The sequence below is a fragment of the Croceibacterium selenioxidans genome, from assembly GCF_018599195.1.
GTDB classification, from domain to species: Bacteria; Pseudomonadota; Alphaproteobacteria; order Sphingomonadales; family Sphingomonadaceae; genus Croceibacterium_A; species Croceibacterium_A selenioxidans.
The window spans coordinates 624,800-682,470 of the sequence record NZ_JAHFVK010000002.1 but is presented as its reverse complement, the minus strand read 5'-3'; the positions used below and the strand labels follow the sequence as shown (position 1 = coordinate 682,470).

Here is a 57,671-nt window from a genome sequence, read left to right as displayed (position 1 = left end):
ATGATCTGAATTCCAGCCGGCAGCCCGTCCACCTGTCGGCCCGTTGGCATCACCGTGGCTGGAAGGTTGGCGACCGTGGCAAGGCCCTGCCAGGTAAAGTCAAGGTAGGGCGCGGGTTGGCCATCGATCGTAATGCGGCGGAACAACTGGTCGGAATGAACTCCGCTTCCTTCCGCCATGTGCGGGAAGGCCACGACGGGAACGGCCGGGCACAGTAGAACATCGTAATGGGTGAAGTACCCGGCCCAGGCGCGGAACAGATGTTCGCGCTTCTCGGCGAGGGCAAACCAGTCGCCGAGAGTTGCCCGCATATAGCCCGCGAGCTTGGCGGCGATTCCTGTTTCGTCTTGATCTGCCAGCTTCTCGAAAGCCGCGGCCTCGTGCGGGGCGGGAGCGCCCACGATGGCGAACAAGGTCCTCAGGTAGGTTTCGTAGCTGTCGACCGGATCGACGGGCAAATCCACCGGGACGACTCTGGCGCCCGCCTGGCCCAAATCCTCGATGAATGCCTCGATCGCCGCGCGATAGGCGCCGTCGACTCGATAGGCATCCCCACCCATCCATATACCGACACGAAAATTCTCGAGGCGTTCGTGCCTTGGCGCACGCTTGGCAGTAGTCGAGAGGACCGACATGAGCAGGGCCAGGTCGGCCCCGCTGCGGGCCAGCGGCCCGGCCACACCCAGTTCCGGCTGATGCAACATGCCAGGCGGCGGCGGAATGTGACCGCGCAGCGGAACCGCCGCGTAGGTGGGTTTGTGCCCGAACACGCCGCAGAAGTGCGCAGGAATTCGGATCGAACCGCCGATGTCACTGCCCAGTTCGAGCGCGGTAAAACCGGCGGCCACGGCGGCCGCTGCGCCGCCGGATGATCCTCCGACGGTGCGCTCCGGATTCCAGGGATTGCGGCTCAAGCCATAGATGGGGTTGAACGACTGCCAGTCGCTCGCCCCGGCGGGAAGGTTGGTCTTGCCGAAGATCACCGCGCCGGCTTCACGCAGCAAAGCGACGGCGTCCGCATCGCGTGCCGGCCGATGATCGCGCAGATGTTCGAGGCCGCAGGTGGCCGGCATGCCGACGACCTCGAACGAATCCTTGATCGTGATCGGCAGGCCCGCAAGCGGCCCCAGCATCTCGCCGCGAGCACGGCGGCGATCGATCTCTTCCGCATCGGCCCGCGCGCGATCGAGGTCGAACGCGACAACCAGATTGTAGGCGGGATTGAAGCGCTCGATCCGCACCAGGTAGGAATCCAGCAACTCCACTGCGCTGATCTGCTTGTCTTGCAACAGGCGCAGCTGGGCGGTGGCGGAATCGAAGTTGATCATCCGAAGCCTATTTCCTGAAACCGGTCGCCTCGGTGTTCACGCGATAGATGGTCATCGCCACGTTGCGCACGCCTTCGGGCGTGGTCCAGGCGGTGCCGTCAGGCGTGACCGCACCCATCGCGCCGACGTAGAGCGTCTTCTTGTCCGGTCCCGAAAAGGCTGCGGTGATCGCCCGGCGCGGCACAGGAATGATGCCGAGCTTCTTCCCCGCTTTATCGAACACGTAGAGCCCGGCATCCGCCGTGACGTAGAGCCTGCCATCGGCATCCACTGCGAGGCCGTCACCTCCGAAGCCCCCCTGCGGTTCACTATCCAAAGTGGCGAAGTCGCGCCGGTTCGTGGGGGTTCCGTCCGGCCCCACGTCGAACGCGATGACGGTGCCACGGTTGGTGACGTAGAGTGTCTTGCCATCGGGGCTGAGCACCAGGCCATTGGTGAACAATCCTCCGCCTTCGGCGACGGCGTGCACCGAGCCATCGGCTCTCACGTGATAGATCCCGCCCTGGGTGTAATACGCGCCGCCATGGCCATCGGCCGCCACATCGTTGAGCCGGCCAAGCGTCTTGCCGTCGGCGAAGGCGCTCGCGAGTACCTTCCGCTCCGGGGCGAGCTGGACCACTCTGGTCGCTTCGCTGCAGTCCGGGAGGCGCAAGCCCGGGTCGGTACAGGTGCGCTCTACCGTGAAGATACGTCCCTCATTATCGATCGAAACCGCGCCGGCGCCGGCGATGTAGGGATAGAGAACCCATTCCTTGCCATCTGGCCACAACTTGCGGATCGAGTTGCTTTGCTCTTGCGCGAACAGCAAGGCGCCGTCCGCCGATCCGACCATGCCATCGGCGGTCATCGGTCCCGACCAGGCCCTGTCCCACTGCGCATCGCCAGAGATTACCCCCGCGATTGCAGGGATGTCGGCCGCTTTCTCTCCCGGAAGCAGTGCTTGTGCGGAAGCCGGAAGCGCCAGCGCCATCCCCAGCGCCAGCGCGGATATGAGTGTTCCCTTCATCAGTGCTGTTCCTCCGGATGGGCCGGTTCGATCGTGTTGACCTGTCCGTCGAAGCCCGTGCGGTCGTTGTCGAAATCGATCTGCACCATGCGGTCGAACCCGTCGTCCCGGACGTAAGTCAGCCGCGCTTTCCACGGACCGGTCAGTGTCACGGGATCCTCGATCGTGACTTCCGAGACGAGACGGTTTCCGTCCATCCGGATGCGCTCGGCATAGTGCGCCTGCTCGGACAGCGGCGGCGCGGTGTGGAAGTAGATGTTCGGGTTCTTCACCGCCTTGGTCTCGACGACCAGCGTGTCACCTTCCCAATGCCCGATTGAGGTGCCCCAAACGGTCGGCCACAGATCTTCCTCGCCCGGCATGGCGCGCCCATCGGTGTAGATATGGCGGACGTCGCCGTAAGGGCTGATGATCAGCGTTTCTTCGGGCGTGATGAGGAATTGCAGCGGAGCGGCGGCATCCATCATCATCGGGTAGCCCCAGCCCATGGCCTTGCGGCCGGGGGCGATCCTCGCCCGTTCGGCCATGCGGGCTTTGCCTTCGTCGTTCCACGGTGCGCCGAAGCCACTCAAACTCATGATCGGAACCGCCGGGGCCTTGCCCTTCTCGCGCATCTCGATCGAGGCGGGGGCGATACCCCCGATGGTCGTGCCAGCCTGACCCTCGCTGACCCAATAGCCCGACCAATAGGGGAGTTTGGCGAACTCTTCGGTCCGCTGCGCCTTGTCCTGCGCGTACGTCGGGCCGGAAAGGGCGAGCGAAGCGGCGCCGATCGCCGCGACGAGCGCCAGCCTCATGCCGGCTTTCCGATCGCCTTGCCGTCGGCATCGATCACCTCGAGCACGACTCCGCCCGGCATGCCGTTGCGCAGAGGATGGATAGTCACGTTGACTTTGGCCCCGGCCTTGAGCGACGAGGGCCGCCAGCCGCGAGCATAAAGATACATCGGCGCGCCCATCTCCATGCTCCATTCGACATCCTTGCCCGACGCGTCCTTGGCGATCATCTGGATGTAGGCGTGGGGATTGGTCCACTGGAACTCGGTGACAGTTCCACTGACAGTGACTTTCTTCTGGTTATCAAACATCGCCATGCTGTGATGGGCTTGCGCCGCAACACTCGCCAGCGACACGGCCAGGGCACCCGCCCAGGCGAGACGAAGCCGCATATTCCTTCTCCCAGGCTCTTCCGGCCCTGCCGCCATACTGACACCTGCAAATGCATCCGTCATCAGGGGAAATTGACGAAGTCTCTTTTGGGCAGCCGTCTAAGAAGCTGGAGTCATAGCCAAAGTCTTTGCTAGACTGGGTCTCCCCCTCTCCGGAAGCGAGTGCGCCATGTCCGAGACGCTCAAGCACGCGATCATCGTTTGCCATCCTGCCCAGCAGAGCTTCACCCTATCGGTCGCCGACCGCTACGCCGACACTGTGCGCGCCGCGGGGCACGAGGTGATCGTTCGCGATCTTTATCGCCTCGGTTTCGATCCGGTGTTGCAGGACGAGGAACGCCACGGTTCGCCTCGGCCCGACGTGGAGGCGGAGTGGGCGGCCCTAGGCAAAGTCGACGTGTTCGTACTCGTCTATCCGATCTGGTTCGGCGCGCCTCCGGCCATGCTCAAGGGGTATATCGACCGGGTGTTCGGGGCTGGCCGGCAACTCGGAAACGACGGGAGCGGTGGGGCGGCCAGCCTTCTGGTGGGCAAGCGGCTGGTGTCGCTTACCTCATCCGGCAGCCTGAAAGCCTGGCTCAGCGAGAAGGGCGTTTTCGGTTCGCTGCGCACGGTGTTCGACCGCTACCTGGTCGATGTGTTCGGTTTCGCCGAAACCGCGCGCTATCATTTTGACGGCGTCGGCCCGGACATGGAAGAGAAGGATGTCCGGTTCCACCTGGCCGAGGTCGAGAAGGCCGCCAAGGAGGTGATGGGCCGCCTCTCGCCTAACTGGGAACCCTACAAGCCGGTGCGCTGAGGCGACTGGCCTGGGCAGGAGAACTGAATTGGGCGAGACCCGCATCGAAACCGACACCATGGGTGAAATCGCCGTTCCGGCCGACAAGCTGTGGGGCGCCCAGACCCAGCGATCGCTGCAGAATTTCCGTATTGGCGGGGAGCGGATGCCGTTGCCGGTCATCCACGCGCTCGGCACGGTCAAGCGGGCGGCTGCGCTGAGCAACCGCAAAATCGGCCTGCTCGATCCCAAGCTGGCCGAAGCGATTGTCGTCGCCGCCGACGAGGTGATCGCGGGCAGACACGACGACGAGTTCCCGCTGGTCGTGTGGCAGACGGGATCGGGCACGCAGAGTAACATGAACGCCAACGAGGTCATCGCCAACCGCGCGAACCTCCTGCTCGGCGGCCAGGCCGGGACCAAGTCTCCGGTCCACCCGAACGACCACGTCAACATGAGCCAGTCGTCGAACGATACGATCCCGACCGCGATCCATGTCGCCGCCGCCGTGACCCTCACGGCCGACCTGCTCCCGGCGCTGGCTCGCATGGCCGACCGGCTCGAGGCGAAGGCCCGGGACTGGGCAGACATCGTCAAAATCGGCCGGACCCACACCCAGGATGCAACGCCGCTCACCCTGGGGCAGGAAGTTTCCGGCTATGCCCGTCAGGTCCGTGCGGGGATCGAGCGGATCGAGCAGACCTTGCCCGGTCTCTACGAGCTCGCCCAAGGCGGCACTGCCGTTGGCACCGGTCTCAACGCCCCCAAGGGCTTTGCCGAGGCTGTGGCGGAGGAAATCGCCGAAGCAACCGGGTTGCCCTTCGTTACCGCACCCAACAAGTTCGAAGCGCTCGCCGGTCAGGACGCCCTGCTGTTCACCCATGGCGCGCTCAACACGCTCGCGGCGAGCCTCTATAAGATCGCCAACGACATTCGCCTGCTCGGTTCAGGACCGCGAGCCGGTCTAGGCGAACTGGCGCTGCCCGAAAACGAGCCCGGCTCCTCGATCATGCCCGGCAAGGTCAACCCGACGCAGTGCGAGGCTCTGACCCAGGTCTGCGCGCAAGTCTTCGGCAACCACGCCACGGTGACCTTCGCGGCGAGCCAGGGCCACTTCGAGCTCAATGTCTACCGGCCGGTAGTCGCCTACAACGTGGTCCAGTCCGTGCGCCTGCTCGCGGACGCGTCGGACAGCTTCACGCGCAACCTCCTCGCCGGCCTTGAGCCGCGGCTCGACAATATCGCGCATGGGGTCGAGCGCTCGCTGATGCTGGTCACCGCGCTGGCGCCCGCGATTGGCTATGACAAGGCGGCTGCCATCGCCAAGCAGGCTCACAAGAGTGGCGCGACCTTGCGAGAGGCGGCCGTGGCCAGTGGCTACGTGACGCCCGAAGATTACGATCGACTCGTGCGGCCGGAGGATATGCTCGGGCCGGAATAAGCCCAGAGCACCTACTCCGGCAGCTGCATCTTGAGCTGCGCCACCGCATTGGAGAGGTAGTCGCGCATCAGGCGCAAGCCCTTGGGCGTGAGTTCGATCAGGATCAGGCGCTTGTCGTCCTTCGCGGTGCAGCGGCGCAGGATGTTCTCGTCGCACATCCGTTCGATGTGCCGCAGGCCCGTCGAATGGGGCACGTCGGCGCCCAGGCACAGGCCGGTGGTGGAAACGCGCTTTCCTTTGACCCGCTGGATGAACAAGTCGAGCAACATGTCCCACGCCGGCTCACCGAACAGCGTCGGATCGAAGTGGTTCGCTCGCTGGAACCTCAGGCGATAGATCGAGGCCGCCGCAATCGCGAGCTCGTCATCGCTGAAGCTGGGCGCGTAGTCCGGCTCGTCGTTGGAGCCGGTACAGGCTTCGATGTCCGCGACGCGACGCGCCAGGCCGCGAACTAACTCACAGACTTCCTTGAATTCGGCCGGTAGCGGCACTGCGGTTTGCTGACCCAAAACCCTTGCCCTTTATTCGATCGTTTTGGTGCATCGTACTCAGGAATTATACTTAGCCAAGTCAAGTGTGTGGATACTAACCACCTTTTCCAACAGAATAAGGATCAACTGTAACAAAGGTGGCACGATCCGCCGCATGCAGGAACCACCTCGGCCCTCCAAGCGCTAATGCACCGCAAGCAGGAGGCACAGCAATGGCCGCACGCGCCTATTGGCAGGGTCAAATTCGTCTCGCGCTCGTGTCGATTCCGGTGGAGGTCTACGCCGCGACCAAGTCCGGCGCGGCCATTGCCTTCCACCAGATCCACGAACCCAGCGGGAAGCGGATCAACTACGAGAAGGTGGTGCAGGGGATCGGCCCCATCGACCGCGACGAGATCGTCAAGGGATACGAGGTGTCCAAAGGCAACTACGTGCTGCTCGAGGACGACGAGATCGAGGCTGCCAAGGTGGAGAGTCGCAAGACGCTCGACCTGGTACAGTTCGTCGACGCGGGCGAGATCGACGTGTTCTACTTCGAGAAGCCCTACTACGTGGTGCCGGCGGACGATCTTGCCGAGGAAGCCTTCATCGTGCTGCGCGAGGCGCTGCGGAAGAGTAACAAGGTCGGCATCGGCCAGATTTCCGTCCGCGGGCGCGAGCAACTCGTCTCTCTCAAGCCTTGCGGCAAGGGCCTGGTATTGGAGACCTTGCGCTATGAAGACGAGGTGCGACGGGCGCAGGAGTACTTCAAGGGCATCGGCAGCGAGAAGCCTAGCGAGGACCTGCTCGACTTAGCCACTACCCTGATCGACCAGCGCAGCGCTCCGTTCGACGCGGGAGAATTCCATGACCGCTACGTCGATGCGCTCAAGACGCTGATCGCCAAGAAGCAGAAGGCCAAGGGCAAGAAGATCCTCGAGGACGTCGAGGAACCGGACATTGCGCGGGGCTCCAACGTGATCGATCTGATGGCTGCGCTGAAGAAGTCGGTCGGCGGAGAGAAGGCCGCGGCGAAGAAGCCCGCGAAAAAGGCGCCAGCGAAGAAGGCCCCCGCCAGGAAGCGCGCCTGATGGAGCTGAATCCGCCGATCCTGATCCACTGGATCGACTTTGATCTGCTGGCACGCCTCGGAGCCGCTGCCGTGCTCGGCTTGCTGCTCGGCCTCGACCGGGAATTTCGCGGGCGTGCCGCGGGGCTCCGCACTCACGGCCTGATCTGCTTTTCCGCGGCGGCCATGACGGTGTCGATGGTATCGCTTTACTATCAGCTCGATACCGCGCGGCTCGACGCGCTCCGCATCTTCGAGGCCACGGGCGCTTTCATCGGTATCGTCGGCGCCGGGCTGATCGTGTTCAGCAAGGGCCGGGTCAAGAACCTCACGACGGCGGCGCACTTGTGGCTGACCGCGGTGATCGGCGTCGCCTGCGGAGCGGGGCAGTGGCCGCTGGTGGCGATCGGCTCGGCCATTTCGATCCTGATGCTGACGATACTGGGCCTGGTCGAACGGCGCTATTTCCCTGACGAGGACTTTACCCAGTGAGCAGGCGAGATCCGCTGGCGGAATACAATCGCAAGCGGGACTTTGCGAAGACCGCCGAACCCGCCGGCAAGCGCGCCAGCGGCGAGGGTGGCAATCGCTTCATCGTCCAGAAGCACGAGGCCACCCGGTTGCACTGGGACTTCCGCCTCGAGGCCGATGGGGTGTTGAAATCGTGGGCGGTGACCAAGGGGCCTTCGCCCGATCCCGAAATCAAGCGACTGGCCGTGCGGACCGAAGATCACCCGATGGCTTATGCGGACTTCGAGGGCGTAATTCCCAAGGGCGAGTATGGCGGCGGTACCGTCATGCTGTGGGACCGGGGCACCTGGGCGCCAGTAGAGGGCAAGAGCTGGAAGGACATCGACCAGGGCCACCTGCATTTCACGCTCGAAGGGGAGCGGATGAAGGGCGAATGGCTGCTGATCCGCCTCAAGCCCCGGCCCGGAGAGAAGCGTGAGAACTGGCTGCTGCGCAAGCTGGAGGACGAGTACGCTGAGGAAGGCGATCCCCTGGTCCAGCGCTGCCTGACGAGCGTGCTGACCGGCCGCTCGATGGCCGAGATCGCCGGCGATACCAAGGGTGCCTATTCGCTCAAGGGGAAGAAGGGCGATGCCTTCACGGCGGAAATGACCAAGGCGGCCAAGCGTAACAAGGCCCAGGCCCGAACCCGCAAGTCACCCGCGAGGCCACCGAAATTCCGCGCGCCGCAGCTTGCGACGCTGGTCGATGCCGTCCCTGCGGGAAACGGCTGGATGCACGAGATAAAGTTCGACGGCTACCGCGCGCTGATTGCCGCTGCGGGCGGCGACGTACATGTCTTCACGCGCACCGGTCTGGACTGGACCGAGAAGTTCGCGCCGCTCGTCGAAAGACTCCGGGCCCTCGACCTTCCGCCGAGCCTGATCGATGGCGAGATCGTGGCCTATGGCAAGGACGGCAATCCGGATTTTTCGGCGCTTCAGGCGGTCCTCAAGCGCGGCCACGGATCGCAGACGGCGAAAGATGCCCTTTCGCTTCACGCCTTCGACCTGTTGGAAATTGACGGCCGCGATCTGACGCAATTGACGAACATTGAACGCAAGGAGCGGCTCGAAGCCTTGCTCGCCGAAGCCGCGCCGCCGATCCATGTCGCCGACCACGTGATCGGCGCGGGCGAGACGCTGCTCAAGGCCCTGTGCGATGCGGGCCAGGAAGGGATCATCTCGAAGTCGATCGACGGCAAATATGCCTCGCGCCGGACCCGCAACTGGCTCAAGGTCAAGTGCACCCGGCGGCAGGAGTTCGTGGTCATCGGCTGGAAGAAGTCGAGCGCCAAGGGCCGTCCCTTTTCCTCGCTGTTGCTGGCCCAGAATGAGCAGGGCAAGCTGATCTACAAGGGCAATGTCGGCACGGGGTTCGATACAGATACCCTGCGCGATCTCGCCTCTCGCATGGCAAAGCTCGAGCGCAAGAGCGCGCCGGCGGAAGTCGGTCGGGTCGAGAGCCGGGGCGTGACCTGGCTCGAGCCCAAGCTTGTCGCCGAGATCGCCTTTGCCGAGTTCACCGCGGACGGGAACGTCCGCCACGGCAGCTTCCTCGGCCTGCGCGAGGACAAGAAAGCGAGGGACGTCGTGCCGGAAAAACCCGCGCAAGCGCCAGCGACCGAGACGGTCAAGATAACCAACCGCGACCGGGTGATCTTTGACGAAGGGGGACAGACCAAGGGTGAGCTGGCCGACTACTACGAGGCCATCGCCGGCCTCATGCTGCCCTGGGCCGCGGGCCGTCCGGTCAGCCTGGTTCGTTGTCCGCAGGGACGGGCGAAGAAGTGCTTTTTTCAGAAGCACGATTCCGGCTCGTTCGGTCCGGACGTCCATCATGTGCCGATCACCGAGAAGGACGGCGGTACGGAGGACTACCTCTACATCGAGAACGCCGCGGGCCTGCTAGCCTGCGTGCAGATGGGGACGATCGAATTCCACGGCTGGGGCAGCAAGGTCGCCGACGTGGAAGCGCCCGATCGCATGGTGTTCGACCTCGACCCCGACGAGGGGCTCGACTTCGCCGATGTGAAGCAGGCGGCGAAGGACATCCACGACAGGCTGGCCGATATCGGCCTGACCAGTTTCGCGATGCTCTCGGGCGGGAAGGGCGTGCACGTCGTCGTGCCGTTGACCCCGGGCCATTCGTGGGACGCGCACAAGGACTTTTCCAAGCGTTTCGCCGAGGCCCTGAGCCAGGCCGAGCCGGACCGTTTCGTGGCGACGATGAGCAAGGCCAAGCGCAAGGGGAAGATATTCATCGACTATTTGCGCAACCAACGCGGCAGCACGGCCGTCCTGCCCTATTCGGCCCGGGCGAGGGCCGGGGCGCCCGTCGCGGTGCCAATCGCCTGGGACGAACTCAACGCCATGAAGGACGCGCACCCCTTCTCGATCGACGCTGCGAAAAAGCTGATTGAACGGGCCTCGAGCAAGGGCCTGGCCGGGTGGGGGTTTGCCGAGCAGTCATTGCCGGACCTGTAAAGACGGCCGGCAGGGACCTACAAGAACCGCCGCAAACTCCCGCCATCGCCGATCACCACCTGCGCACAGTTATGCCCGGGTGCGCCAGTCACACCGCCGCCCGGGTGAGCGCCGGCGCCGCACATGTAGAGCCCTCCGACCGGTCCGCGATAGTTACCATGCCCAAGCACGGGCCGCGCCGACCACAGCTGGTCGAGCGTCATGTTGCCGTGCATGATGTCGCCACCCGCCAGGCCGAGCTTGCGCTCGAGCCCTTTCGGCGAAAGCACCTGGCGGCCCAGGATCGAGGCGCGGAAGCCCGGAGCGTGGGCTTCGACCGTGTCGATGATCGTGTCGGCGGCCGCATCCTCCTCGGCGTCCCAGTCGCGCCCGTCCGGAAGTTCGGGAGCGAACTGCTGGCAGAACAGGCTGGCGACATGCTGGCCCGGAGGGGCCAGGCTGTCATCGACCGTCGAAGGGATCAGCATTTCGACGATCGGCTTCTTCGACCAGCCAAACTGCTTCGCGTCGAGGAAGGCCCGATCCATGTAGTCGAGCGTCGGGGCGAGGATGATGCCCGACTGGTGATGTTCGCCGGGTTCCGGCAGGCAAGTGAAGCGCGGGAGCTCGCTCAGCGCGACGTTCATGCGGAACGTGCCCGAACCCGCCTTGAAGCCCTTCATCCGGCGGTTGAAGTCGGCCGGCAGGTCGGTGGCCGCGAACATGCGGTCGTAGAGGATCTTCGGCCCCACATTGGCGATCACCCGGCTGGCGGCAATCTCCTCGCCGCTTTCGAGGCGGACACCCGCGACGCGTCGGCCGTCGACGAGGACCTGCTGGACCGGGCTTTCGAGACTGATCTCGACGCCCAGGTCCTGGCAAACCCTGGCCATGATCTGGGTGATCGCGCCCATGCCGCCGACAGAGTGGCCCCAGGCGCCCTTCTTGCCGTTCACTTCGCCGAACACGTGGTGCAACAGGACATAGGCCGAGCCGGGCGTATCGGGGCTGGCGTAGTTGCCAACCACAGCGTCGAATCCAAAGGCGGCCTTGACCGCTTCGCTCTCGAACCATTGGCCAAGGAAACTCGTGGCCGACTTGGTGAACAGGTCGAGCACGTCACGCTTCTGTTCGAGCGAGAGCCTGGCGAGGCCGCGCCCTTGCAGCGCGCCATCGACCAGCGTTCGCCAGCCTTCGCCCACGTTGGGCGGCGCCTTGAGCGCGAGGCCCCGTAGCACTTCGGCCACGGTTTCGAGCGCGTCGTAGTACTGCGGCAGGACCTCGGCATCGTGGGTGGAGAACTTGCGGAATTCAGCCTGCGTCCGCTCCAGCCCGCCGCCGAGCTTGAGGTATCCGCCGTCTTCCTGCGGGAGAAAGTTCGAGATCGGCCGTTCGATCACGCGGTAGCCGTGCTGGGCCAGGCGCATGTCCTCGATGACCTTGGGCTGCAGCAGGCTGACGGTGTAGCTCGCCACGGAGTTGCGGAAACCCGGGTGAAACTCTTCGGTCACCGCCGCCCCGCCGACGACGTCGCGCCGTTCGAGGAGGCGCACCTTGAGGCCGGCCCGAGCTAGGTAGAAGGCGCAGACGAGGCCGTTATGGCCCGCGCCGATGATCAGGGCATCGTACTTCTTCATGCTTCCCTTCCGCTCCAGCCCTTGGCTGGCCGTTGTTCCTGTCGCGCCGCCGGGATGATCCGCCGCATCCGCTTGCAGAAGTGGCGCAGGCAAACTTCCTTTTCCGACAGCGGGCCGACCGAGAAGCTGCGCGAACTCATGCCCTGCTGCACGCGGGTGATAAGCTCGGTATCTTCGGCGTTGACCTGTCGGTTGATGCGCCAGTTGAGGTAGCGCGCCGCCGTCATCTCCCGCCGATCATCCGGCAGGGCGTAGCTGATTTCGCGGATCAGGCTCGTCGTCGGGCTGACCGGCAGCCACTGCATGAAGTCGACCTGGTCGGGGTAGATGTCGAATGCGACATTGGGCCAGAGCTTGAAGTAGAGCCAGCCCCGCTGCCGATCCTCCGGCAAGTGCGGCACCGGTGGCAAGACGTTCTGGTAGGCACGCTCGGACCAATTGGCAGAGGGGCGATCGACCAGGTCGCCCCACATTCGGTCGACATGCTCTTCCGCCTCGACGCCATAGCTCTTGCCGAACAGCCGGGTGAGGCCGGGGTGCGCGACGGGGATGTGGAGGCCGTCGGAATAGTTGTCGCCGATGTTCTTCCAGTTGACCTCGCGCGGGCGAAGGGTCACGCGGCCGATGGCTTCCAGCTGTTCGAGGCGGTAGGGTTCGACCATCGCTTCGTAAGGCGCCATCATCTCGGCAACCGAAGGGCCGCCATCGCTTCTGAGGCGGACAAAGACGAACCCGCGCCAGATCTCCAGATCGACGGGAGCAAGACCGTGGCGCGATTTGTCGAGGCCGGGGTAGCTGGCGCTGTCCGGCACGCCGACCAGCGAGCCGTCGAGATCATAGGTCCACGCGTGGTAGGGGCACACGAGCCGCTTCGAACAACCGCTCGCCCCATCGACCACGCGCGAGCCGCGATGCCGGCAGACGTTGGTGAAGGCGCGTACCTTCGCGTCCTTGCCGCGGACCACGATCACGCTTTCGCCGATATATTCGAGCGTGTGCCAGTCGCCGGCGTTGGGCACGTCGTTGACGTGGCAGACCACTTGCCAGCTCGGCGCGAACACGCGTTCCTTCTCGAGCTCGAAGAACTCGGGATCGTCATAGGTCCAGGCTGGGAGCGACCAGCCCTCCAAGGGATCGGCGTTCGCACCGGTCCATTGCTCAACGCGTGATGCCACTTGCGACTCCTTGCTATACACTCGTATAACAAGCTCATGGCATCCCGGCAATCGGCCTTCACGCGCTCGGCGCCCGACGAACGGCGGCATAGCCTGATCGAAGCGACTGCGCGATGCCTGGCGGAGCGCGGGGCAGCCGGGGTCTCGGTCCGGACCATCTGTGCCGAGGCGGGCGTATCGCCCGGTCTGTTGCGGCACTACTTCGCGGGCGTTTCGGACGCGATTGCGGAGGCTTACCGGTGGACGGGCACGAAGGTGGCCCTGGCGCTGTCGGAGGCGGTCGCGGCCGCCGGACCGCATCCCCGCGCTCGTCTGCTCGCCTATCTCACCGCCAGCTTCCGCCCGCCGATTGCCCACCCGGAGCTGCTCGCCACCTGGATAGCGTTCTGGAGCCTGACCCGCAGCGACCCCGCGATCGCGGTTGTGCATCAGGACATCTACCGCGATTTCCGTAGCGGGATCGAAGCGTTGGTGGATGAATGGCGGCCTGGCACGGACCCGCGCCTGCCTGCCGTCGCCTTGACGGCGCTGATCGACGGCCTGTGGCTCGAGCTCAGCCTGGGACACGCGCCGTTCACGCCCGAAGAGGCCGAGCGGCTCGTCGGTTTATGGCTGGACGGCCTGCTTGGCTGAGTGGCGCCGGGACCACAAGTAGATCGGCAGGCCGGCCGCCATCAGGACCAGGCTAAGGCCGCTTGCTCCAACGCCTGCGCCCCACAACATCCAGACCGAGTAGACGGCGCCCACCACGGCCCATCCTCGCGCCACGTTCAGCCGCACGGCTGTCAGCGCGCAGGCGAGGTAGAGCCAAAGGGAGGCGGAGGTCGACAGCAGCAGCAGGAACTCGAACAGACCCTTCAGGCTGCGGCTGGCGTTCGCCAGCGCGAACAAACTGGCGATTACCGAGGACACCAGCAAGCCGCGTATCGGCGTGCCCTTGGCGTCGGTTCCCGCGAGCCAGGCGGGCAGCATCCCGCGCGCGGCCATACTGCGCGTCATCTCTCCCTGCATCAGCACCCACCCATTGAGCGCGCCGACGCAGCTGATTACCGCAAACGCGGCGATCAGCGCGGCGGGTCCGGCGCTCCAGTACCGCTCGACGAAACTGGCGAAGGGCGCGGGGGAGGACGCAGCGATTGCCTCGGGCAGCATCAGCGCTATCGCCGAGCAGACGGTCAGGTAAAGCACGCCGGTGAGGCCGGTGCCCCACATCGTCGCGCGCGGCACGTTGACGGACGGATCGCGGACTTGCGCTGCTGCGATGCTGGCGCACTCAAATCCGAGCAAGGCCCAAAGTGTCAGAGCCGCAGCCCCGTTGAGCGCGGTGAGCGAAATGGCTTGCGGTTCGAAGGGCCTGACCTCGCCGGTTCCGCTCGCCAGCGCTCCGGCCGCGAGAGCCAGCACGACGATCAGCGGCACGACCTTGAGCGCCACCGTCACCACCTGGAAGCGCCCCGCCTCCTTGATCCCGCGCAAGTTGAGCAAGGTGAGCAGCCACAACAGCCCCACGGCCGCCAGCGCGGGCAGGAATTCATGCGCCCCCAGCTCCGGGATCATGCTCGAAAGATAGCTGATCGCGGCCACAGCGATCGTTACTACGGCGGTCCAGATCGAGACGAGATAGACCCAGCTGATCAGGAAACCCGGAACCGCGCCGAACGCCTTCTCGACAAATCCCACGGCGCCCACCGCTTCTGGCAAGGCCCGCGTCAACCGGGCCAGAACCCAGGCGAGCACTAGCGCGCCCGATATGGTGATGATCCAACCGCCGACTGCGTTCCATCCGAAGGGGGCCAGGCTCGCGGGCAGCAGAAATACGCCCGAGCCGATCATGTTGCCCATGACGAGCGCGGTGGCGGCAATCAGGCCAAGCTTGCGCGCCGACGGGTTTGAGTCTGGACTGGCGATCTGGCTCACTCCCCCCGCGATGCTCGGCTCAACTGGATAAGCTGGCGCGTGCGCCCCGTCCATCCGGGTCCGCCTGCCAGTCCCCCGCGGGGCGAATGGCCCGAGGCTGACCCCGGTGTCCCGGCTGCCGGCCCATCGTGGCGAAAATGTCATAGTGTGACAGGATTGGTGCAGCGCAATGACGCGCCGGTCTAATTTCTGTTGTTACCGCCCGGCAGTTGTGGCGCATTGCCCCAGGGATCAGCCTTCGGGGAGGCGCTAGATATGATGAGGTTACGTTCGGCCAGGACCACGCGACGTTTGGCCATTTCCTTGCTTGCCGGTACATCTCTGGCGGCCGTGACGCCCGCCGCGGCTCAGGACGAACCGGGGGCCGCCGAAGCGCCCGCCTCGGGCAATAGCAACGTCATCATCGTCACGGCCCAGAAGCGCGAACAGAACCTGCAGGACGTGCCGATCGCGATCACGGCCCTGGGCAACGAACAGCTGTCGAACCTCCAGGTCAGCAATATCGAGGACGCGGTTCGCTTCCTGCCTTCGGTCACCATCCAGACCCTGGGGCCGGGCTTCTCGCAGCTCTACTTCCGCGGTGTCGCCTCGGGCGAGAACGCGAACCACTCGGCTTCGTTGCCGACGGTCGGCACGTATCTCGACGAAATGCCCGTCACTACGATACAGGGCTCGCTCGACATCCACGCCTACGACATCAACCGGATTGAGGCGCTCGCCGGTCCGCAGGGCACGCTCTACGGCGCAAGCTCGATGGCGGGCACCCTGCGCATCATCACCAACCAGCCGGACGTGGGTTCCTCCTACGGCGCGGTCGACCTGGAGCTGAACTCGGTCGCTCACGGCGGTACGGGCGGCATGGCCGAAGGCTTCTACAACCTGCCGATCAGCGAAAATGCCGCGCTGCGCGTGGTCGGCTGGTACACTCGCGACGCGGGTTACATCGACAACATCCACGGCACCCGCACTTTCCCGATCATGCAGCAGGTCGACCTCGATGGGGACGGGTCGTGGGACATTCTCGTCGATGATCCGGATGACGACATCACCCAGGACAACGCGAGCCTGGTCGAAGACAACTACAACGACGTCGAAACCTACGGCGGCCGCATCGCGCTCGGCATCGATCTCAACGACAGCTGGACGCTCCGCCCGACGATTATGGGCCAGTCGACCAAGGCCCACGGATTCTTCGAACAGGAACGCAGCTCCGCGACCAACGACCGCCTCCAGGTGGTCCAGTACAACCCCGAATACTTCAAGGACGAGTGGGTCCAGGCCGCGCTGACCATCGAAGGCAAGCTCGGCAACTGGGACCTGGTCACCACGGGCGGCTATCTGTGGCGCGACGACGAGGTCATCCAGGACTACTCCGACTACTCGTATTTCTACGATGCGCTCGCAGGCTATGCCTCCTACCTCTACGACAACGCCGGCGACCAGATCAGCCCGAACCAGTACATCCAGGGCGCGGACAAGTACCGCCGCATGTTCGGCGAGGTGCGCATCGCGTCGCCGGCCGAAAACCGCCTCCGCGTCATCGGCGGCCTCTTCGCCCAGCGCCAGACCCACTACATCACCCAGCACTACATCATCGACGGCCTGGCGGATGTCCTGCAAGTCACCGGGACCACCGACAATATCTGGCTCACCGAGCAGAAGCGCGTCGACCGCGACTATGCCGTATTCGGCGAAGTCAGCTACGACTTGATGGACGACCTCACGCTGACCGGTGGCATCCGCGTCTACAACTACAAGAACTCGCTGGAAGGCTTCTTCGGCTACAGCGCGGGCTATTCAGGCAGCACCGGTGAATCCCAGTGCTTCGCCCAGCAGGCGATCCCTGGCGCGCCCTGTACCAACCTCGACAAGACGACGTCGGACACCGACTTCATCCACAAGCTGAACCTGACCTACAAGATAACGCCCGACATCATGACTTACGCGACATGGTCGCGCGGGTTCAGGCCGGGTGGCATCAACCGGCGCGGTACCTTGCCGCCTTACGGCCCGGACGAGCTCGACAACTACGAACTCGGCCTGAAGACCACGTTCGGCGACGTCCGGTTCAACCTGGCCGTGTACCAGCAGGACTGGAACGGCATCCAGCTGTCCTTCATCGGCGCCAACGGCCTCACCGAAATCCGCAACGCCGGCATTGCCCGCATCCGCGGCGCGGAGTTTGACTTCGGCTATTACGCCAATGGCGTGAGCCTGAGCCTCGGTGGCAGCTACAACGATGCCGAAATCCGCAGGGATTTCTGCGCCATCGCCAACGACGAGTTCGACTGCACCACGCCGTCGGACAACGAACTGCTCGCACCCACCGGCACTCGCCTGCCGACGGTGCCGAAGTTCAAGGGCAATTTCGTCGCCCGCTACGAGATCCCGGTCTTCAACGACTGGACCGCGCACGTCCAGGGTGCCGCCACTTACGTCGGCAACCGGCGGAGCGACCTTCGCACCTTGCAGAACGAGATCAAGGGTACGATCCCGTCCTATATGACGGCGGACTTCAGCATCGGGATCAGGAACGACACCTATCGTTTCGAGCTCTACGCGACCAACCTGTTCGACGGCAACGGACGCCTCGATACCGGCCTGCAGTGCCAGGAAACGGTCTGCGGCGATCCCGATGGTCTGACCGCAGGTGGCGGCGTGTTCTACGACGCGGTGATCAAGCCCCGCGTGGTCGGGCTCAAGTTCGGCAGCGATTTCTAAGGGAGAGGATCGGGCAGGTGCGTGCGAGGCGCCTGCCCGTCCCCTTGACCCGGCACTCGCGCGCTACTTGCCGGGTTTGACTTCGATCTCGACCCGCTCGATCCTCCCGGTGAACTTGAACGGCATCTGGTAGGTCCAGTCGACGGCGGAGCCGTTGTCCATGCCGACATCGAGGCCTTCGAAGATCGCGAACTGGATAGGCACCGTCCGTTCGATCCGTCCTTCGGCAACCGGCTTGCCATTGGCCTTGAGCGTAACCCCACCGCCCTTGCCGATGCCGCCGCCGTCGTACTTGAAGTCCACGACAAGCGTGTGCTTGCCTTTGCCGAGCGGCTGGTCGGAAGCGAAAGTCGGGCGTTCCTTGCTCAGGTAATTGTAGACGAAGGTCGGCTTTCCCTTGCGAAGGTAGAGGCCGTAGCCCCCTTCCGATCCGCCCTGGGTGACTATCATCCCCTCGCTCTTGTCATCCTCGAGCTCGATCTCGGCGGTGATCGTCCAGGACTTGTTGAGCATCGGCAAACAAGCTGCGCCGGGCAGCGCCACCATGCCTTCGCGATAAGTCGCCCTCGTTCGATCGCCCACCAGGCTCGGGCGTCCCATCAGTTCGGCGTTCATTCTGATCGTGGCGCGCCAGTCCAGCGGCAAGACGTTGTATTTCGCGGCCTCGACCCACCAGAGATCCTGGAGCGCGCGCAGCTTGTCGGGGTGCTTGCCTGCCAGGTCCTTGGCCTGCGAAAAATCGTCGTCGAGCTTGTAGAGTTCCCAGACCTGCTGATCGGGATCCCAGTTCTCGTCGCGCGTGGGCTCCCAGGGAACGAACGACGGCGCGGAGGCCATCCAGCCGTCGTGATAAAGGCCACGATTGACGGCCAGTTCGAAGTACTGGGTCTTTCGCTTTGAGGGCACTTTGGCGTCCGCAAACGTGTGGGCGAAACTCAAGCCTTCGATAGGCTTCTGCTGCACGCCATTGAGTTCCTTGGGCTGGGTAATGCCGCAGACCTCGTAAATCGTCGGCACGATGTCGATCACATGCAGGAACTGGTCTCGCAACCCGCCCTTGTCCTTTATCCGGTCGGGCCAGGAGATGATCATGGGATTGCGCGTGCCGCCGAAGTGGCTCGCCACCTGCTTGGTCCACTGGAACGGCGTGTTCATCGCGTGGGCCCAGGCAGAAGGGAAGTGGTTGAAGTGCTTAGGCCCGCCCAGCTCGTCGATGGCCTTGAGGTTGTCCTCCCACTTCTCCGGAAAGCCGTTGAAGAACAGGTTCTCGTTGAGCGACCCTTCGAGACCTCCTTCCGCACTCGAGCCGTTGTCGCCGGCGATGTAGATGATCATCGTGTTGTCGGCGTCGGGCAGGTCCTTCACCGCATCGACAACCCGGCCCATGGCCGCGTCGACTTGCGCGCCATAGGCGGCAAACACCTCCATCATCCGGGCATAGAGCCGCTTCTGGTCTGCGTTGAGGCTGTCCCACGCGGGCAGGCCGCGCGACCGTTCGGTCAGCAGCGTATCCTTTGGCACGACGCCGAGCTTCTTTTGCCGCTCCATCGTCTGTTCACGATAGGCGTCCCAGCCCATGTCGAACCGGCCCTTGAACTGGTCGATCCAGTGCTGGGGCGCCTGATGCGGCGCATGCGTCGCCCCTGGGGCCACGTAGAGGAAATAGGGCTTGTCGGGCGCGATGCTCTTGACCTGCCGGACCCAGTTGATCGCCTTGTCGGCCAGGTCCTCGGTCAGGTGATAATCGGGATCGTCGGAGGCTGGCACCAGATTGTGGTTTTCGAACAATAGCGGGTGCCAGTGATTCATGTCGCCAGCATTGAAGCCGTAGAAGTAATCGAAGCCGAGACCATTGGCCCAGCGGTCGAATGGCCCGGCCGCGCTCGTCTCCCAGGTCGGCGTGTTATGGTTCTTGCCGATCCAGGCGGTCATGTAGCCGTTCTGGCGCAGGACCTCGCCCACCGTTCCGCAGCTCCGCGGCAGGATGCAGGTGTACCCGTCAAAGCCGGTCGCGGCTTCGGTGATTCCGGCGAAAGCGGCGGAATGGTGGTTGCGCCCGGTGATCAACGCGGCGCGCGTCGGGCTGCATAGCGCGGTGGTGTGGAAGTAGTTGTAGCGCAGCCCCTCCTTTGACAGCCGATCCATTGTGGGGGAGGGCACGCCGCCGCCAAAGGTCTCGAATTGCCCGAAGCCGACATCGTCGAGCAGGATCAGCACGATGTTCGGAGCCCCTTCGGGCGGCTGGACCGGCTGGGGGAAGGTCGCCGGATCGGAGTCCTTGAAGGTCCGTCCCACTTCGCCCTGAAAGTGGAAATCGGGTCGGGGAAGGATTTCGGGGGTCTTGGCGGCCATGCGACTCTCCATCGGTTCGAGCCGCGTACCCTATTGTCGGGGTCGGTGCGGGACATCGGGTCAAACCCCGGAATCGGGGGGACGCCGGCCTGAGTCTGGGCCGCCCTGGCATCGCGGGCCGCGCGACCACGGCGCGCTTTGCATGCGGACTGATATTCGAAAGGGTGGTCTTCGCCAGGGGGAAGCGGATCTTGTTGAAGAAAAAACGTTTTCCTACACGGACTCAATTTGCTTGATCGTGCCGGATGACGCCGATCGAACCTCGCTCACCCGCCTCCCAACTTCAAGTTGACACTTTCGCGGGCCAAGAGGTGCAAGGTGACGCTTTCCCAGGCCAAGTTGACACTTTTGTGCGGAAAAGCGTCAACTTGGACGGTTAAGTTGACAGAACTGCCTTGGACAGTGTCACCCCGTCACCCTCTGTCACCTTGCAGGGGGCGGTGCAGGCCGGTCGAACAGGACAAATCCTCCCCGATCTTCTTTCGGGGAGGAACGAGGCAGGGCTCAGCTTCCCGGCGTTACGCGCAGGATCGCGCCGGCCGTCTCGTCGGTCAGGATGTAGAGCGAACCGTCAGGCGCCACCCGTACGTCACGCAGGCGCTGGCCGAGGTTGGAAAGCAGGTCTTCCTTCCACACCACGTGGCCATCGGGCGAGAGCCTGAAGTGCACGAGCGAACGATTCATGGCCGCGAGCAGCATATCGCCCTGCCACTGCGGGAAGGCCGAACCGCGATAGATGGCGAGGTTGCCCGGGTTGCCCGACGGCGGTCCGAAGGCCCAGACCGGATCGATCATGCCTTCGACATTGCGGGTGCCCTTCTTCGCCGGCTCGGCATTGTAGTGGAAGCCCTGGGTGACATCCATCCAGCCGTAGTTGCCGCCGCGCTGGATCAGGTTGACCTCATCGCCGCCGCGCGGGCCGAACTCGGTCTCCCACAGGCGGCCGGTAGCGGCATCGAAGTAGAGTCCGGTCGGGTTGCGGTGCCCGGTCGACCAGATCTCCGGCTTGGCACCCTGCCGGCCGGCGAGGGGATTGTCCTTTGCCGGACTGCCGTCGAGGTTGAGGCGCAGGATCTTGCCGAAGTGGTTGGAGGGATCCTGCACCTTCTCGCCGAAGTTACGGTCGCCGCTGGTGACGAACAGGTGGCCTTCGCTATCGAGCGCCATGCGCCCGCCGAAGCTGCCGAAAGCCGGGCCCTGACCGCAGCACTTGGGCGGCAGCGGCGGCTTGCCGTACCAGGCATCGGCCACGAAGATGTCCTTCACCTCGGTCAGCTGGTGGGCGCCGTCCCACTTCGCGCGCATCACGGCGAGCGTCGAATTGACGTTGGGTGTCGGGTTGGCGCCCTCGGCCGGGTCCGCCTTGCTGTACGCCAGGTAGATCACGCGGTTGGTGGCGAAGTTCGGGTCGAGCACGATGTCGGTCAGCCCGGCGATGCCCGGGGCAAAGATCGGCGGCAGGCCTTCGATCGGCTTGGGATCGAGCACGCCGTCGCGAACGATCCGTAAGCGGCCGGGCCGCTCGGTCACCAGCATGCCTCCATCCGGCAGGAAGGCGAGGGCCCAGGGATGGTCGAGACCCTTGGTAACGACTTCCACGTGAAGCTTGGCGTCCGCACCCTGCACGTCCCACGGACCATCGCCCAGAGGCGGCACCGGCGGCGGGCCTGCCGGTCTCGCGGCCGCAGGGGCCTGAGCCGGGGCCGGCGCGTTCTGCGCCGAAACGATTGTCCCCGACGCGGCCAGCACCATGCACACGGCCGTCAACGCAAGCTTCTTCATGAGCGATCCTCCCAGACCCTGATTCCCTTTATCGGCAGCCTCTCTAGAAGGACGACGAAGCCTGCACAATCGGGGCCCACGATTAGCCGGAGTCGCTTTCGCTTGCCCCCGGTCCGCCGCAAGGTACGATGGCCGCACAGGACGGTTTCGGGGGAGTGAAGTCCATGTACGCAGTCATCGGTGCCCTGGTCTTTGTCATGCTCATCTTCCTGATGATGGGCGTCCGCGTGGTCCGCCAGGGATACGTCTACACGGTCGAGCGCCTCGGCAAGTTCACCCTCTCGGCCGAACCTGGCCTGCACCTGATCGTGCCGTTCGTCGATCGCGTCGGCCAGAAGGTCAACATGATGGAGCAGGTGCTCGACATCCCGGGGCAGGAGATCATCACCCGCGACAACGCCATGGTCGGTGTCGATGCGGTGGTGTTCTTTCAGGTCCTCGATGCCGGCAAGGCCGCTTACGAGGTGCACAATCTCTATGCCGCGATCATGGCCATCGTGACCACCAACTTGCGCACCGTGATGGGCTCGATGGACCTCGACGAGACACTGTCGAAGCGCGACGAGATCAACGCCCGCCTGCTCGGCGTGGTGGACCACGCGACGAGCCCGTGGGGCGTCAAGATCACTCGCGTGGAGATCAAGGACATCCGCCCGCCGATCGACATCTCCGAAGCCATGGCGCGGCAGATGAAGGCCGAGCGCCTCAAGCGGGCCGAGATCCTCGAGGCCGAAGGCGAGCGCGCCAGCCGCATCTTGCGCGCCGAGGGCGAGAAGCAGTCGGCGATCCTCTCGGCGGAAGGCAAGCGCGAAGCCGCCTTCCGCGACGCCGAGGCGCGCGAGCGTGCGGCGGAGGCGGAGGCCCGGGCGACCGAAGTGGTCTCGCAAGCGATCGCGCAGTCGGGCAACCAGGCGATCAACTACTTCATCGCCCAGGAATACACGAAGGCTATCGGCAAGTTCGCCACCAGCCCCAACGCCAAGACCATCCTGTTCCCGATCGAGGCGACCCAGCTCATCGGCACCCTGGGCGGGATCGGCGAGATGGCGCGCGAAATACTCGGCGACGCCCGCAAGGGCGACGTTACGACTCCGATCGAGCTACCCAAAAACGCGCCGCGCGTCGCTGTCCCTCGCACCCGCAACGAGGGGGAGGGTTAGGCGCCGATGGATTGGCTGAACGGCCTGGAAGCGCATTGGGTCTGGCTGACCCTGGGGCTGGTGCTGGCCGGCCTCGAGATGCTCGTGCCGGGCGTCTATCTCATCTGGCTGGCGGTCGCCGCGATCGTCACCGGCGCGATGACCGCGGCGCTCGACCTGTCGTTGCCGATGCAGGTTGTGGACTTCGTGTTCCTGTCGCTGATCGTGGCGTTCTCGGCCAAGCGGTTTCTCGGCCAGAAGCCGATCGAAAGCACGGACCCGCTGATGAACCGGCGTGGTGCGCGGCTGGTCGGCGAGACGGCGCTGGTGGTCCAAGCGATCGAACACGGCAGTGGCCGGGTAAAGCTCGGTGACAGCGAGTGGATCGCGCGCGGTCCCGATGTGGCCAAGGGAGAGCGAGTGCGAATTCGCGGGACCGAAGGGTCGATGCTGCTGGTCGAGCCGGTGAACTTGCTGGGTGACGAAGGCACCCAGCCGGCGAACTAGGCTCAGGCCAGCTCGTTCTTCGTTCCGAAGCGGCCGTGCTTGCGATAGCGCATCATCCAGCGGTCGAGGAACAGGCCGAGCGGCTTTGGTTGCACGCCAAGCTTGTCGCAGCCGGGTAGCTGCCCCGACGCCACGTTGCCACGCTTGAGTAGCTTCCATTGGTCGGAATTCATCGGCGTGCCGGGCAACACCGCGAACAGCGCGGCAATCGCATCGGGCAGGCGGAAGAACACTCGCTCGCGCCCTTGGGCCTTGGAAATTCGGTGATGCAGCTCTTCGACCGTGAGGATTTCGGGTCCGGCGATTTCGTACGTCTTGCCGCCGTGGATTTCGGAATCAGCCAGCGCGTTCACGATCGCTTCCGCCGCATCATCCACGAACAGCGGCTGCAGCCGGGACTCGGCGCCGAACACCGGCAAGGCGGGAAGAGCGGCAATCAGCCCGGCGAACAGGCTGACGAACTTGTCATCGTCACCGAAGAGGACCGAGGGACGCACAACGGTCGCCGTGGGGAAGGCCTCACGCACCAGTTGCTCTCCCTCGCCCTTGGAGGAAGCGTAGCCACTGTCGGAGGCCGGGTCCGCGCCCAGCGCCGAGATGTAGACGAAAGCCTTGGCGCCATTGGCGGCGGCGGCCTTCGCGGCCTCTCCGGCCCCTTCGGCCTGGAGTTCGAATTGCGCGTCGCCGAAGGTGCCGACTAGGTAGACCACGGCGTCGGCGCCGCGGGTGGCCGCATCGAGGCTGTGCTTGTCGCGGACGTTGGCGCGCAGGAACTGGATTTGCCCGAGATTGGCCAGGGCGCGCAGGTGATAAGCCTGTTCGGGATGCCGCTCGGCAATCCTGACGCGAGCGCCGCGGCGCAGCAGCACCTCGGCGACGTGCGAGCCCAGAAAGCCTCCACCACCGATCAGCACCACGATCTTGTCTTCGAGCGAATCCACTTGCGCCATTGCCTGTTTCCAACCCGTCCGGCTTGCCGCCGGTTCCTGCTCAACTCTCGCGCGGCCCATGCCGCATGCCGGCCAGCGTCGCAAGCCGCACTGCGGTGCATCGCGACGATTGACAACGCCCCCTCCCCTTCGCTAGTGGCCCGCGCCTACCCGCCGCCGGCCTAAGACGACCGCGCGGCCCGTGCCCAGATGGCGGAATTGGTAGACGCACCGTCTTCAGGTGGCGGCGCTCGAAAGGGCGTGGAGGTTCGAGTCCTCTTCTGGGCACCATTTTCCCCATCGGGACCGGCGGAAAGCGCTCCATTCGCGAGCCTCCTTCCCGCCAGCGTGATTTTTGCTCATGCCTTCACTTGCCAAATCCCCATAATCGGACAAGCATAGCTCCAAAGCGGCGGGAAGCCGTTGGGGAGGGTAGGCCGTGAACAAGGACGACGCCGGTTCGGCGGGAGTATCGCCTGAATCTGCTAGCGCGAGTGGGTTGAATAGACGGCATTTCCTTGGCGCCGCTACGGTGGGAACCGGTGCGGCGCTGGCCGGGCTCGCGGCGTCTTCGCCAGTGCTGGCTCAAGGCGCGACATCCGCGGCGCCGCAGGTCGACTTCCCTGACAGCCGGCAAGCGTTCGGCGGCGGCGGGAGTGCCGGCGGGGCGGTGAATCGGGCGGAGATCGATCTCTACGACTGCGAAGTCGAAGGCGCCTGGCCCAAGGACCTCGACGGGGTGTTCTATCGTGTCGGGCCCGACCCCCAGTACCCGAAGGACCCGAAATACGCCTCCGACATCGTGTTCGACGGCGAGGGGCATGTCAGCATGTTCCGCATCAAGGACGGGCACGTCGACTATCGCACCCGCTACGTCCGCAACCAGCGGTGGAAGGCGCAGCACGAGGCGCGGCGCTCTTTATTCGGAATGTATCGCAACCCGCTGACCGACGATCCCAGCGTCAAGGGACTGAGCCGCGGGACCGCGAACACACAGTTGTTCCTGCACCACGGCAAGCTGCTGGTGTTCAAGGAGGACAGCCCGCCGGTCTCCATGGACCCGCTGACGCTCGAGACGCTCGACGATTACTACACGTTTGGCGGCAAGCTCGCGAGCCAGACCCACACCGCGCATCCGAAGATCGACCCGCTGACCGGCGAGTACATCGGCTTCGGCTACGAGGCGAACGGGCTGCTGTCGAAGGACATCTTCGTGTTCTCGGCCGACCGTAACGGCCAGGTGAACTGGAGCACCACGGTCCAGGCGCCCTATGCCGGGATGATGCACGACTTCGCGGTCACCCAGACGCATATCGTGCTCTACCTGACCAACATGGTGGCCGATGCGAAGCGCATCCAGGCAGGCGGAGTGCACTTCTCCTACGATTCGCAGGCACCCTGCTATCTCGGCGTCATGCGCCGTGGCGGGGACGGCAAGGATCTGCGGTGGTTCAGGGGGCCTAACCTGTTCTGCACTCACGTCATGGGCGGCTGGTCCGATGGCGACAAGATCACCGTCGACTGGGACGGCGGCGAAGGTAACCAGTTCCCGTTCTTTCCGAGCCTTCACGAACCGTTCGACCCGGCGAAGTCGCGCGGGCTGATCCGGCGATTCACGGTCGATCTTTCGAGCCGGACCAACGACCGCTTCCAGAGCGAAACCCTGTTCCCGCAAGTGAGCGGCGTGCTCTCTCGCCAGGACGACCGGTTCCACACGCTGCCCTACCGCTATGGCTACCTCAACAGCCCGGGACCTGGCGGTGGGTGGTCGATCATCGACCATCAGGAGAAGACGGTCCAAGTGGCCTCGGTGCCGGATTACTCGCTGTCCGAGATGACCTTTGTTCCGCGCAAGAAGGATGCGGAGGAGGGCGACGGCTACCTGATCGGGATCGGCAGCAGCATGAAGGAGGGCGGCCGCTCGGACTTGATCCTGATCGACACCAAGGACGTTGCCGCGGGCCCCGTCGCCCGGGTGAGGATGCCGTTCCCAGTCGTCGGGCAGGTCCACGGGTTCTGGGCCGATGCGAGCCAGATCCCCGGTCTGACCCACGCGTAAGCCGAACGACGCGTGGCTGGTCTCCTGAGACTTCTGCTGGCGGTTGCCACGCTCGCTCTAGGCGCGGCCGCCGTGCCCGCGCTTGCGCAGGAGGGGAAGCGCATCGCCATCAGCTTCGACGACGTGCCACGCCATCCGGGGGGCTTCATGACCCCGGACCAGCGGACAGCGGCGCTTATCACCGGACTGGCCCAGGCTGGCGTCGAGCAGGCGGGGTTTTTCGTCACCACCGGCAATCTCGATACCGATTTCGGCAAGGGCGGGGAGGAGCGGATACGCGCTTATGTCGCGGCCGGGCACGTAATCGGCAATCACTCGCACAGCCACACCTGGCTCTCGCAAAACACCGCGGCGGACTATGTTTCCGATCTCGACCGGGCCGAGGCCTGGCTCGCCGGGAAGCCGGGCAAGCGACCCTGGTACCGCTTTCCCTATCTCGACGAGGGGCGCGACCTCGCGCGGCGCGATGCCCTGCGCACGGCCCTCCGCGAGCGCGGGTTGATGAACGCCTACGTCACAATTGACGATTACGACTGGGCGATCGACGACCTTGCCCGCAAAGCGGTCGAGGCGAAGCGGCCGATCGATAGGGACGCCCTGCGCGACCTTTATGTCGAGACGATCGTCGGGACGGCTGACTTTTATGACGCCATGGCTCGCGAGACCCTTGGCCGCCAGCCCGCTCACGTCCTGTTGCTCCATGAAACCGACCTCGCCGGGCTGTTTATCGTCGACCTGATCAAGGGGTTGCGCGCGGCCGGCTGGACCATCGTCACCCTGGACGAAGCCTATCGCGACCCCATCGCGCAGACCGAACCGGATACGCTTTACCTGGGTGGCGGACGGCTGGCGGCTCTGGCCCACGTCGCCGGGAAGAACCCGAAAAGCCTGGTCTATGAAAGGACGAACGAGGCGGTGCTTGAGAAGTTGTTCGAGGAACGGGTGATCGTGCGGGGGGCGCGATAGTGGGGTCACAACTGGTGAGGCAGGCGGTTGGCCTGGCCCTGGGTCTAAGTCTGTTCGCCACGGTCTTGCCGGTCTCAGCGCAAGATAACGGCTCGGCGCGGGTCGACCATGCGCGCCTGCTCGATGCCGACGGGAATGCCGGGCAATGGATGAGCAACGGGCGCACTTATGACGAGCAGCGCTTCAGTCCGTTGAGCCAGATCAACGCGGGGAACGTGAGTCAGCTAGGCCTCGCCTGGTTTGCCGACATTGCCACCACGCGCGGGATGGAAGCGACGCCGCTGGCGATCGACGGGGTGCTCTACAACGTGCAGCCCTGGAACATCGTCACCGCTTACGACGCGAAGACGGGGCGGACTTTGTGGAGCTATGACCCGCAGGTTCCGCTCAAGTACGGGCGCATGGCCTGCTGCGACATCGTCTCGCGCGGTCTGGCGGCATGGAAGGGCAAGATCTACGTCGGCACGCTCGACGGGCGGCTGATTGCGCTCGATTCGAAGACCGGGAAGCCGGTGTGGTCGGAGCTGACGGTCGACAATTCGAAATCCTACACCATCACCGGCGCGCCCCGGGTGTTCGACGGCAAAGTGTTGATCGGTAACGGCGGAGCGGAGCTGGGGGTGCGCGGCTATGTCAGCGCCTATGACGCTGAGACCGGGAAGCAGCTCTGGCGTTTCCATACGGTGCCGGGCGACCCTGCCAATGGGTTCGAGAACGCGGCGATGGAAATGGCCGCCAAGACCTGGACCGGAGAGTGGTGGAAGGCCGGCGGCGGTGGGACGGTGTGGGACAGCCTTTCCTACGATCCCAAGCTGAACCTGATCTACATCGGCACGGGCAATGGGTCGCCCTGGGTGAGGAAGTGGCGCAGCCCGGGCGGCGGGGACAACCTTTTCCTGGCCTCGATCGTTGCGCTCAAGGCCGATACGGGGGAGTATGTCTGGCACTATCAGACGACTCCCGGCGAGGAGTGGGACTACACCGCCACGCAGCAGATGATCCTGGCCGATCTCAAGGTCGACGGGCGGGTACGCAAGGTGCTGATGCAAGCGCCGAAGAACGGGTTCTTCTATGTGCTCGACCGCGAGACCGGGGAGCTGATTTCGGCCAAGGCCTATGTGCCGATCACCTGGGCGACCGGTGTCGACATGGCGAGCGGGCGGCCGATAGAAAACCCGGCGGCGCGTTATGGCACCACCCCGGTCATGGTTTCGCCCGGTGCGGGCGGGGGGCATAACTGGAACCCGATGGCGTTCAGTCCGCTCACCGGTCTGGTCTATGTGCCGGTGAGCGAAACCTACATGGCCTATGCTGCGGCCGAGAGCTTCGATCCCGACAAGCCTTCGCTGGGCACCAGCTTCGGCGGCTACGACGCGGAGCGCAAGACGATCGCCGAATATGCCGATGCCCACTCGCGCGGCTGGCTTTCGGCCTGGGATCCCGTGGCGCAGCGCGAGGTCTGGCGCATTCCTTCGCCGCAGAAGGGCAGCGGGGGCGTGCTGGTGACCGCAGGCAACCTGGTGTTCGAAGGGACGATCGGCACGACCTTCGCCGCCTATCGCGCCGACACTGGCGAGAAGGTGTGGGAGATGCCGGTGCAGCAGGTGCCGATCTCCGCGCCGATCACCTACATGGTCGACGGCGAGCAATATGTCGCGGTCAATGCCGGCTGGGGCGGAGGGCTCGCGCATGTCGAGCGCTCTGCCTATTCGCAGCTGTTCCTCTCGAAGCCGCGCTTGCTGGTGTTCAAGCTGGGCGGCAAGGCCAAGCTACCGCCGCTGCCCGCGCAATCGGTCGAAGTACCCGAGCTATCGGCGCCGCCGGCGCTCGCCGGGTCACCCGAAGTCGTCGGGCGGGGCGAGCAGCTCTACGGCGCCAACTGTGCGCTGTGTCACGGCAACGCGGCGCGCGGCGGGGTAAAGGACCTGCGCCATATGACGCCGGCCACGCACGCCGCCTTCCTCGACATCGTCATTGGCGGCCAACGCGCGGCGAACGGCATGGCGAGCTTCGCCGACGTGCTGTCGAAGGAAGAGGCCGAGGCCATTCATCACTACCTGATCTCGCGTGCCAACGAGGATTGGGGGCACTAAGGCATGAGGAGTTTGCGAAAGATGTCCGTTAGCACTGCCTGCAAGTCCGCCCTGGCGGCGGCCATCCTCGCGCTGGGTGCTTTGCCTGGTGCGGCCAGCGCGGCGCCCAATTATTCGCCCACCTACGGCCAGGACCGTGCCGAGATCGAGGATCTCATGGCACGTTATCTCTTTGCCATCGATTACTTCGACTGGGACGCCTACGTCGCCACCTTCACCGAGGACGGCGAACTGGAGTTCGCCAGCGGCACCTCGAAGGGCCGCGAGGCGATCCGCGAAGCGGTGACCAGCTTTGCCAAGGGGATCGGCCGCTTCTACCACACCGAGGACGGCAAGCCCGCGATCCTGCGCCACGTGGTCCTGCAGAGCTCGATCCGCGTCGAGGGTGAGCGCGCCTGGGGCCGCACGCTGTGGCTCGAAATGGCCAACCATGGTCCGGGCGATACGATGAAGATGGGCACTTACGGAATCTACGAAGACGAATTCAAAAAGGTCGACGGGCAATGGCTGATCGCCAAGCGCAGGGTGCTCAACGAATTCATCCCCAAGCGCCAGTCGGGTCCGAACAATCCGGTGGCGGACATGGACGCGGCGGCTGAGGCATTTCTCGCGGGGAAGTGAGTCTGTCGATGCGGGCCGGCGCGACCTTTCCAGTGAAGGCGACTGTGTTTAGCCTCGCACCATGAGACACCTCACCGCGCTCGCCCTGGCCACCCTCGTGCTGGCCGCCGCCCCTGCCCAGGCCCGCTCGCTCTACGTAGAGGCGGGCCGGTTGCTCGATGTCGAAACCGGGCAAGTCAGCACAGGCCAGTGCCTGCTCACGCAGGACGAGCGCATTGCCCGGATCGAGCCGTGCGGAGCCACTCCGGCCGGCGCCGAGCGAGTTGATTGGTCGGCCTACACCGTGCTGCCCGGCCTGATCGACCTGCACACGCACCTCGCCGACGCAGGGCAGGACGCCGACCTGGCCCTCCCGATGAAGACCTCCCCGCAAGCCACGGCGCTGATCGGGGCGCAGAACGCGCGGACGACCATGCTGGCGGGCTTCACCACGGTGCGCGATGTCGGTACTTACCGCGGGCTGACCGACGTGGCGCTGCGCGATGCGATCAATCTCGGGCGCGTGCCGGGGCCGCGCATGTTCGTGGCGGGGGCCTATATCACCACCCCGGGCGGCGGGGGTGAACTCAACGGCGTCGTCCCCAACGACCAGCTTCCGCCCGACATGCGCCTTGGCGTGTCCTCCACTCCGGAGGAAACGCGCCAGAAGGCCGAATTCCTGTTCGCCAACGGGGTCGACTTTCTCAAGTTGATCGCCACGGGCGCGGTCCTGGCGGTCGGCACCGACGTCAACAAGCCCGAACTGAGCGAAGACCAGATGCGCGCCGCGGTCGAGGTCGCACGCGCCCACGGTTCCTATGCCACCGCGCATGCCCACGGTGCGGAGGGCCTCAAGGCCGCGATCCGCGCCGGGGTCCACAGTATCGAACACGCCAGCCTGATCGACGACGAAGGCTTGCGCATGGCCAAGGACCGGGGAGTCTGGCTGGTCATGGATATCTTCAACGGCGACTACATCGAGGACATCGGCACCAAGGAGGGATGGCCCGCCGAATACCTCGAAAAGAACCGTGCCACGACCGACCTCCAGCGGGAGAACTTTGCCAAGGCCGTGCGCATGGGCGTTCGGATCGGATTTGGCACCGACAGCGGCGTCTATCCGCACGGGATGAATGCCCGGCAATTCGCCTACATGGTCCGCTACGGGATGACCCCGCTCCAAGCGATCCGCGCGGCGACGATCGATGCCGCGACACTGATCGGGCACGAGAAGGAAATCGGATCGCTGAAGGCGGGCAAGTTTGCCGACATGATTGCCGTGAGTGGTGATCCCCTGGCCGATGTGCGGACGCTGGAGAATGTTGCCGGCGTGGTTAAGGGTGGGGAGCGGTATCGGTAGCTGAGGGCTTGGAGGTATCGAGAATTCGAGGCTAGCGCGCGTAAGTCTCGGGCAAGTCGCCAAGTGCAGCCTTGAGGGGGCCAAGCCAGCCTTCGAACGCGCGCCATTGGTCGACGCCGTCGCGGTTGATCGGGCGGCGGACCTGTTCGCTCGAGGCGGTGCGCACCGGGCGGCTGCTTTGATGGAAGTCGAGGCAGGCTTCCTCGAACGGCAGGCCGAGGTAGTCGAGGATCGCGCGCACCACGCGTTCGGGGTGTTCGAGCAGCTCTTCGTGAATCACCCGATGGATCCGGCCGGGCATGACGCGGTCGTAGTGATCCATCGCCCGCACGTAGTCCGCGTAATAGCGGCCGATATGCTCGAGGTCGTAGGTGAACCCCTGGCCCATGGCGAAGTGCTGGCGGAAGTTGGAAAAGCAGCAATCCAGGGGATGGCGCCGGGCATCGATGATCTTCGCGTTCGGCAGCATCAGGTGAATAAGGCCGGCGTAGGCCCAGTTGTTCGGTAGCTTGTCGATGAAGAACGGCTTCCCGCTCTTGCGCTGGACACGGGTGCGTTCGAGGAATTCGGCTCCAAGACTGGCGAGCTTCGCCCGATCCATGCCCCCAGCGACGGCGGGCCAATTGTGGGAGCGGGTTCCTTGCTCCTGCGTCTCGCGTCGGACGATGGCGGGAATATCGGGCAGTTCCATCGTGCCTTCGATTTGCGAGTGGCACGAGAGGATCTGTTCGATCAACGTAGAGCCGGCGCGTGGCAGGCCGACGATGAAGATCGGGTCGGGGGAGGCATCGCCCCAGTCTCGGCGCTCCGCCACGAACTCCGGGGTGAAGGTCGCGATCACCGCATCGACCTGCTGGGCGACCGCGCCCGGATCATGCCCGACATCGTCCTTCCGCAAAGCATTGCCCGCCGCATAGTGACGGAACGAGGCGTCGGCCTCTCCGCTGTCGCCATAGGCCTTGCCCAGCGCGAAATGGAGGTGGAGCCGGTCTTCGCGGGCAGGGGCGGGTTCGCTCGCGAGCGCGGCTTCCATCGCCTGGACATCGACTTCGCCGAAGCGGACCGTCTTGAGATTGGCGAGGCTCCACCAGACTTCGCCCAAGTCCGGCTTGACGGCAATCGCGCGGCGATAGGCGGCGATGCTCTCGTCCTGCCGGCCGACCGTCTTGAGCGCGTGGCCGTAGCTCATCAGCAGCTTGGCGTGGTCGGGAAAGGCGGGGATGAGGTCCTCGTAGATCCTCAGCGCCTCGTCATAGTCGCCGATCCGGCCGAGCGTCGCTGCCCGCAGGTTGCGGGTCGCGGGATCGCTGTGACCGGTTTCAGCCAGCGCGTCGAGCACCTCTCCGGCCTCGGCGAAGCGGTTCTGGCGATAGAGGACCGTGGCGAGGTTCGCGCGGGCGGCGGTGAATCTGGGCGCCAGTTCCAGCGCCCGCCGCAGCAGCACCTCGGCGTCGCGCAACCGACCGATCCGCCCGGCGAGCTCGGCCATCAGCCGGATCGCGGCGACATCGAACGGCTGGGACTTGAGCCGGGCGCGGAGCAAGCCTTCGGCCAGCGGCAAGTCGCCCGCGTTCATCGCCTGGGCGATCGCGATCATCTCCTTGTCGAACGCCGTCGCCCGGATCGCCGCAAGCTCCGCTTCAGAGGCGTCTTCGTGCTCGCCAAGGGACCGGAGCGCCTGGCCGAGAAGACGCCAGGCTTCGGCGTTCTGGGCATCGTTCCGCAGCAGGGTGCGCAGGCGCGTGACGGCCTCCGCCGGGTTGTCCCTGACAAAGCTGTCGATAGCAGTTGCTGGCCCCACCATGCGCCTGCTCTAACATGCGGTCACAAGGTCGCCACAGGAGATTCGCATGCGTTCGATTGCCGCCGTTCTGCTTCTTGCGGTCCCCGTTACCGCCGCCGCTCAATCGCATCCGCAGGCAGAGGCGCAGGCCCTGGCGCTGTCGCAAGAGACGATCGCGCTGCGCTCGGTGCAGGGAGAAGGCAATCGCACCGCGGACGTCGCACAGGCCTTCCGCAAGGCGCTCCTCGCGGGGGGCTGGGTGGACAAGGATATCGAGATCGTGCCGGTTGACGACACTGCCTATCTCATCGCCACCTGGCCGGGCAGCGACCCTTCGCTCAAACCGGTCCTGCTTTCCGCGCACATGGACGTGGTGGAAGCCAAGCCCGAGGACTGGGAGCGCGATCCTTTCACCCCGGTTGTCGAGAATGGCTACCTTTACGGGCGGGGGGCCAGCGACACCAAGTTCGAGGCTTCGCTCGCGGTAGCCTCCCTGATCGAGCTGCGCCGCCAGGGCTTCAAGCCCAAGCGCACCATCGTGATTGCCTATTCGGGCGACGAGGAAACCACGATGAAAACTTCGCGAATGATCACCGACCGCTTCAAGGACGCGGAGCTGGTGATCAACATCGACGGGGCCTCGGGCACGTTCTCGGAAGAGACCGGCAAGCCGCTCTACTGGTCGTGGCAAGGGGCGGAGAAAACCTACATCGACTTCCAGCTCGAGGTGACCAATCCCGGCGGGCACAGCTCCACGCCGCGGCCGGAGAATGCGATCGCCCAGCTCTCCGAAGCGTTGGCGCGGATCGGCGCCTATCGCTTCGCTCCGGAAGTGAATGACATCACCCGCGCCTATTTCGAGAAGGCGTCCGCGCTTCAGCCCGAGCCCGAGCTGGCGGCCGCGATGCGCGCCTTCGCCAAGGACCCGAACGATGCCGCGGCCCTGGCGATCCTGCGCAACGATCCCTCGATGGCGGGCCGCATCGCCACGACGTGCGTGCCGACCATGGTCCAGGGCGGGCATGCGCCCAACGCCTTGCCGCAACGCGCCACGGCGGTGGTCAACTGCCGCGTGTTCCCGGGCCACTCGAACCCCGAGATCCAGGCCGAGTTGGAGCGCGTCGCCGCGACGCCGGCGGTGAAGTTCAGCGACATCACGGGTGACACCTCGACCGCCTCTCCGGCCTCGCCGCTCAAGCCCGAATTCATCAGCGTGTTCGAGAAGGGTGCGCGCAAGGCCTGGGGCGATGTGCCGATCATTCCGATGCAGTCTTCGGGCGCGTCGGATTCGATGTGGTTCCGCGCCGTCGGCGTGCCGAGCTATGGTGCGAGCGCGAGCATGAGCAAGGATTCCGACGACTTCTCGCACGGGCTCAACGAGCGGATTTCGCTCCAGAACCTGGGGCCGGGGGTGACGTACTACCTCAGCGTGATGACCGATCTGGCTTCGAAGTAGGCTTCCTGAAATCCTCCCCGAGCTTGTCTCGGGGAGGAGCATTGACCCTACGAAACACCTAGCGTCTTCGCCGCAGCCTCGAGCTCCGCGCGCTCCTGCGGGTTGGCCGCCAGAGCGCTCTGCAGGGCCTTCCGTGCGTCTCCTTCCCGCCCGAGCGTCTGGTAGCTGCGCATCAGCATGATCCAGCCCTCAAGGTTGCCAGGCTCCCGCTCGAGCCGAGACGCCAGGCGCTCGACCATGCCTTCGGCCATGTCCTGCTGTTCCGAGGGGCGCATTCGCGAGGCGGCGGCGAGCTGCTCCTGCGAGGGACCGGGTATGCCAGCCATGGCCGGGACCGACTTGGGCCGCAGCGTTTCCGCGGCGGCGAGCTGGCTGGCGACATCGATCGAGTTGATCTTGCCGACCTGCTCGATGGTGCGTCTGAGATCCGCTTCCCACGGCGCTCCCGGCGGGGTTTCTCCCAGTAGCGCAACCCAGTCGGTGATGGCGCCCTTGTGGTCGCCCGACAGGTCCTTCTCGACCGCGAGGAAATAGCGGGCGCGCGGGTCCTTGCGGTCAAGCTGGGCGGCCTTGCGGAAGGCCTCGCGCGCGGGGCCTGGCATCGGGTCGCGCTCGCTCGCCATGACCAGCGCTTCGCCGAGCGACGACCACAGGACTGCGCTGTCGGGATCGGCCTCGGTCGCGCGGCGATAGGCGGTGGCCGCCTCGTCGAAGCGGCCAAGCTCGAAGTAGGCGAAGCCCAGCTTTTGCCAGGCACCCGCATTGCCCGGCTCTTCGTCCACCCCTCGTTCGAGATCGGCGAGCGGATCTGCCTTCCCCGATTCTGACGGAGCTTCGGCGGAAGGGCCGACCAGGCGATAGCCGATTACGCCCACCGCCAGCGCCACGGCCGCCAGTGCGGCAAGGCCTCCAGCGCCGATCTTTTGTAGCACAAACTTCACTCGAACCCCCGGCCCTCAAGGCTTGGGGAATAGCAGCGAATTCCTCGGCTTCAATCCGACAAGCGGTTGTTGCGCGGCATCCTTTCGGGCATGACGAAGCAGGGGTTTTCGTGGCGGGTCAGATTTCAGGCAAAGTCAGGGTGGCGATCGTCGGCTCGGGTCCGGCGGGCTTGAGCGCGGCTGCGCGAGCCACCGCGCTGGGCATGAGCCACGTGCTCATCGAGAAGACCGACCACCTTTCCGATACGATCTTCAAGTACCAGAAGGGCAAGCATGTCATGGCGACGCCCAGCAACCTGGTGCTGCGCTCCGACCTCGATTTCGACGCGGGCAAGCGCGAAGCGATCCTGGCGACCTGGGACGAGCAGGTGGCCGCGGGTAAAGTCAACGTCCTGCTCAACGGCGAAGTGACCGCAATCACCGGGGAGAAGGGCGCATTCACTATCGCGCTCAAGGGCAGGGAGCCGGTCGAGGCCGAAACAGTGGTGCTGGCGATCGGTACGCAGGGCAACCCGAACCTGCTGCGTCTTCCGGGAGCCGAGCTGCCGCACCTGCAGTACCAGCTCGACGATCCTGGCGAGTACTTCGACGAGCACATCACCGTAATCGGCTCGGGCGACGCGGGGATCGAGAACGCGCTCGGCCTCGCCGCCGATCCGGCGCAGCGCAACGTGGTGACGATCCTCAACCGCGGCACCGACTTCGCTCGCGCCAAGGGAGCCAACGTCAAGCTGCTCAACGAGGCGGCCGCGGACGGGCGAATGATCATCCGGCTGGAAACCTCACCCGCCGAGGTGAAGGCGGGCGAACTGGTGCTCGACACCCGCGACGGACAGGAGACGATCCGTTGCGACCGGATCATCGCCCGCACAGGCTCAAAGCCGCCGCGTGCCTTCGTCGAGGCCTGCGGCGTGACTTTCGCCAGCGAACAGCCCGACGCCTTCCCCCAACTCAGCCCTAGCTTCGAGACGAGCAAGCCCGGCATCCACGTGATCGGCGCGCTGGCGGGCTATCCGCTGATCAAGCACTGCATGAACCAGGGCTATGACGTGATCGAGTTCCTCAATGGGAACACCTCGCTCAAGCCTGCCGACGAACCGATCCTGGCGGAGAAGTTCGCCGGATTGCCGGGTCGGCGCTCGGTCGATCAGTGGCTCGAGCTGTTCCGCGCCAACATCGTCATCCTCAACGAGCTCTCGCCGCTGCAGATGCGCGAGCTGATGCTCGACAGTCGGGTCCATGCCCACGACGCGGGCGAGGTGATCTTCGTTCGCAATGACCAGGGCTCCTCGATGTTCGCCATCGCCGAAGGGTCAGTGCTGGTCGAGGTGAGTGCCGAGGACCCGTCGATCACCGTGCCTATCGGACAGGGCTCCATCTTCGGCGAGGTCGGCCTGATCTCGGGCCGTCGCCGTGGCGCGACGATCCGCGCTGCCGAGCCCACGTTGTCCATGGAACTCTCACGTACCGCCGCGCTCAAGCTGATGGCCACCGCGCCAAGCGCAGCGCGTGCGGTCAATCGCGTCTTCATCGAACGGCAGCTGCTGCAGATCTTCGGTTCGGGCCTGACGGCGGAGGACGTCGCCGAACTGGTCGATGCCGCAGCCGTCGAGGATATCCGCGCCGGTAAGGTCGTGATCCAGGAAGGGGCCGGCGACAAGGACATCTTCCTCGTCCGACGGGGTTCGATGATTGTCGAGAAGGACATCGGCGGCCATCCGGTATTCCTCTCCTACCTGCCGGCCGGCAGCTACTTCGGCGAGATGGCGGTGATCGACGGCAGCAAGCGCACGGCGACGGTCAAGGCCGCGATCAAGTCCGAAGTGGTGCGCTTCCCAGGCGAAATGTTCACAGCGCTGCTCGACCGTAAGCCGCGCCTGCGGGAGAAGGCGCTGGCCGACATGGCTGGGCGGCGCGAGGTCAACCAGTTCATCGAAAGCCGCAAGGACAGCTTCGGCGGCGCGGTCGACTATTACTCGCGCACGGCGCAATTCCTGGTCGACAACGGCATTGGAGAGGCGACCGACGTGTTGCTGATCGACGAAATGCTCTGCGTCGGCTGCGACAATTGCGAGAAGGCCTGCGCCGACAGCCACGACGGCCTCAGCCGGCTCGACCGCGAGGCCGGGCGGACTTACGCCCACCTCCACGTGCCCACCTCGTGCCGCCATTGCGAACACCCCCACTGCATGGCCGACTGCCCGCCCAACGCGATCAAGCGCGGGCCCGACGGCGAAGTGTTCATCGACGACACCTGCATCGGCTGCGGCAACTGCCAGCGCAACTGCCCCTACGGCGTGATCCGGATGGATGCCAAGCCGCCGAAGAAGCCCGGCCTTCTGTCGTGGATGCTGTTCGGCGCCGGGCCTGGGCCGGGCGAGGCGAGCTACTCCTGGCGCAAAAAGAAGGCGGAGGCGAGCGGGGCCGAGCAGGCCAAGCTCGCGATCAAGTGCGACATGTGTTCGGGCATCAAGGGCGGCCCGGCCTGCGTGCGCGCTTGCCCGACCGGCGCGGCGATCCGCGTCTCGCCCGAACGCTTCCTGTCGGTGGCGCGGCTGGTCGAGGATACCGACTGATGGCGGCCGCTCCCGACATCGAGTTCGCCGGCCAGTCCGAAAGCGACATCCGGCGTGGGGCGGACCACGAGAGCTTCCTCACACACAAAGGCATGCGCTGGCTCAAGGTCTCGTTCGGCCTCAGCCTGGTCGCGATCCTGGGGTACGCCTTCGCCGACGTCTCGCCGCGGCCCAATGGCGGGACCTGGTACGGCTACATCCTCGGGACCATCGGCGCGCTGCTGATCGTGTGGCTCTCGCTGCTAGGCGTGCGCAAGCGGGCGTTCACGGGGGGGCGCTGGTCGCTCAAGGCCTGGACCAGCGCGCATGTCTATCTCGGCCTCTCGCTGATCGTGATCGCGACGCTGCACACAGGGTTCCAGTTCGGCTGGAATGTCCACACGCTGGCCTATGGGCTGATGATCCTCGTGATCCTCTCCGGGGTCTACGGCATCATCGCCTACGCCATCCTTCCACAGGAGCTGAGCAACAACCGGCGCGAGATGACGCAGGGGCAGATGATCGAAGCCCTGGCCGCGATCGACCGACAGCTCGAACAGGCGGCGCAACCGCTTGCGCGCGGCGAAGCCGACCTGATCATCGCCGCGCTGGGACAGGACACCTTCGCGCCCGGAGTCTTCGCTCGACTGACGGGCCGTTACCGTCATTGCCTGACGGAACGCTCCTTGGCCGAGCTGACCGACCGGACCGGCGACGAGACCCATGAGCGCGTCGTGGCGCTCCTGCGCAAGCGCGACGGGCAGCTCGAACAGATTCGCCGGCACCTGCGGCTGAAGGCGCTGCTGGAAGTCTGGCTTTACGTCCATGTTCCGCTGACCGTGGCGCTGCTCGCGGCCCTCGCGGCGCACATCGTCAGCGTGTTCTACTACTGGTAGCGGCCTGAATGTTCCTCATCCGCAGCATCGACCAGACCGCCACCGGCCGCGAGATCGTGCGCGAGCGCGCCGTCGAAGGAAACGAGCTCACCATCGGTCGGGCGGCGGAGAACGATATCCACCTGGCCGATCTGGCGGTGGAGCAGAACCACGTCAGGATCGTGCCCGCGTCCGGCGGCCGGCTGCGATTGCAGGCAACGGGCACGCTGGGCTTCACGGTCGACGGCCGCTCGACCACCGACGTTACCATAGACCCGCGAGACGGCGCCGAACTGGGCCTGGGCTCTTACCGCCTGTCCTTTGCTCGCGAGGGCGACAGCGAGGTGACGGTAACCGTCCGCCGGACAGAGGAACGCCAGACCGCCAAGGTCGACGAACAGGCGGGCTTCTCGCTCGCCGCGGTCATGCCCAGCAAGCGGAAGGTCGCCTGGGCCTCACTGGCACTGATCCTGTTGGCGTTCCTCGCCGTACCGATCTGGTCGCACATCAACCGCGAGCGTGTCGCGCCTGGCATCAACAAGCCCGATGCGGTGCTAATGGACGCGAGCTGGCGCACCGGCTCGCTTAGCTCGGTCCACCATGGCCTCGAGGATAATTGCGAAGCCTGTCACACCGAACCGTTCGTGGCGGTTCGCGACGAGACCTGCCTCACCTGCCACAAGGACATCGGCGATCACTCGGCCGAGCCGCGGCTGGCCAGCGCCCGTGGGCCGATGAGTTGGGGAGATAAGGCGCAGTGGGGTGTCGCCCACGCCTTCCACAAGCCCGGCCCCGGCGCCTGCACCGACTGCCACACCGAACATGAAGGCGCCGGGCGGATGGAGCCGACGCGTGAACAGTTCTGTTCCGATTGCCACGGGTCGCTCGACCAGCGGCTGACCGACACCGCGCTCGGCAACGCCGAGGATTTCGGCAAGCTCCACCCTCAGTTCCAGGCCGCCATCTTCACGGCGCCGGGACAGGAAAAGCTCAGCCGGGCCTCGCTCGACGATAGACCCAAGCAGTGGAACGGCCTGCGCTTCCCGCACGACATGCACTTGAGCAAGGCCAACGGCGTTGCCCAGATGTCCCGCCGCCTCGGGACGGCTCGGGGTTATGGCCAGCCGCTCGATTGCGCGAGCTGCCACACGCCGACCGCCGACGGAGTGCGCTTCCTGCCGGTCGACATGGAGAAGGATTGCGAGTCTTGCCACAGCCTGGTGTTCGACCGGATCGGCACCACTTTCCGCACCCTGCGCCACGGCGATGTCGAGCAGATGCGGGCCGAGCTGGTCGCGCTGGACGCCCGCACACCGCGTAATACCGGCCGGCGCAGGCCCGGGGAGTATGGCTCGGGCGGGGTCTATCGGGCGAACTTCGGCGGACCGGGCACCGCGCTGATGACCGGGGCCATGTCGGAAAAGGGGCTGTGCGGCGAATGCCATACGCCGGCCGCCTCTGGGGCGACGCTCAAGGTCTTGCCGGTGACGCAGCAGTCTCGCTTCTTCATCCACGGCTGGTTCGATCACGAGCCGCACAAGCAGGAGAAGTGCACGACCTGCCACAAGGCGGACACGTCCAAGGCCGCATCTGACCTGCTTCTGCCAGGTATCGCCCAATGCCGCGATTGCCATCAGGGCGAAACCGCGACGAAGGCAGAGGTGCCATCGAGCTGCGCAATGTGTCATACGTACCATCCGCGAGACGGGGCCGCAGCCGCGCCGCCCCGGATCGCACGAAAGTAAACGGGGCCGCTTGGGGAGGGGGCATGGCGATGCTGATCGCGCAGATGACCGACATCCACATCGGTTTCGCGCCGGACGACAAGCCGGAGGAACTCAACCGCACCCGCTTTCGGGCTACGCTGCGGCGGGTGCTCGACGGCCCGAACCGCCCGGACATGTTGGTGCTCACTGGCGACATCACCGACAACGGCGACATTGAGAGCTTCGACAAGACCGCCGCCCTGCTGGCTGAATGTCCGTTCCCGGTCTGGCCGATGGTCGGCAATCACGACAGGCGCGAGGCGCTGCTGCACGCCTTTCCGCAGGTTCGGTTGGACGAAGGGTTCCTGCAATACGTTGTCGAGCAGAATGGCCTGCGCCTGATCATGCTCGATACGCTGGATACCGACCGCCACGGCGGCGCTTTCTGCGAGGCGCGGGAGGCCTGGCTCACCGCACGCTTGGACGAGGCGCCAGACACGCCGACGCTGATCTTCATGCACCACCCGCCGGTGGTCAGCGGCATAGACTGGATGGATCCCGCGCCGGACGAGGCCTGGATTCAGCGCCTCGGAGCGGCGGTCGAGGGGCGGGAGCAGATTCTCGCCATCCACTGCGGCCACCTTCACCGTCCCTTGCTGGCGACGTTCCGGGGCATCCCGCTCCAGGTCACGCCGTCGGTAGCGCCGCTGGTGTCCTTGGACCTACGGTCGATCGACAAGGAGCAGCCTGACGGGCGCGACCTGATCGTGGCCGAACCGCCGTGCTATTCGCTGCATCGCTGGGATGGGTCTAACCTCGTCACGCATCACGAGCGGGTGGATGATTGGCACGTGCTGGCTCACTACACCGGCAAGCTCCAGCCCATGATCCAGGACATGTTCGCCGAGCGAGAGTGACCAGATCCTCCCGAGACAAGCTCGGGGAGGTTTAGTTACTCACCACCGGCCCGCGTCCCGGTACCCAGGCCGCCATATCCGGCTCGTCGCTGACTTTCCACGGAACGCCACCCCTGGTCAGGAATAGCCGCTCCATCTCGGATCGAGTAAACGGTCGCGAACCCAAGCGACCGAACACCGCGATCTGCCCGCCAGTCTCGTCCACCGCGCGGTCGCGGTCGAGGCCCTTGGACATGGCGACGGCGGGCGAGGGCGTCTTGGCCCAGGCGATCAGCTCGGGCATCGGCGCGGGGCTGAAGCCGTAGAAGTTGCGCTGGCTGTCGGGGCTGGTGAGCTGCAAGACCTTCATCCCGTTCCGCCCGTCGGCAACATAGGCGAAGAGCGAAGCGTTGGTGGATGCGACGACGACGTCCTCGACATCGTTCATCGTGCCACCAAAGGTCTCCTGTTTGTAGATTTTCGGCGCCATCGGATTGGTGACATTGAGGATCACCAGCCCGTCCTGCTTTGCGGCGACATAGGCATAGGTCCGAGCGATGTAGAGCCGCCGCGCATCGGCCAGCGGCACCGCGCCCGAAGGCACGGCAATGGGATTGCGCAGGTCGGTCACGTCGAACAGCTTCACGCCCTCGGCATCGGTGACCCACAGGTAACGGAACTGGATCGCGCTCGCTCGGGCATCGGTCAGCGGGCGTTCGGCGGCAAGCTTAGGGTGGAGCGGGTCGGTCAGGTCGACCACTGCCAGCCCGCGGGCGGTGGTGATGTAGGCGACCTCTCCCGCGAGCACGATATGCCGCGCGCCCTTGAGCACCCCGCCTTCGTTCCAGGTCACCGCGCGCTTGAGCTTGTTATTGCGGAATTCGCCGTCGGCCAGGGTGTTGACGTTGACCAGGATCAGCCCTTCCTCGGCGTCGGTGATCGCGGCGTAGTTGTAGATCGGCAGGAACGCCTGCTCCTGATTCAGTTCGCGCAGTTCCGCCGTACTGCGGGTCGGGGCGATCGGCTGGTTGGTCGGCAGCGCCATGCAGGTGGCGTTCTTCGAAGCGACATGAGTGTCTTGGCCCAGCGAAGAGAACGGCGCGGTCAGGATCCGCTCCGAGAAGCCCTTGTTGGCGATCGAAGCGACATCATAGACGCGGAAGCCTCCCTTGCCCTCTGCGACGAACATGTATTCGCCACGCAGCTGCAGGCAGCCCACGCGGTCGCTGGTCTTCTCGTGGATGTTGGCGAATTCTTCGAACGCCTGGGTCTCCCCCGAGAGCTTGGCGTCGAAAGTCTTGCCGCGCGTCCAGTTCTTGAGTTCGCGGTTGTTCTGCTCGACATGCAGCCGCCAGTAGTCGGGGTAGGCGTAGCGCTGGAGGTAGCTGCCGATCACCGCCTGCGGCTCTTCCCACTCGGTCACCCGCACCGCCTCGAACCCGCCTTCGAGCCCGGTCCAGGCGTTGAGGCCGATGAAGTTTACGTAGTTCGTCCCGAGCAATAGCAGTTGCGCCATGATCGCGTTGTTGTCGTCCTTGTCGCTCAGGTGGCAGTCGGAGCAGGTCTTGGTTTCGGTCGTGCGCACCGTGTGCGGGAAATGCGGGGCGAAGGCCTGGCTGGAGAAGCCGATCGAACTGATCGGGGGCTGCTGGACGTAGATCCGCTCTCGGTTGAGATTGGTCGAGCTTAGCACCAGCGCGCTGGTCGAACGCACCGGCGCGACCTGGTTGCCCTTGGTGGTCATGTGCTTGCCGAGCTGGAACATCTCGTCGCGCGCGACTTGGGGGTTATAGGTGGCGAAGTTGCGGGTGGTCTCGCCTTCGTAGCGGTGAACCGGGCTCTGCCAGTTGGCCTCGATCGGCAAGTGGCAACCGCCGCAGCTCGTAGTCCAGGAGAGGTGGCAGGTGAAGCAGGCCATCTCGCCGTCCTGGTGCGCGCGTTCGGTGGGCGCGATGCCGGGGCCGAATTCGAACTTGCCGGTCTCGGCGCCGTTGCGGCTCATCAACTTCGCGCGGGCAGCCTTGGCGTTGAAGTGCGGGTTGGACGCGTCGACGCTGTCCTTGACCAGGCTCACTTGCCATTCAAGCTCCGGGTCGACGATCGAGCGCTGGACCAGCACTTGCCGGCCCATGGAGTCGTAGGTCCACTCGAAGCGGCGCTTCCCGTCAGGGTTGCGCAGGAGGGCGAGGTTGTTGCCCCGGGGCGGCGCGGCCGGGCCCGAGGTTAGCAGCGTCGGATAAGCGTCGGCGGTGCCGTGGCAGTCCTTGCAGCCGATCTCGACCGCGTTGGCGACTTCGCCGTAGATCAGGCCGTTGCCGTGGCTGTCCTGCCCGAAGTGGCAGTCGGCGCACTGCATGCCTTTCTCGGCGTGGATGTCCATCAGGTGGACGGTCTTGCCGGGGTTGGTGCCGACGGGGACGAATTCATCCTCGCCCTCGCGGCGCCACTTCTCGCGGTCGTCGGGCGAGACAATGTTGCCCTCGGCGTCGAGCAGGTTGCCCTCGCGGTCGCGCTTGAACACGGCGCGGAAGTTCCAGCCGTGGCCGTGGTAGTCGGCGAACTGGGTGTCCTTGAGCGTCGGGTTCAGGTCATAGACGTTGCGCAGGAAGTCGAGGTCGGCCCACTTGCCGCGCGGCGCCGCGCCCTCCGGGTTGCGGTCCAGGACGGCGCGGACTTCGGCGGCGGTGGGGTACTTCTGATGCTCGGGCCACATGGCGGGCGCGTCGGACTCGTAGTCCCACATGGTGTAGCCGAGGAACGAGTTCAGGAAGATGTTCGGCTGGTGCATGTGGCAATTCATGCACTGGGCGGTCGGGATAGAGCGCGTGAATACGTGCCGCAGCGGGTGGCCCTTCTGCTTGACGGGCTCGTCCTGATGGTGATCGCCAGGCTCTTTGACCGCACCGTGGCCTGAGGCCTGGGTCAGCGTGGCGATGGTCGGATCGACCGTGACCGACTGCCCGTCGCGCCCGTACTGCGCGTAAGTCAGGCTATGCCGGGGCTCGCGGTCGTTGGCGTAGATCACGTGGCAGCTGGCGCAGCCCGAGTGGCGATAGTCGCCCGGCTGGTCGTTGGTGCCCATGAACCAGGTGAACGGATCGTTGAGCCGGGTCTTGTGGATGTTAAGCACCGGGATTGCCACGCGCAGGCCTGTGGCGGGACCGCGATTGGATTGCTTGAGATCGGGCCGTCCGGGTTCGTCGAGCCGCTGGATGCTGCCTGTGGGATTGGGCAGGCCGATCTCGGCGAACTGGGTGCTGATGTTGCGCCCGCCGCGCTCGAACACGCGGAACACGTCGCCCGGGGGGACTACCTGCCAGGTGGGCAGCGGGTAGAGTTCGGCGAGCGCTCCGCGGGCTTGCTGGGCGGGGGTGACGGTGCCGGGTGGGTTGCCCGCACTGACGATCTTCGCAGGTTCGCCCTCGCGGGTATAGGCCTCGCCCAGCAGGTAGTTCTTAAACGGCAGGATGCCGTTGTTGTACGCCGCCCCGCCCCACAGCATCGCGCCCGAGGCCATCAGCGAGCGCTCGGCCGCTTCGATGGTCTCGACGTGGCAAGCCCCGCAGGCCTCGCGCGCGATGCGGTAGTCACTCGGGTTCACGAACTTGACGAACTCCGGCGATTCCCGATTGAGCAGGGCATAGCTGCGTTCCGGGTTGGCGGAGGAGGGGTAGTGCCAGCTGCCCGGATAGAGCGGCAGGACGTGCGCCCGCTCACGCGCGGCGACATAGGCGGGATCGTCATGCTCCAGCTCGCTGTTGCCGATTACCGTGGCGTCGCCGCCGTGACAGTCGGTACAGCCGAGCCGAACGGCCGGGCTCTCGTGCATCGTCGGCGCATCGGTGCGGACGTGGCAGGAGTAACAGCCGTCGGACTTGGTCGCCATGTCGGCCAGCGACTGCCCGGCTGGGGCGGGCGGGGTGATGACGCGGGTATAGTCGCGCTGCACCGCCGCCTCGCCGCCCGCCGCTCGGAGGGCGTGGCCCGCGAGCAAAGCCGCCGCAAACAGCAGGGTGACAAGAACGAAACGAACGAAAGATCCTCCCATGGGGGTACGCCTCACAGGGAGGATTCTTGAGAAGAGCCCCAAGGTTCGCATCAGTAACTCACGATCGCGTTGGCCAGCACGGAGTAATAGGCCTTCGAGCCGTCGGTGTTGTCGAACAGGTCGCGGAAGCCATCCCCGGCGATGAGCGTCGCGGCGGAGAGGCGGAACACCAGGTTCTGCGTCGCCTTCGGCCGCCAGATTCCCGCCGCCGACAGGTCCCAGCCTATCGACTTCGGGATCGAACCTTCCATCCGCAGCGCCTGCAAGGTCGAGGTGTTCTCGAACCACAAGTGATTGGCGTTGCCCGACAGACGCACTTCCGGCGTCAGGTCGAAATCCGCGCCGACGCCCAGCAGCATCAGCCCGGGGTTGTTGAAGTTGGACTGGCCCTGCTCCTTGGAGGAGCGCAGCGAGTTGAGCAGGCCGTTGCGCCCGCTCAGCGCTACGGCGCGCCCGCCGCCTGCGAAGGGGATCGTCTGGCGGATCCAGTAGCTGGTGTCGGCTCCCGCGAAGATCGGGTTCTCGAAGATCGCGTCGAACCCGCCTTCGGTGTCGTCGAAGGGATCGGCATCGCCGCTGGCCCAGGCGCCCGAGAGGCGAAAGCGCATCCAGTCCCGGTCGTAGCTCAGTTCCGCCGCGCCGAAGTACGCGCGGATGTCCGCTTCCCGGTCGGTGAAGAAGTTGTTCTGATCCTCGCCCAGCGCGGCATAGGCGCTGGCAGTCACGTTGATCCGCCCAACCCGGCCATCGGCGTTGTACCCGAGATAGAGCACGTCGTAGTCGTGCCCGCGCAAGGTGCCGAGCAAGGAGGGGCGGACCGGGAAGCCGTTGTCGTCGACCTCGATTTCGTCGCCCTCGCGGTTGCGATTGTAGGCCACGGTGACCTGGCTGGTCAGTGCCGGGATCAGGAAGTCCTGGCGATAGACGTTGGCCAGAAGGACGAAGTCGTCGCGCGGACGCTGGACGACCGAATTGAGCCCGCTGTTGGTGTCTTTCTCCAGCCGCCAGAACGCCGCCAGGTTGTACTGGAAGCGGTTGTTGTCGCGGTTGCCGAACAGGCGCACGCCGAGCTGCTGGTCGTTAAACAGGAAGCCGCGAAAGTCGGCCTGGAACGGCTGGATGCCGACCCGGACGGAATCGAAGTCATACCGCTCCGATACGTTGCGGATGTGGTAGTCGATGAAGGCTTCCTGCACGCCGAGGAAGTGGTCGAACCGGTGGGTCGGTTTGCTTGGCTCGACGTGGAGCACGCGCCGCTCGGGCACGTCGACGTAGTTCATGTTGAGCGCCAGGGTCATCCGGTACTCGACATCTGGCGGCTTGAACGCGGTGCTGCCCTTGATCAGCGCGGCACTGGCGATGATGGTCTGCGAGGCGACGTAGCTCGCGTCCTTGCCGAACACGTCGAGACTCTGCGGCCGACTGGTGGTCTGCACGCCGACAGGGATCGGGAACGTCCGCGGCTCCAGCACCGTATCGGACACGAGGTTGGCGGCGAAGAACCAGTCCTGCCCGGTGATGAAGGGGACCCGGTCGGGGTTGAGCGGCCGGTCACCCTTGAGGGTGTTCTGGTTGTAGGGATCGAACCAGCGTTCCTTCACCAGGCCGAGCGTCTCGATCAGGCGCCAGCGGTCCGGGATCGGAATCTGATCAGTCGGGAAGGCCTCGGGCGGAGGGGCGCGCACGGCGCCGGGATTGGCCTGCGTCACCGCATCGGGGAGCGGACCCGTGTAGCCGGGACGGCGGCGGCCTTCGATCGATTCATTGTCGACGGGCGGTGGGCCCTGGTCTTCCGGGGTCACCTCTGGCGGTTGAGGCGGCAGCACTGGGGGCTCGGCACCCGAGGCTTGCAGCATCAATGGCATGAGCCAGCCCGGAACCATCACAGGTCCTGACAGACGTTCTGGTCGGCTGTGTCGAGGAACGGCGCGAACGGGCAGCTGATATAGCGCAGCCGCACCGACTGCCCACCGCCGAGCGCCACGACGATCTGGTCCGCCCGCATGGCCACCGGCGCGTTGCCGAAGCCGCCCAGGCGCGATCCGGCGTTATGCAGGCCGAGGAAGCCGATCATGTCGTCCTGGTCTATGCCGTCGCCCGAGATGCCGAGCCCGCCGACCAGCTGTGTGCCGCGATAGACCGGCACCGAGCCAGGGAAGATCTGCAAGCCATTCGCCAGCCGCTTCTGCCCCGGCGCGGCGTCGGGCAGGTCGGTACAGCGCTGCGGCGTGTCGGTGGCGGAGGCGCCTGTGACGAAGGCCAGATGCTGGCCGAGGTTGCCGAGCACCAGCGCCGATTGCAGCCCGGTCGAGAACGGGTTGAACTGCGCGATCGGCCGCGAAAGCGGTCCGTTGGGCCGCCCGACTTCGCCGTCGGGAAAATAGGGGCGAGCAAGGTTGCCGCCGGATCGGTCGGCGAAAGCATGGGTCCCGGTGAGCGCAGTCGCTCCGAGGAAGGCGCGCATGTTCGCGAGGAACTGGGGTACCTCTCCGCCCCCGCCAGCGAGTTGCGCGGCGGCGAAGGGCCCGGACATGAAGTTCGCGGTGCGTGCCTTTTGCAGCGAGACGTCGATCCCAAACACCGGCGCGTCCGGCGAACGGACGATCCCCAGCACTTGCCCGCGCGTATCGACCAGCGAGATCGAGACTTGCGCGCGGCTCTCGAGCGGCTGGCGGATCTGCGCCCGCGCGCGGGTCATGACCTTGAAAGCTTCCTCGAGGATGGCCTGGGCCTCGGCCGCCGACAGCGGTTGCGCCACGTCGCCCGCGTCGGTGCCAGCGCGGATCGGGTAGCGAGCGGTGCCGGCGCCATTGCTAAGGACGAAGGCGTCGCGGTTGGAGAACTCCGCTGCCGTCGAAGCACGGACGCCGGAGGCCTCGCTGCCGTAGGCGGTGCCGGCGAACAGCCCGGCGGCGGGATAATAACCCGTTACGGGAACGAGATCGCCCAGCGCATCGGCAGCGGCGAAGTTCGTGCCCGTTGAGTTGGCCAGGGACGAATAGGCGGTGTCGGAATAGCGCAGCGAGGTGCCGTCGACGAAGATTCGGTCTGCCCGAATGTTTGCGGGCGCTTCGAAGCCGACCGTTCCGGCGAGCGCGATCATCTCATCGACATCGCTCTCCACGTCGAGAACGTTGGCGTCGAACCCGTAGATGCCGTCCGCAATCACGCCGACACCGCCGACAAGCACGCCGTTCTTGTATAGCGGGAATCCGCCTGGATCGGCTGAAAGCCCGAGCGGCGAGCGCTTGGGGCCGATCGAGCCGGCCGCCAGGCGCGCCGCCAGGTCCGAGCAAGGCAACTGGCTGAACTGCACCCCGAACAGCGGTCCGCTTTCGAGCCCCGCCGTGCTGGGCGCGGGCGGGAAGTGCTCTTGCACGATCATGCTCGCCGTGCGGGTGGAGAAGGCGTTGCCGCCGCTCGAAAGATAGGCGCCGGTGATGGCCTTGGCGATGGCGCCGGCCTCTGACGGGACGTCCAGGCCCTGGATGTCGACGTTCGCGCCATTGGGGGCGTCGGGAAGGGAGGCAAGCGCCGGGGCGCCGTTCATGCGGAAAACCGCCAGCACGTTGCCGACCCGGTCGACCACCGCGATGGTCGCCGGGCGCGATAGGGCGCCGGCCTGCGCCACCGCCTGGGCTACGACCTGGCCGACCTCGGCCGAGGTAAGGGCGATCTGGGCGGGCGGCGTATAGCTCGCGCTGGCCGTCGGCGCAGGTGTCGGCGTCGGGGAGGGGCTTGGCGTCGGGCTGCCGCCCCCGCCCCCGCCTCCGCACGAAGCGAGCACGAGCGTCGCCGCGCTCAGCAGCGCCGTTCCTCCGCGCACGCGCCTCATTGCAGCTTCCCGATCGCTCCGGCCGCCTGGCCCAGCGAGGCGCGAAAGCGCACCGGGTTGTAGCTCTCCGGACTGCGGACGGCGTCGTAGGCGGCGTTGATGTCAGCGCGAATACCGGCCGCGGCCCCTACCGTGATCCGGCCCTGCCGCACGAGCGCGTTGAGCAGCGTGTCGATGGCCATGACCGCCTGCGACGACCCGGCATAGTCGGTGAAGCGCGGCGAGGTCGTGCGGTCGGCAATGGCGGCGATGATCGTGAACGCATCCTCTCCGTCACTCCTCGCGAGTGCGTCGGACAGCGTTCCCGCCGCCCCGCTCAGCTTCGTCGCCGCGCCTGCCGCTTCCTGCCGCCCTTCGCCCATTGCACGATGGAACTCGCGGCTCGCGGCCTCGAAGCCGTCGGCCTGTGCGGGTGCGAGCACGCGCGATACGGCGGAGAGCATAATGATGTTCTCGTCGTTGAAGGGTGGCTGGCCAAAGGGGATCGGGCGGGCGGGATTGGTCTCGAAGGTCAGGCGGCGTTGCGGTCCGTCGGTGATTTGGCGGTGGCAGCTATGACAGTCGTAGAAGGTAAACTCGGGGAACACGCCCTCCGTGCCGAATCCCGGACGGGCGAACAGGTTGGTTGAGCGTCGCACCGCTTCCGCCTGGCCGACGGCCCAGAGCGTCACGCTGTCGGTGCGGCGCTTGCGCTGGGCGTAGTCTGGGTCTTCGTCATGGTGTTGCTGCAGGGCGCTGAACAAGTCGAGCTCGAACACGATGCGCGGGTGGCCGGCGGCCATCATCCGGTGGGTGACGAACTGGTTGCCCTTGGCGCTGCCGTAATGGCAGTCGAGGCAGACGCGCGCACGGGTCTGCGGGTCCTCGAGCGGGACAAGCCCTGCCGCGACATTGGCGGCGTGCGAGCCGCCCGTGGTGTAATGGGTGGCGATCCATCCCCCGGCGGCGCCGTGGCAGGACTCGCAGCCGACGCCATCGGAAAGCTGGAAGCGCGGGCCGCGTTCCGCGACGGGAACATAGGTTGCGTGGCAGCCGAGGCAGGCGGGTTCGGCGGAAGGATCGCCCAAGCCGAGCGTCGCAGCGATCTGGCGACCCCGGAGCGAGCCCAGGACCGACAGCGCCCTGCTATGCGCCCCGCTGGGCGATGAGAGTTCCTGCCAGGTGGCGATCTCGTCCTGGCGGACGACAGCCCCGTTGCCCTCGGCGCGGCCATGGCAAGTCGATCCGGCGCACGAGGCGACCCCGGTATAGCGCCCATTGTCTTGCGCTGTCGCCGGAGGCAGCCCTGCGGCAAGGCACAGCACGGTTGCCAGCAGCACGCGCCAGCGCGACAAGCCCCGTAAACCACGACCCCAACCCACGTTTACTCGTTGCCCCCTCTGCAGACCCCATTGCCGTCCTGAGTTCCGCAGGGCGGTTCCCACAGGTCGTCGTTACCGACACCGGTGATCGGCTCGTCCACCAGCGGCGGCTCGATCAGGGGTCGGGTTTCGGCCAATTCGATCAGCGGCGCAACGAGCGACGAATTGTCGGGACCGACCGGATCGACCGGATCGAGTTCCTCGCTCGGTGGCGGCTCGGGAGGCACGAACCCGCAATTCGTGCCGATCACGCAGCCGTTTATAGTCGAGCCTGGATCAAACGGCCCGGCGGCGGCTGCCGCTACACCATTGATCGTTACCAGCGGCGTGACGTCGAGGCCTGTGACCGGACCGTTGGACGAGAGGATCTGTGCGTTGATCGCAATCTTGGTCGTAGGTTTCGAAGTCGAGATGGCGATGGCATTCGCGGTGATGCCGCGGCGGTCGTCATAGCCGGTCGAAGTCCCGGTGTTCTGGACATAGAACCCGTCGGTGACCGAGACGGACATCGTTCCGGTCCGCAGAGGCTGGGACGTGCCGCCGGGCTGGTCGAGCAGCGCGTTGATGGCGCCGATACTGCTCGCCGTCCGCAGTTGACCGAGCACGGCAGTCGTCCCCACGGCGACCGTATCGCCGACAAGCGCGAGGCGTCCCATCGGCGCGCCGGTGGCGCTTAGCATCGCGATCGAGCCGGTCGTGGTGTCGATGCCGATGAAGCTCGGATCGATCAGAAAGGTGTCATCGGCGCTGCTGGTGGTGAGCGCGACGTTGCCGGTCACCATGACCTCGGTCGGCGTCGAGATCTCCAGCGTTGCGCCACTGCCGAGATTGCCCGCGGGCCCGAAGGACATGGCGAAGTCGCGGACCGCGATGAGGCCCTGTCCGGCTGTCGCTCCGGAACCGACTCCGAGCGAGATCAGGTTGTCGGCGAACAGCACCGCCAATTCAGCCTGATCCAGGCTGTAGCCGGTGTCGTCGGCTCCTCCCCCGATGAAGGTGGTGCGCGAAGGATCGCGGTTGATCAATTCGACGGTTTGGGTGAGGCCACGCTCGCCGATGTAGGCGCCGCTTCCGACAAGGAAAATGTCGTCGGAGATCATGCGCACGACCTGCCCCAGCGCGCTGCCCGACAGGCTGAAGGCCCCATCCGCGTCGAGCGCGATCGTGCCCGTCGCGCTGATGTCGTCGATGGAGAGGAAGCCGCCGGTACTGATCGTCGCGTTTCCGGCAGTGGCGTCTACGGCGCCGAACTGCAGGCCCGTGCTGGATGTTATGTTAACCGATCGGCCGAGGGCGTTGACCGCACCGGCAGAGAGAAGCTCACCTACAGCGAGCAGGCCGCCCGACGCGGAGAGGGTAGTCGTGCCACCCGACCGCAGTTCCTCGGCATCGATCCTGATGGTGCCGGCGATGTCCATCGAGACCGCAGCCGAGATAAGCCCGCTTGAGGTGAAGCTGTTGCCGCTAGCGAACGCTGATCCCCCGACATTGAGCGCCTGATCGGCGGTGATGGCGATCGGACCCGCGGTGGACAGGTGCAGATCGCCGCCGAGGTCGAGCGGGGCTCCTGCGATCACGCCGCGGATGCCCGACGATGGCGTGAAGTTTGTCGCCCTGGCAAAGACGCCAAGCGACCCCGGCAAGGTTATCGACGAGCCCGGATCGAGCATGTCGAACACGAACTCGGCCAGCCCGGCGTTCGAAAGCGCGGTCGTGCCACTGTTGCCGGAGCCGCCCGTCGCGCTGACGTCGAGAGTGAGATCGGCCAGGTCGCGCGTGCCGCTCGGGCCCGCTGCCGTGTCGATGACCGCAAACCGGGCATGGCCACCGCTCGCCTCGCCGGCCACCTGGCCGTAGCCACCCGTGCCCAACGCAACGACCGAAACCGAGCCCAGCGAGACCGAACTGTCGGCGATCCCGACCTCCGCCGTGCCGCCGGTCCCCATCCCGCCGTCGCCGATGCCGGACCCTCCGCCGAGCCCGCTTGCGTCGAGCGTCAGCGAACCGGTTACCAGTGCGCCGCCCGCCTGTGACAGGCTCGCCTGGCCCCCGGTTCCGTCGCCTCCGTTGCCCTCGAAGGGATCGCCACCCGGCAGCGTCGATCCTCCCGACATGACCAGGCGACCGTCGCCCCGCGCCTGGATCGAAAGCGAAGTGGCTCTGAGGTTGGCGGTTCCGAGCGCTCCCGGCAGCAGTTGGACCGACGCCGTTCCTCCGGTCGCGTCGAAGCCGTCACCGGGCGGAATGACATCGTAGAAGACATCGGTCATGCGCGCGTTGGCCGAAAGGTCGATGTCGCCGAGGACCGTGAAGGACCCGTCTTCGAGGACGATACGGGCGGTGCCGCCAATCGCGTCCGCCGGGGCAGGTCCGAGCGCTCCGAAGGCGTCGGCTGAAATCCGCGCGAAGGAAGAGTTGGTGTCGTCGTCGAGCAAGATCGAGCCGCCGCCGAGCGCGGACACGGTGACAGTCCCGCCGGTCGCGGTTCCGGCCGTGCTTGCCGCGCTCATGCCAACGGCCTCGGCCCGGGCGTAGAGGTAGCCCGCGATTATGCTGCCCCCGTCGGCGGTAAGCGAGACGGTTCCACCGTGCTGGGTTGGGGCGGTGGCCGGGTCAGGATCGAGGCTCTCCTCGAAGAAAAGTGCGCTCGCCTGAAGGTCGAGCGCGCCGCCCACGACCAGGCTCGCTCCACCGGAGACCGAGACGTCCACGCCACCCGCCTGGCCGGAAAAGGCCGCGGGCCCCTCCAGCCCCATGTAGCTGTTGGCCGTGACAAAGACGTCGTAGGCGACATCGAGGCTCCCGGTGCCGCTGACTGTCAGGCTTGCCTGCCCGCCACTAAGGACGTTTCCGGTCAGCCCCGTGTCGAAGAAGGCCTGGCTCCCGGCGGTGCCGCTCGTGTTGATCGACAGGTAATCCCAGGTCTGCGCCTGCGAGGTTATCTCAACGCGGGCCGTCCCGCCGGTCGCGTCGCCTCCGTTGAAGGCATAGGCTCCGTAGGCGCGGGCGGTGATGTAGAGGTCGCGGAACGCGAGAGCGCCGCCTTGTTCAACCACCGAGACCGAACCGCCGAAGCCGTCGCCACCGTCGTTATCGGATCCGCCGCCGCTACCGTCTGCGCTGAAGCTGACGAAGTCGGCAGCGATCGTGCCTCCGCCCTGGACCCTGACACTGACTGCGCCACCTGTGCCGTCGCCCCCGGCATCGATATCGAAGCTGCCGTAGCCGTCGGCGGACGCAAACAGCGTTGCCGCCTCAATCCGGCCGCCGTTGGCGGCGATGTCGACAGAGCCTCCGTGGCCGTCGAGCGTCGACCCAAGGCCCGCGAGGATACCGTCGCTCGAGGCGTAGGCGCTCATCGTGCCCGCGACGTCGATCAGGCCGGCTTGAGCGCCACCGGACGCCAGGAGGGATATGGCGCCGCCGGTCCCCGCTTCCCCGGCGCTGAGATAGAGATTGCCGCCAACCGTCACCTGTTGGAGATCACCGGCAGTTATGTCGATCGACCGGGCCGCCTGCAGGTTGGCATCGGCCTGGAAGTTGGTCGCGCCGGATGACGGAGCCACCTGGATGCCGTCGGTGGCGTAACCCGTCACGGAGTTGGCGAAGGTGGTGGCGCCGATGTCGAGGCTGCCCAGGCGATTGTCGGGCAGGGCGGAAGGATGGTCGTCGGCGAAACCGGCTGCAAGCACGACCGAGCTACCGTCATTGAAGGCATTGGCGGCAGGCGCGTAACCGATCGATCCCGACAGAAGCATCGTCAGCGCGTCGTTCTTCGGCAGCGCCAACATCGAAATGCGCTGCAGATCGGCGGCACCGGTCGATACCGGACCGGTGGTCGTGCCGTCGTGCACCACGCCGTTCGAGTCGGTGGTGCCAACAGTAAGCGTGAAATCGACCAGCCCGGCGTTGATCGTCATGTCGACTTGTTCGGCGGCGATGTAGGCGATGTTTCCGTCCGCTGAGACCTGGCCCGATTGCACTACGCGGGGGGCAACCAGCGCGACGTACGCGCTCGATCCTGACGGGTTGCCGAGCGCATTGATCTGCGCGCCGTTCTGGATTTCGACCCGTCCCGCGGAGTCAGCCGGTCCACGGAACTCCACCAATCCGCCTGGGCCGTAGATGGAACCGGTCACGTTGTTGGAGAAATCGTCCGCTACGAACTGGATGTCGTTGGTCGTGAGGATCAGGCTGCCGACGTTGAAAATGGCGGTCGGCCCAGCAATGATCCCGGTCGGGCTGTAGAACCAGATCTGCCCGCCGACCACGTTCGGGTTGCCAACCGGACTGGTGAAGCTCTCGACGGTGCCGTTGAAACTGACCGTACTCGCGACCGGAATGCCGTTGCCGTTGACCGGGAGAATGCGGTTGAGAACCGTAAAGTCGGAAAGGCCATCCGTCCTGAATGTGGCGGTGGTCCCGGCGGGCTGAAAGTCGATGTTGCCGTTGCCGAAAGTGTCTTCGGCGGTCCAGTTGATAACCGTTTCCGCCGTGCCGACGGTGATCTCGGTGGTGCCAGTGTTGTGCACGACTCCGGCCGATCCGGTCACGACGTTATAGCTGCCCTGGAACGACTGAGCCCCGGCGGCCTGCGGAAGGCCGATCAGTAGGGCCGCGAGCGCGCAACCGGTCAGCAGGCCGGATCTTGCGTGTGTCGGCATCAGCGGTCTCCCCATGGAAGGAGGCGGGTGGTCAAGGTGAACAGCAGCCGCGGGTCGCCGGTCTCGGTCTGATAGCCGGCCGGCGCCAGGGGGAAGGCCAGCAGCACACTGAAGTCGGCGACGCTGCCCCACCGCCCACGAGCTCCGAATCCGGCCGTCGCCACGTCTCGCGGATCGGGACCCACGATCGCCTCGTCGATCCAGGCCTTGGCCCAGTCGAGGAACGCGAAGGGTTCGACAGCGAAGCCATTCGAACGCCTCGGGTAGATGCTGCCGTAACGCAGCTCGAACGAGGCCCCGAGCGCGCTGTCGCCAAGGGCGACGCCCGGTTCCAGGCCGCGTCCAATGGTGTAGTTGCCGAGGCTCGCCTGTTCGTATGAGAGCAGCGGACCGTCCGAAATCTGCGCCCGCGGCGCTACCGCCAGGGTCAAACGAGGCGCCGGGCGGAACTCGATCTGACCGTCAAGTCGCGCCACGAAGGAACTGGGGTCGGCGGCGAAGTTGCTGATCGGCACGTTCGGGGGCAGGCAGTTGGAGAGCGGCACGCAGCTGTCGCTGGCTCCCAGGCCATCGATCCCCTGGCGGAGCTCCAGCGAGGCGGCAGTGCGCCAGCGCGGTTCGAGTCCGTTGAAGCCATTCCTGCCGGTTATGCTGTCCCGGTCGACCCCCTGGTAGTCGAGCCGGGCATAGGCGACCCTGAGCTGGTCGTCGCTCAGCATGATGTCCCCGAAATTGACTTCCTGGTCGACCACCTCGAACCCTGCGGTGCCGAACAGCGATTGCGACTGGCGGCGGATGAAGGGGTAGCTGAGATAGGCTTCCGCGGTGAAGCTGTCGGTGTTGAACGGAGCGCCGCCAAGGTCAGGCTGGGTCCGGCCGAACAGCACCCCGACGCCCAGCCGCAGCCCATCGGCATTGAGGGCGAGGTCGTGCGAGAGGTTGATGATCCGCTGCTCGTTCCAGTCGAACGTGTTGTAAAAGCTGACGATGGTCCGGTCGCCGAGGCCGATGAGATCGTTGGCGGTAAGGGCCACGAAGCCCGCCTCGCGGCCGGTGGCGATCGAGCCCAGGTTCTGCATGCCCGCCACAAGCTCGAACGCGCGCCGTTCGATCAGCACGTCGCCCACTACTTCGCCGGGCTTGCCGCCGGCCGAGCGCAAGACCAGACGCACGGTGTAGCCGGGCATGTCCTCCATCAGCAGCAATTGCCGCTCGGCCTCGCGGGTGTTGAACCACTCGCGCTCGGTCAAGCGAGCGAGCTGCGCGGCGATCAGTTTTCCGCTCGGGCCCGGCTCGCCGCGGAGCTGCACCTCGACCAGCTTGGCCGCGAGGACATCCATGCGCACCGTGCCGTTGGCGTCTATCCGCTGCGGTGGAATCTGCACCGCGGCGAGGTAGCCGAGGTTGCGCAGGATCGTCGCCGCGCGGTCGCGTACCTCGCACAGGGCGGCGATCGGCAGCTCGCGCCCAGAGAGATCGCTCCAGGCGGCGTCGAGCACCGAGGCGGGCACGCCGGGCAGGCCGGAGAACTCGACTGTCGAGAACGTGACGCGAGTGTTGGCGAACGAGGCGTCGCCGAGGGGACACGGGCCACGCTCGATGTCGCCTTCGATCGAAAGCGTGCTCGGGCTCTGCCGCCCGGCATCGTCCCGTGCGACGTCGAGGTCGGTGCTGGTCGGAGGATTGGGCACAGCACCCTGCTGTGCCAGCGCCGGCCCCGGAACTGTGACGCACATCGCCAGTCCGATCAGCAGCCGCCTACTCGCAAAAAACCCCATGAAACCCCCATTTGGTACGGCCTGGTCCAAAGCGGACTTCCCTTGCCCGCTTCGCCCTTCGAGCCGTTACCGGCTTGGGCGCCTGTACGGCGCCCTATGCTATCCTTCGGTCACCATCGTTGCCGAAGAGAGCAGTTCGAGCTGCCTGATGCAGCCATTCTCGATCAGTTGCTGGGCTAGTGCTTCCGGCTCATCGGCCACGGGATCGAGGATCGCGAAGCTCAACTCTCCGACGGTGTTCCCGCGTGCGTCGGCGATGCGGTAGACCTGGCCCGCGGTGACAGGCAGGCCCGCGGTGTCC

The 57,671-nt window shown here is 65.7% G+C and carries 39 protein-coding genes and 1 tRNA gene (2 of these 40 running past the window's edge); 20 read left to right on the top strand and 20 right to left on the bottom strand.

Translation table 11 applies throughout. The annotated features are described in order from the left end of the window. The 4 genes in view from KK137_RS11960 to KK137_RS11945 are tightly spaced (at most 7 nt apart) and all read right to left on the bottom strand, a layout consistent with a single transcriptional unit that may run on beyond the window. Positions 1-1,328 carry the 5' portion of an amidase gene (locus tag KK137_RS11960; protein ID WP_214536639.1) on the bottom strand. Its footprint begins 94 nt before the window's first position, so the window shows 1,328 of its 1,422 coding nt (coding positions 1-1,328); it begins with the start codon at positions 1,326-1,328; its stop codon lies off the left edge, out of view. Positions 1,329-1,335: 7 nt separating this feature from the next. Continuing rightward, a complete protein-coding gene (locus KK137_RS11955; RefSeq protein WP_214536638.1) occupies positions 1,336-2,334 on the bottom strand; it encodes an SMP-30/gluconolactonase/LRE family protein in 999 nt (332 codons plus the stop codon). Beyond that, positions 2,334-3,131 (bottom strand): hypothetical protein, encoded by a 798-nt coding sequence (locus KK137_RS11950; RefSeq protein WP_214536637.1) that lies wholly within the window; start codon positions 3,129-3,131, stop codon positions 2,334-2,336. Before KK137_RS11950 ends, KK137_RS11955 begins: the two co-directional genes overlap by 1 nt. Next, entirely contained in the window at positions 3,128-3,502 is a 375-nt protein-coding gene (locus tag KK137_RS11945) for a DUF6152 family protein (RefSeq protein ID WP_214536636.1), read from the bottom strand. The genes KK137_RS11950 and KK137_RS11945 overlap by 4 nt, the downstream gene beginning before the upstream one ends. Before the next feature lie 169 nt (positions 3,503-3,671). Between KK137_RS11945 and KK137_RS11940 the strand changes: the two genes are divergently transcribed. Together KK137_RS11940 and fumC are read left to right on the top strand one after the other, a co-directional pair. Further along, the gene (locus KK137_RS11940) at positions 3,672-4,301 is read left to right on the top strand and encodes an NAD(P)H-dependent oxidoreductase (protein ID WP_214536635.1); all 630 of its coding nucleotides are present in this window, start codon (positions 3,672-3,674) and stop codon (positions 4,299-4,301) included. 28 nt (positions 4,302-4,329) lie between these two features. Beyond that, complete coding sequence (fumC, locus tag KK137_RS11935) at positions 4,330-5,721, top strand: class II fumarate hydratase (protein ID WP_214536634.1); 1,392 nt, start codon at positions 4,330-4,332, stop codon at positions 5,719-5,721. 11 nt (positions 5,722-5,732) lie between these two features. Here fumC and KK137_RS11930 read toward each other — a convergent pair whose 3' ends face one another. After that, positions 5,733-6,230 carry a MarR family winged helix-turn-helix transcriptional regulator gene (locus KK137_RS11930; RefSeq protein WP_214536633.1) on the bottom strand — a complete coding sequence of 166 codons (498 nt, stop codon included), beginning with the start codon at positions 6,228-6,230 and terminating at the stop codon, positions 5,733-5,735. A gap of 194 nt (positions 6,231-6,424) precedes the next feature. Between KK137_RS11930 and ku the strand changes: the two genes are divergently transcribed. The 3 genes from ku to ligD are packed head-to-tail and all read left to right on the top strand — an operon-like array spanning position 6,425 to position 10,256. After that, entirely contained in the window at positions 6,425-7,282 is an 858-nt protein-coding gene (ku, locus tag KK137_RS11925) for a non-homologous end joining protein Ku (protein ID WP_214536632.1), read from the top strand. Beyond that, positions 7,282-7,752 (top strand): MgtC/SapB family protein, encoded by a 471-nt coding sequence (locus KK137_RS11920; RefSeq protein WP_214536631.1) that lies wholly within the window; start codon positions 7,282-7,284, stop codon positions 7,750-7,752. Before ku ends, KK137_RS11920 begins: the two co-directional genes overlap by 1 nt. Then, on the top strand, positions 7,749-10,256 hold the full coding sequence (gene ligD, locus KK137_RS11915) for a DNA ligase D (RefSeq protein WP_214536630.1): 2,508 nt from the start codon (positions 7,749-7,751) through the stop codon (positions 10,254-10,256). Before KK137_RS11920 ends, ligD begins: the two co-directional genes overlap by 4 nt. A gap of 17 nt (positions 10,257-10,273) precedes the next feature. On the opposite strand, the gene KK137_RS11910 is transcribed toward ligD, so the two are convergent. After that, entirely contained in the window at positions 10,274-11,872 is a 1,599-nt protein-coding gene (locus tag KK137_RS11910; protein ID WP_214536629.1) for a phytoene desaturase family protein, read from the bottom strand. Beyond that, positions 11,869-13,047 carry an aromatic ring-hydroxylating oxygenase subunit alpha gene (locus KK137_RS11905; RefSeq protein WP_338028062.1) on the bottom strand — a complete coding sequence of 393 codons (1,179 nt, stop codon included), beginning with the start codon at positions 13,045-13,047 and terminating at the stop codon, positions 11,869-11,871. Before KK137_RS11905 ends, KK137_RS11910 begins: the two co-directional genes overlap by 4 nt. 36 nt (positions 13,048-13,083) lie before the next feature. Between KK137_RS11905 and KK137_RS11900 the strand changes: the two genes are divergently transcribed. Next, on the top strand, positions 13,084-13,680 hold the full coding sequence (locus KK137_RS11900; RefSeq protein WP_214536627.1) for a TetR family transcriptional regulator C-terminal domain-containing protein: 597 nt from the start codon (positions 13,084-13,086) through the stop codon (positions 13,678-13,680). Here KK137_RS11900 and KK137_RS11895 read toward each other — a convergent pair. After that, positions 13,654-15,018: an APC family permease gene (locus tag KK137_RS11895; protein WP_214536626.1), complete on the bottom strand. Its 1,365-nt coding sequence runs from the start codon at positions 15,016-15,018 to the stop codon at positions 13,654-13,656. The two genes, KK137_RS11900 and KK137_RS11895, sit on opposite strands and share 27 nt — an antisense overlap. Before the next feature lie 201 nt (positions 15,019-15,219). Here KK137_RS11895 and KK137_RS11890 point away from each other — a divergent pair, with 201 nt between their 5' ends. Continuing rightward, positions 15,220-17,685 carry a TonB-dependent receptor gene (locus tag KK137_RS11890; RefSeq protein WP_250893839.1) on the top strand — a complete coding sequence of 822 codons (2,466 nt, stop codon included), beginning with the start codon at positions 15,220-15,222 and terminating at the stop codon, positions 17,683-17,685. Between the two features lie 63 nt (positions 17,686-17,748). Here the strand turns inward: KK137_RS11890 and KK137_RS11885 are convergent, their stop codons facing one another. Further along, the gene (locus KK137_RS11885; RefSeq protein WP_250893838.1) at positions 17,749-20,037 is read right to left on the bottom strand and encodes an arylsulfatase; all 2,289 of its coding nucleotides are present in this window, start codon (positions 20,035-20,037) and stop codon (positions 17,749-17,751) included. A 504-nt stretch (positions 20,038-20,541) separates the two neighbouring features. After that, positions 20,542-21,819, bottom strand: coding sequence for a PQQ-dependent sugar dehydrogenase (locus KK137_RS11880; protein WP_214536624.1), 1,278 nt, complete (start codon positions 21,817-21,819; stop codon positions 20,542-20,544). 164 nt (positions 21,820-21,983) lie between these two features. Between KK137_RS11880 and KK137_RS11875 the strand changes: the two genes are divergently transcribed. Together KK137_RS11875 and KK137_RS11870 are read left to right on the top strand one after the other, a co-directional pair. Next, entirely contained in the window at positions 21,984-22,979 is a 996-nt protein-coding gene (locus KK137_RS11875) for an SPFH domain-containing protein (RefSeq protein WP_214537498.1), read from the top strand. A 6-nt stretch (positions 22,980-22,985) separates the two neighbouring features. Continuing rightward, positions 22,986-23,465 carry an NfeD family protein gene (locus tag KK137_RS11870; protein ID WP_214536623.1) on the top strand — a complete coding sequence of 160 codons (480 nt, stop codon included), beginning with the start codon at positions 22,986-22,988 and terminating at the stop codon, positions 23,463-23,465. 2 nt (positions 23,466-23,467) lie between these two features. Here KK137_RS11870 and KK137_RS11865 read toward each other — a convergent pair whose 3' ends face one another. Further along, positions 23,468-24,415, bottom strand: a complete 948-nt coding sequence (locus KK137_RS11865; RefSeq protein WP_214536622.1) for a complex I NDUFA9 subunit family protein — start codon at positions 24,413-24,415, stop codon at positions 23,468-23,470. 183 nt (positions 24,416-24,598) lie between these two features. Here KK137_RS11865 and KK137_RS11860 point away from each other — a divergent pair. The 6 genes from KK137_RS11860 (at position 24,599) to KK137_RS11835 (ending at position 31,472) form a co-directional block, all read left to right on the top strand. After that, positions 24,599-24,685, top strand: a tRNA-Leu gene (locus tag KK137_RS11860). A gap of 148 nt (positions 24,686-24,833) precedes the next feature. Beyond that, complete coding sequence (locus KK137_RS11855; RefSeq protein ID WP_214536621.1) at positions 24,834-26,453, top strand: carotenoid oxygenase family protein; 1,620 nt, start codon at positions 24,834-24,836, stop codon at positions 26,451-26,453. A gap of 12 nt (positions 26,454-26,465) precedes the next feature. Beyond that, positions 26,466-27,419 carry a polysaccharide deacetylase family protein gene (locus tag KK137_RS11850; RefSeq protein WP_214536620.1) on the top strand — a complete coding sequence of 318 codons (954 nt, stop codon included), beginning with the start codon at positions 26,466-26,468 and terminating at the stop codon, positions 27,417-27,419. Beyond that, positions 27,419-29,512, top strand: coding sequence for a PQQ-dependent dehydrogenase, methanol/ethanol family (locus KK137_RS11845; RefSeq protein WP_338028061.1), 2,094 nt, complete (start codon positions 27,419-27,421; stop codon positions 29,510-29,512). The genes KK137_RS11850 and KK137_RS11845 overlap by 1 nt, the downstream gene beginning before the upstream one ends. A 21-nt stretch (positions 29,513-29,533) precedes the next feature. Continuing rightward, complete coding sequence (locus tag KK137_RS11840) at positions 29,534-30,133, top strand: nuclear transport factor 2 family protein (protein WP_214536619.1); 600 nt, start codon at positions 29,534-29,536, stop codon at positions 30,131-30,133. 61 nt (positions 30,134-30,194) lie between these two features. Then, positions 30,195-31,472 carry a Xaa-Pro dipeptidase gene (locus tag KK137_RS11835; RefSeq protein ID WP_214536618.1) on the top strand — a complete coding sequence of 426 codons (1,278 nt, stop codon included), beginning with the start codon at positions 30,195-30,197 and terminating at the stop codon, positions 31,470-31,472. Between the two features lie 31 nt (positions 31,473-31,503). On the opposite strand, the gene KK137_RS11830 is transcribed toward KK137_RS11835, so the two are convergent. Then, on the bottom strand, positions 31,504-33,276 hold the full coding sequence (locus KK137_RS11830) for a tetratricopeptide repeat-containing sulfotransferase family protein (protein WP_214536617.1): 1,773 nt from the start codon (positions 33,274-33,276) through the stop codon (positions 31,504-31,506). Positions 33,277-33,322: 46 nt separating this feature from the next. Between KK137_RS11830 and KK137_RS11825 the strand changes: the two genes are divergently transcribed. Then, positions 33,323-34,711: a M20/M25/M40 family metallo-hydrolase gene (locus KK137_RS11825; protein WP_214536616.1), complete on the top strand. Its 1,389-nt coding sequence runs from the start codon at positions 33,323-33,325 to the stop codon at positions 34,709-34,711. A 47-nt stretch (positions 34,712-34,758) separates the two neighbouring features. Here KK137_RS11825 and KK137_RS11820 read toward each other — a convergent pair whose 3' ends face one another. Further along, positions 34,759-35,652, bottom strand: coding sequence for a tetratricopeptide repeat protein (locus KK137_RS11820; RefSeq protein ID WP_214536615.1), 894 nt, complete (start codon positions 35,650-35,652; stop codon positions 34,759-34,761). A gap of 122 nt (positions 35,653-35,774) precedes the next feature. Here KK137_RS11820 and KK137_RS11815 point away from each other — a divergent pair, with 122 nt between their 5' ends. From KK137_RS11815 to KK137_RS11800, 4 genes are read left to right on the top strand one after another with little or no spacing between them, the layout of a single operon-like run. Continuing rightward, positions 35,775-38,228, top strand: coding sequence for a cyclic nucleotide-binding domain-containing protein (locus KK137_RS11815; RefSeq protein ID WP_214537496.1), 2,454 nt, complete (start codon positions 35,775-35,777; stop codon positions 38,226-38,228). Continuing rightward, the gene (locus tag KK137_RS11810; protein ID WP_214536614.1) at positions 38,228-39,103 is read left to right on the top strand and encodes a hypothetical protein; all 876 of its coding nucleotides are present in this window, start codon (positions 38,228-38,230) and stop codon (positions 39,101-39,103) included. The genes KK137_RS11815 and KK137_RS11810 overlap by 1 nt, the downstream gene beginning before the upstream one ends. Positions 39,104-39,111: 8 nt before the next feature. Beyond that, positions 39,112-40,827 carry a cytochrome c3 family protein gene (locus tag KK137_RS11805; protein ID WP_214536613.1) on the top strand — a complete coding sequence of 572 codons (1,716 nt, stop codon included), beginning with the start codon at positions 39,112-39,114 and terminating at the stop codon, positions 40,825-40,827. Positions 40,828-40,850: 23 nt separating this feature from the next. Continuing rightward, positions 40,851-41,705, top strand: a complete 855-nt coding sequence (locus KK137_RS11800) for a phosphodiesterase (RefSeq protein ID WP_338028059.1) — start codon at positions 40,851-40,853, stop codon at positions 41,703-41,705. Between the two features lie 31 nt (positions 41,706-41,736). Here the strand turns inward: KK137_RS11800 and KK137_RS11795 are convergent, their stop codons facing one another. The 7 genes from KK137_RS11795 to KK137_RS11765 form a co-directional block, all read right to left on the bottom strand. After that, positions 41,737-45,732, bottom strand: a complete 3,996-nt coding sequence (locus KK137_RS11795) for an LVIVD repeat-containing protein (protein WP_214536612.1) — start codon at positions 45,730-45,732, stop codon at positions 41,737-41,739. A gap of 50 nt (positions 45,733-45,782) precedes the next feature. Next, positions 45,783-47,615 carry a hypothetical protein gene (locus tag KK137_RS11790; RefSeq protein WP_250893837.1) on the bottom strand — a complete coding sequence of 611 codons (1,833 nt, stop codon included), beginning with the start codon at positions 47,613-47,615 and terminating at the stop codon, positions 45,783-45,785. Beyond that, positions 47,615-49,567 (bottom strand): heme-binding protein, encoded by a 1,953-nt coding sequence (locus tag KK137_RS11785; RefSeq protein WP_214536610.1) that lies wholly within the window; start codon positions 49,565-49,567, stop codon positions 47,615-47,617. The genes KK137_RS11790 and KK137_RS11785 overlap by 1 nt, the downstream gene beginning before the upstream one ends. Next, entirely contained in the window at positions 49,564-50,928 is a 1,365-nt protein-coding gene (locus tag KK137_RS11780; RefSeq protein WP_338028058.1) for a multiheme c-type cytochrome, read from the bottom strand. The genes KK137_RS11785 and KK137_RS11780 overlap by 4 nt, the downstream gene beginning before the upstream one ends. A gap of 2 nt (positions 50,929-50,930) precedes the next feature. Continuing rightward, the gene (locus tag KK137_RS16770) at positions 50,931-55,592 is read right to left on the bottom strand and encodes a beta strand repeat-containing protein (protein ID WP_214536609.1); all 4,662 of its coding nucleotides are present in this window, start codon (positions 55,590-55,592) and stop codon (positions 50,931-50,933) included. Next, complete coding sequence (locus KK137_RS11770; RefSeq protein WP_214536608.1) at positions 55,592-57,370, bottom strand: ShlB/FhaC/HecB family hemolysin secretion/activation protein; 1,779 nt, start codon at positions 57,368-57,370, stop codon at positions 55,592-55,594. The genes KK137_RS16770 and KK137_RS11770 overlap by 1 nt, the downstream gene beginning before the upstream one ends. 99 nt (positions 57,371-57,469) lie before the next feature. Then, positions 57,470-57,671: the final stretch of a hypothetical protein gene (locus KK137_RS11765; RefSeq protein ID WP_214536607.1), read on the bottom strand. 539 nt of this gene lie beyond the right edge of the window; 202 of the gene's 741 nt are visible here — the last part of the coding sequence; its start codon lies off the right edge, out of view — the gene reads right to left on this strand; the stop codon is at positions 57,470-57,472.

Coding starts and splice junctions, on each gene's coding strand:
- KK137_RS11870 (WP_214536623.1), top strand. CDS start 22,986: ATGGATTGGCTGAACGGCCTGGAAGCGCATTGGGTCTGGCTGACCCTG.
- ku (WP_214536632.1), top strand. CDS start 6,425: ATGGCCGCACGCGCCTATTGGCAGGGTCAAATTCGTCTCGCGCTCGTG.
- KK137_RS11945 (WP_214536636.1), bottom strand. CDS start 3,502: ATGCGGCTTCGTCTCGCCTGGGCGGGTGCCCTGGCCGTGTCGCTGGCG.
- KK137_RS11900 (WP_214536627.1), top strand. CDS start 13,084: ATGGCATCCCGGCAATCGGCCTTCACGCGCTCGGCGCCCGACGAACGG.
- KK137_RS11795 (WP_214536612.1), bottom strand. CDS start 45,732: ATGGGAGGATCTTTCGTTCGTTTCGTTCTTGTCACCCTGCTGTTTGCG.
- KK137_RS11885 (WP_250893838.1), bottom strand. CDS start 20,037: ATGGCCGCCAAGACCCCCGAAATCCTTCCCCGACCCGATTTCCACTTT.
- KK137_RS11835 (WP_214536618.1), top strand. CDS start 30,195: ATGAGACACCTCACCGCGCTCGCCCTGGCCACCCTCGTGCTGGCCGCC.
- KK137_RS11880 (WP_214536624.1), bottom strand. CDS start 21,819: ATGAAGAAGCTTGCGTTGACGGCCGTGTGCATGGTGCTGGCCGCGTCG.
- KK137_RS11910 (WP_214536629.1), bottom strand. CDS start 11,872: ATGAAGAAGTACGATGCCCTGATCATCGGCGCGGGCCATAACGGCCTC.
- KK137_RS11770 (WP_214536608.1), bottom strand. CDS start 57,370: ATGGGGTTTTTTGCGAGTAGGCGGCTGCTGATCGGACTGGCGATGTGC.
- KK137_RS11810 (WP_214536614.1), top strand. CDS start 38,228: ATGGCGGCCGCTCCCGACATCGAGTTCGCCGGCCAGTCCGAAAGCGAC.
- KK137_RS11955 (WP_214536638.1), bottom strand. CDS start 2,334: ATGAAGGGAACACTCATATCCGCGCTGGCGCTGGGGATGGCGCTGGCG.
- KK137_RS11825 (WP_214536616.1), top strand. CDS start 33,323: ATGCGTTCGATTGCCGCCGTTCTGCTTCTTGCGGTCCCCGTTACCGCC.
- KK137_RS11840 (WP_214536619.1), top strand. CDS start 29,534: ATGTCCGTTAGCACTGCCTGCAAGTCCGCCCTGGCGGCGGCCATCCTC.
- KK137_RS11805 (WP_214536613.1), top strand. CDS start 39,112: ATGTTCCTCATCCGCAGCATCGACCAGACCGCCACCGGCCGCGAGATC.
- KK137_RS11830 (WP_214536617.1), bottom strand. CDS start 33,276: ATGGTGGGGCCAGCAACTGCTATCGACAGCTTTGTCAGGGACAACCCG.
- KK137_RS11875 (WP_214537498.1), top strand. CDS start 21,984: ATGTACGCAGTCATCGGTGCCCTGGTCTTTGTCATGCTCATCTTCCTG.
- KK137_RS16770 (WP_214536609.1), bottom strand. CDS start 55,592: ATGCCGACACACGCAAGATCCGGCCTGCTGACCGGTTGCGCGCTCGCG.
- KK137_RS11785 (WP_214536610.1), bottom strand. CDS start 49,567: ATGAGGCGCGTGCGCGGAGGAACGGCGCTGCTGAGCGCGGCGACGCTC.
- KK137_RS11895 (WP_214536626.1), bottom strand. CDS start 15,018: ATGGACGGGGCGCACGCGCCAGCTTATCCAGTTGAGCCGAGCATCGCG.
- KK137_RS11865 (WP_214536622.1), bottom strand. CDS start 24,415: ATGGCGCAAGTGGATTCGCTCGAAGACAAGATCGTGGTGCTGATCGGT.
- KK137_RS11940 (WP_214536635.1), top strand. CDS start 3,672: ATGTCCGAGACGCTCAAGCACGCGATCATCGTTTGCCATCCTGCCCAG.
- KK137_RS11920 (WP_214536631.1), top strand. CDS start 7,282: ATGGAGCTGAATCCGCCGATCCTGATCCACTGGATCGACTTTGATCTG.
- KK137_RS11890 (WP_250893839.1), top strand. CDS start 15,220: ATGATGAGGTTACGTTCGGCCAGGACCACGCGACGTTTGGCCATTTCC.
- KK137_RS11800 (WP_338028059.1), top strand. CDS start 40,851: ATGGCGATGCTGATCGCGCAGATGACCGACATCCACATCGGTTTCGCG.
- KK137_RS11950 (WP_214536637.1), bottom strand. CDS start 3,131: ATGAGGCTGGCGCTCGTCGCGGCGATCGGCGCCGCTTCGCTCGCCCTT.
- KK137_RS11790 (WP_250893837.1), bottom strand. CDS start 47,615: ATGGTTCCGGGCTGGCTCATGCCATTGATGCTGCAAGCCTCGGGTGCC.